Raw genomic sequence first — 56,492 nt, 5'->3', positions numbered from 1 at the left:
CCGGGCCGCCCTCAGCCGGATGGTGACGGCGGGCGACCTGCGGCGCGCCGACGGCGTCTACCGGCTCAGCGAACGGCTCCTTGAACGGCAGCGCCGCCAGGACGAGGCCGTGCACCCCAGCACCCGGACCTGGGACGGGACGTGGGAGACCGTCGTCGTCACCGCCACCGGCCGCGGTCCCGCCGAACGGGCCGAACTGCGCGCCGAGTTGTCCGGCCTGCGCCTGGCGGAACTGCGGGAGGGGGTGTGGCTCCGGCCCGCCAATCTGGTACGCCCGTGGCCCTGCTCCCTGGCGGACCTCACCGAGCGGTTCACCGCCCGGCCGGAGCGGCCCTCACCCGCTCTGGCCGCGAGTCTGTGGCCGCTCGACGACTGGGCCGGCACCGCGGAATCCCTGCTGGCCCAGGTGGCCCGCACCGAACGCCCGGCCGACCGGTTCGCCGCCTTCGCGGCCGTCGTACGACACCTTGTCACCGATCCGGTACTGCCCAGCGAACTCCTCCCGGCGAACTGGCCGGCTCCCGCCCTGCGCGCCGTCTACACCGACTACCGGGCGGAGGTGCTGGCGGCGCTGTGACGCGACGGGGTGACCGGGGACCCGGCAGGCACGCCTCCTGAGTTCACGGTTCCGACTCCTGGGTCGCCGAGCGGCGTGCCGCCAACTCGGCGACCGCCGCGGACAGTTGCTGTCGCAGTGCCTCGGGCAAGGGCTCGCCCGTGACGGCGGCCACCGTGCCCTCGGCGAGGTGGTGCAGCTTGATGTTGGCGTTCTGGGAGACCATGACCAGCACGCTCCACGCGTCCTCGGGATTCAGCCCGAACGACGCCATCAGGACTCCGCGGGCCAGATCGATGACCGGCCGCGTCTGCATGGCGCGCTTCAGCTGGACGACTTCGACGCGCAGGCTCTGCTCCGTGCCGACGGCGTCGCCGACGTCGCTGACGTCGCTGACGTCGCGGGGCAATGCTCTCTCCTCCGTGGTGCTGTGCTCCGCGTCCGGGCGCGGGTTCCGATTCCTGTCCGCGATGCCGTGGTCGGTCTCGCTCGTGGGGGTGAACAGTGGCGCCGTCTCCGACAGGGCGAGCAGCCGTTCGACGACGGCGCTCGCGGACCGTATGACGACGGTCTTGCCGTCCTGGAGCGCGCGTTGACGGACGCGCAGCAGGACGTTGAGCCCGGAGCAGTCGCAGAAGTCGACCGCGGCCAGGTCGAGATCCACCCCGCGCACCGAGGCGGCAAGCGCCTTGCGCAGGGCGTACCGCAGGTCAGGCACGGTGTCCAGGTCGATCTCGCCGGCCGCCGCGACGGTCATCCGCTCGCCGTCCCGGTGCGTCTCGATCTTCAGGGGCGGCGGGGTGCGCTTCCGCGACGGGCCGGGCGGCCCTCCGCGGGGAGCCGGACGCAAGCCCCCGACCTGCGCAGAAAGCGTTGGTTCCGACATGGCAGCCGCTCCCCGGGCATCCACCGTCACTGTCTCCTCCAGACTCCGCCCCAAACTTTCACACGTCAAGAGATACATGAAAATTCTTTCACCCTTTGTTTTGCGTGAATCGTAGGTCGTATGATGGGGGTCATGGGTGAAGTACCTGAGACACATTCCGGCTGGACGTTCCTCACCAACCACGCGCGTGTCCTGGCCGCGATCGCCGAGGACCCGAACACCCGCATCCGGGACATCGCGGCGCGCTGCCGGCTGACCGAGCGTGCCGTGCAGAAGATCATTTCTGATCTGGAACTGGGTGGTTATCTCACCCACACCCGGCAGGGGCGCACCAACGAATACCGCATCGAACCGGGCACGATCCTGCGTCACCCGGCCGACGCCGGCCTGTCGGTCGCGGGGCTGCTGTCCCTGCTGGAGCAGCACGACGCCGAGCGCGACACGACACCCCAGCCGCGGCGGACGGCCTCCGCCCGCGAGCGGGACTCCCCGACCGATCGCTGACGTCGGTTCCACCCGTACGGGGGACCGGCGGGCGCGGCGGAGACGCTGCCCGAGTGCGGCCGTGAGGCCACCCGCGTGCTGCGCCGGGTTTCCGGGTGGCGCTGCGGGGGACCCGGCACCGGTCAGGGACAAACGGCAGCAACATGACGCACACCCGGCCCCCGCAGGGCCGGGCGCAGCAGGAATGCGAGGAGTCGTGACCGCGTACGGCAGCACCCAGGACACCGTCCGCCGCCCCGAGACCGGCTGGGCGCAGGCCCGTCGCCGCCGGGTGGGAGGCGTGCGTCTCTGCCTTCCGGCGACAGCCGACCGGGACACCCGGCGTACGTCCGCGGAGCCGGAGGGGAACATCGTCAGGGGCGAGGACTGACGACACCGGACCCCACCGCGGGAGCCCGCCCCTCAACGGCCGTCCCGGGCGCGGCCCCCGGGCCCGGTGATCGACTGGTGGGGACGGGAGCCCAGGGCTAACGTCGGTGTAGCGGACGTCCCGAACCGGACGCCGCCAGGACACAGGCCGATCCCATGACGGGCTCACACGCGACACCTTCCGACACTGCCAAGTCCCCGGAGCGGGGCCACGGCAGCGGAATCGCACTCCTCGTCATCGCCTCGTGCCAGTTGATGGTGGTCCTCGACATCACCATCGTGAACATCGCCCTCCCGCACATCCAGAGTTCGCTCGGCTTCTCGACCGAGAACCTGTCGTGGGTGGTGAACGCCTACACGCTGACCTTCGGCGGGCTGCTCCTGCTCGGCGGCCGGCTGGGCGACATCCTCGGCCGCCGCAGGGTCTTCGTCTTCGGCGTCCTGCTCTTCGTCCTGGCCTCCCTGCTCGGCGGACTGTCCCAGGAGTCCTGGCAGTTGCTCGCGGCGCGCTCCCTGCAAGGCGTCGGCGGCGCCATCGCCTCACCGACGGCCCTCTCGCTGATCACCACCACCTTCCGCGAAGGACCCGAGCGGAACAGGGCGTTCGGCGTGTTCGCCGCGGTCTCGGCCGGCGGCAGCGCCATCGGCCTGCTCGCGGGCGGTCTGCTGGTCGAATGGCTCGACTGGCGCTGGGTCCTGTACGTCAACATCCCCATCGGCCTGCTGATCGCGCTCGCGACGCCCCGCTACATCCGGGAGTCCGAACGGATGCCGGGCCACTTCGACGTCCTCGGCGCGCTCACCTCCACCGTCGGCATGGTGCTCCTCGTCTACGGGTTCATCCGCGCCTCGGAGGAGGGCTGGAGCGACGGACTGACCGTCGGGGCCTTCGTGGCGGCCGTCGTGTTCCTCGCCGCCTTCATCTTCGTCGAGAGCCGGTCCAAGCAGCCCATCACCCCCCTGTGGATGTTCCGCGACCGCAACCGCGCCGGCGTCTACGCCATCATGCTGAGCCTGGCCGCGGCGATGTTCGGCATGTTCTTCTTCCTGACGCTCTTCGTGCAGAACGTCCTCGGCTTCAGCCCGCTGCGGGCCGGCCTCGCCTTCCTGCCGGTCAGCGCCATCATCGCGGTGGGCGCCGCCCTCGCCTCCCAACTGCTGCCCCGCTGGGGCCCCAAGCCGTTCATGACGGTGGGCGCGATCCTGTCGGCCGTCGGTCTCGCCTGGTTGACCCTGACCGAGGTCGACAGCACCTACGCGGGCAGCATCCTCGGGCCGATGCTGGTCTTCGGCTTCGGCATGGGGCTGAACTTCGTGTCGCTGACGCTGATGGCCGTGTCGGGTGTGGAGCCCCGGGAGGCGGGCGCCGCCTCCGGCATCCTCAACGCCACCCAGCAGGTCGGCGGTTCGCTCGGCCTGTCCGTCCTGGTCACCGTCTTCGGCACGGCCAGCCGGCACGAGGCCACGGACCAGGTCCGCGAGTTCATGGCGGAGGCGACCCCTGCCCAGCGCCTTCAGTTCCGCAGAACCGGCGAACTCCCCTCGCCCTGGAGCGACCAGGTGCTGACGTCGGGCATCTCGAGCGCCTTCATCATCGCCGCGATCTTCGCCGTCGTGGCGGCCCTGGTCGCGCTGCTCGTCATCCAGGTACGCCCCGACGACCTGCGGCGCCTCCAGGGGAACGGCAAGCCGTAGCAGCCGTCGGGCAGGTCGTGGCCGTCGTGCAGGCTGCAGCAACCGTCGGGCGAGCCGTTCGGACGGGGCTACGGGAGAGGGTCCGGCTCAGGGGAGCGGTTGTTCCGTCCAGATGACCTTGCCCGCGGGGGTGTAACGCGTGCCCCAGCGCTCGGTGAGCTGGGCCACGAGGAACAGACCGCGTCCGCCCTCGTCCGTCGAGGCCGCGTACCGCAGATGCGGTGAGGTGTTGCTGCCGTCGAAGACCTCGCAGATCAGGCTGCGGTCGCGGAGCATACGGACTTCGATGGGGCCGTTGCCGTACCGGATCGCGTTGGTGACCAGCTCGCTGAGGATCAGCTCCGTCGTGAACGCCAGGTCGTCCAGGCCCCACTCCGTCAGCTGCCGGGTGACCGAGGCGCGTACCTCGCCGACGGCGGCCGGGTCGGACGGCACCCGCCATTCGGCGATGCGGTCGGCGCCGAGCGCGCGGGTGCCCGCGACGATCAGGGCGATGTCGTCGCTCGGGCGGGGCGGCAGCAGGGCGTCCAGGACGGCCTGGCAGGTGTCCTCCGGGGACCGGTCGGCCCCGGTCAGGGCGGTCCGCAGGAGTTCGAGGCCCACGTCGATGTCCCGTTCCCGGTCCTCGACGAGCCCGTCCGTGTAGAGGACCAGCCTGCTGCCCTCCTCCAGCTTGAGCTCGGCCGTCTCGAAGGGGAGACCGCCGAGACCGAGCGGCGGCCCGGCGGGCACCTCGGGGAAGTCGACACTGCCGTCCGGGCGGACCACCGCGGGCGGCGGGTGGCCGGCCCGGGCCACGGTGCACTGCCGGGTGGTCGGGTCGTAGACGGCGTACAGGCAGGTGGCGCCGGTGATCGCGGCGCTGCCGTCCTCCGTCGCCTCGTCCTGGTCGATCCGGCCGACCAGTTCGTCGAGCAGCCCCAGCAGTTCGTCGGGCGGCAGGTCCAGCGCGGAGAAGTTGTGCACCGCCGTACGCAGCCGCCCCATGGTGGCCGCCGCGTGCAGGCCGTGGCCCACGACGTCGCCGACGACCAGCGCGACCCGGGCGCCGGACAGCGGCAGCACGTCGAACCAGTCGCCGCCGACCCCCGCCTGGGCGGGCAGGTAGCGGTAGGAGATGTCCAGGGCGCTCTGCTCGGGCAGATTGCGGGGCAGCAGACTGCGCTGCAGGGTCTCGGCCATCGTGTGCTCGCGGGTGTAGCGGCGCGCGTTGTCGATGGAGACCGCGGCCCGGGCGACCAGCTCCTCGGCGAGGGCCAGCTCCTCCTCGTCGAACGGCTCAAGCTTCTCGGAGCGCCAGAAGTTCGCCACGCCCATCACCAGGTGCCCGGCCCGCAGGGGGACCGTGATCAGCGAGTGGATCCCGTACTCCACGACCTGCGCGGTGCGCTCCAGGTCCTGGGCGAGCCAGCCGTGCGCCTCCTTGAGCGCGGGCGCGACCACGGCCTCGCCGGTGCCCAGGCTCTGCGCCTGCGGGCTGGAGGCGACGAAACCGATCCGCTCGCCCACCGGATACAGGGGCGCGTCCTTCCGGATGCCGCTGAGCGCCGTACGGCGCAGCGAGGTGCCCGCGTCCGGTTCCTCGCCGCTCAGTACCGCCTCGGCCAGATCCACCGTGGCGAAGTCCGCGAACCGCGGGACGGCCACCTCCGCCAGTTCCTCGGCCGTCCGCGTCACGTCCAGGGTCGTACCGATGCCCACCCCGGCGTCGTACAGGAGCTTGAGGTGTTCCCGGGCCACCTCGGCCCTGCCGGACAGCGCGCGCAGCTCGGTCGAGTCGCGGAGCGTGGCGACACTGCCCGCCGGGCCGCCCTTGAGGTCCGTGGGCCGCTGGTTGATGGCCAGCAGCCGGTCGCCGACCAGGCGCACCTCGTCCGTGACGACATGGCCCGAGGCCAGCAGGTTCGCGGTGCCCGCGTCCAGACCGAGTTCGAGGACATGGCGTCCCTCGGCGTCCTCCGGGAGATCCAGCAGGCGGTGCGCCTCGTCGTTGGCGAGCAGCAGTCTGCCCTCGCCGCCGACGATGAGCACTCCCTCCCGGACGGCGTGCAGCACCGCGTCGTGGTGCTCGTACATCCGGGTCATCTCGAACGGGCCCAGGCCGTGGGTCTGGCGCATCAGCCGTCGGCTCACCAGCGCCGTGCCCCCGAGGGCCAGGGCCAGGGCCGCGCCCGCGGCGGTCAGCAGGAGGGGCATCTGCCGGTCCCCGACGCCTCCCACGTTCTCGGTCGTGATGCCCGCCGACACCAGGCCCACGACCTTGCCGTCGTCCGCCTTGACGGGCACGACGGCCTGTACCAGTGGTCCGAGGGTGCCGGTGATCTCCTCGGTGAAGGACTTGCCGGCCAGCGCCGGGCCGAGGGTCCCGACGAACTTCTTGCCGATCCGGTCGGGCTTGGGGTGGGTGTAGCGGATGCCGTCGGGGTTCATCACCACGACGAAGTCGACCTTGGATCCCACGCGGGCCGCCTCGGCACGCGGCTGGAGCACGGCCGTGGGGTCGGGGGCGCTCAGCGCCTCCCGGGTGCCCGGGGCGTTGGCGAACGTCTCGGCGACGGCCAGGGAGCGGTTGCGCGCCTCGGTCGTGCTGTCGTGGCGTACCTGGAGGACCAGGGCGCCGGCCGCGGCCACGACCAGCAGCAGCACGATCGCCACCTGCAGCAGAAAGACCTGACCGGCGACGCTGCGTCCGCTCAGCGCCGACCGCACTCCCGTGGATCCGGGCGGGGGCCCGCCTTCCTGTGCTTCCCGCCGACCGCGCGGCAGGTGCGATGTCTGTGGTGTCCGCCGCCCCTGTGTTCGGCCGGAGCGGTCGGGCCTGCGTCGCGCGCGCAGGCCGCTGAGGCGGGAGGTCGACCGGGCCCAGGATCGACCCAAGAATCGGACCATATGCTCATGTCTACACTGCCGGGGGCCAGGAGGCGAGGGGCGCCCTTGGTGTGACGGGTGAAGGTCTGGCCACAGGTGGCCCAGACCTCTGGCGGAAACCGGGGCGAGGGCACGTCGGTGACACGCCATGTGCCGTCCCTTGCAGCGACCACATCCGGCCGCCACTTCTGACGACTGCCTCCGGCTGCCGCTTCCGGCCACCACCTTCGGTCACCACTTGCCGCGTCCGGCTGCCGCTTCCGGTCACCACTGGTAGCCGCCGCGTCGGGTTGCGGCTTCCGGTCACCACTGGTGGCCGCCCCTTCCGGCGCGCCGCCCGGGCGCTCAGGGCAGCGGCTCGGCGGACGGTGGCAGCGGCGCCTGGTAGCCGCCGCTGGCGAGCATCCGTACTTCTCCCGCCCCACTGATCTCGGCGCGAAGGATGCCGGTGGGGTCGCAGTAGACCGGGTTGCCGCCCGGCCCGAGGGAGGTGGTGCGTTCCACGACCACCTCGTCCGTGACGGCCTCGCCGCCCGATCCCGTATGGGTGAAGGTCAGCAGGTAACGGTCCGAGGTGTGCATGACGGCCTCCGTGGACGCTCTGTCCGCAGATGTGGGCAGATGCCTCCACCTCCATGATGCGGCCGGACGGCATCGACGGCAGATCTTCCCTGATCCCGGGCGACGGCGTATCCGTCGCGATCCGGGTCCGGGCCGACCGAAAAAACGGCCGGGCGCGGTGACTTGTCGGTCGCGAGCTGTGACCATGGCGGCCGCAAACCGGTGGAAACGTTCTGAGTGGCGCCCTCGCGGAGCGTGGCGCATCGCCCTTCCCCAACCAGACCGCAGGAAAACGTGATTGCCCGGACACCGGTCTCGCAAACGTCTGGTTCATGAGAGGTTTCTATGAATCCGAGATGTGTCTGAACACTCGGAGCTTCATCTCCGTATGAAGCGGGGGATTGCCATGCCGGTCGGCAACGAAGCGTAGGAGTAGATCCTTGGGACGCAACACGCGCAGACGCCCAACAGGCGCACGACGCGCGACCATCGGGGCGGTCGCGCTGATGCTGGGAGGAGGCGGGCTGGTAGCGGCGAACGTCTACGCCACTGCCTCCGAGAGCACCTCGGGCCAGACCGACCAGGTCCTTGCCTCGGGTGCCGCCACGATCGACTGCCCGGATGTCGGCAGTGAGCTGGCCGCGGTGCCGGACGGGTCCAAGACGGAGGTCGACAAGCAACTCGCCCTCCTGGACAAGCAGATCGCCGAGGCGTACCAGCGGCTGCAGAGCTCCGCGGACGCGATCAAGCAGGACGCCGCCTTCGCCGAGAACTCGATCATGACTCCGCTCAAGGACAAGCGAGCGGCGACCATCGAGCGCATCGTGGCGGCCATCGACGCCGTGGGAGACCGCCCCGAGGGGCTGGACGCCTTCGCGCCCTGCATCCTCCGCGCCTCCGGCAACCAGAACGAGCCGGAGAACGGACAGGAAGGCGAACAGAACGGCGACGCCGAGGGCGGCAACGCCGACGACGGCGCAGGCCAGGACGGCCAGGACCAGGGTCAGGGCCAGGACGACGGTCAGGAGCAGGGCCAGGACCAGGGCGCCGAGCAGGGGCAGGGCGAGCAGCCTCCCGGCAACGGCGGCCAGGCCGGAAACGGTCCCGTGGCGGCCGACTTCGTGGACATCTCCACCGTCGAGCCGAACGTGTCGAAGCCTGCCGCTCAGGGCAACGCCTCCAAGGGCTCCTTCGTCACCCGGTGCGGGGTGAACGAGAACGGGCTGTTCAACTCGGACAACGTGATCGTGGCTCCCGGTGTCAGCAACGGCGCCCACCACTTCCACGACTACGTCGGAAACCAGTCCAACGACGCCTTCGCGAGCGACGAGGACCTGGCGAACGCCGAGACGTCCTGCGAGGACCAGGGCGACAAGTCCTCGTACTTCTGGCCCGTACTGCGTCTGCAGAACGGCACCGATGAGAAGGACGCGGCCTCTCCGGGTGGCGGTATCGAGGGCAACGCCGGCGAGATCATCAGGCCCAAGGCGGCCACGATGTCGTTCGAGGGCAGCCCGCGCGGCGAGGTCACGGCCATGCCGAAGCTGCTGCGCATCATCACCGGCGACGCCAAGGCGTTCGTCAACGGCCCCACCAACGCCAACGCGTCGTGGAGCTGCACCGGTTTCGAGGACCGGCAGTTGAAGGACAAGTACCCCCTCTGCCCCCAGGGCAGTGACGTGGTCCGCACCTTCAGGTTCCAGAGCTGCTGGGACGGCCGGAACATCGACAGCGCCAACCACCGCACCCACGTGGCGTTCGCCGCCGCCGACGGCAGCTGCGCGAACGACTTCAAGGCCATTCCGCAGCTGGTCCAGCGCATCGTCTACGACGTCGACGCGCCCAGCGTGGCCGACGGCGGCAAGTCGAAGCCGTTCTTCGCGGTCGACTCCTTCCCCGAGCAGCTCCACAAGCCGGTCACCGACCACGGCGACTTCATCAACGTCTTCGACGAGGCGCTGATGAAGGAGATGGTGGACTGCATCAACGAGGGCCGTAAGTGCGACGGCCCCGATGACGGCGGCAACGGCGGCGGCAACGGCGGTGGCGGCAACGGCGGTGGCGGTAACGGAGGCGGCGGTAACGGCGGCGGCGGTGGCGGCGAGGAGCCGACCGACCCGCCGGCCACCACTCCGGCCCCGGACCCGACCGGCGGCAACGAGGAGCCGGGCGACGACGAGCCCGGAACCGAGCAGCCCGGAACCGAGCAGCCGGGTGACGACGAGCCCGGGGACAACGGCCAGAGCGAGACCCCGGCGGACAACGGCGCCGGGAACACCGCGAAGCCCACGGCCGGCAACACCGACGCCGCTGGCGGCGCCGACAAGGGCGAGAACGACCAGGGCAACGGCAACGCCGAGCCCAAGGCGGACACGTCACCGTCGGCGACCCAGAGCGATGCCGCCGGTTCCACGGGCGGTTCGGCCGCCGGTGACGCCGTGCCCGGCCCCGAACCCGAGGACGCGGGCGGCGTGGCCGCACCCCAGACGGTGACGGGCGGACTCGCGGAAACCGGTACGAGCCTGTGGCCGGCGGCGGCCGGAGGACTGCTGGTGATCGCCGGCTTCGTGCTCCTGCGCCGCATCAGCAGCAGGTCGAGTTAGCGGGTCGAGGGAGCGGCACTGTCGCACACTCCACGGAGGGCGGTCGGACCTGCGCAGGCAGGTTCGACCGCCCTCCGTGCGTTGAGGCACGCGGGTACGCGGCGGTGTGAGCCGCGGTGCGCGCGGCAGGAAGCCCCGGCCGGACAGGGGTGACCGGACAGGACAGAGGTGACAGGACGGGGGAGAACGGCCGGGACCCACGAGTGACTGGATCAAGACCTTCCTGAAGGGTGAAGAAGCGTGAACTTCACAGGGTCGGGCGACGGACAGCGCTCGCGACGCCTCGCATCCGGCCGGAGAACAACCCCTGCGAGCAGGGGCGATGCCGGCCGAGGGGGACGGCCCGGCCGGGCGGCCCGGCGCGCGCGGCGGACGGCCGACGCTCCGCGGCCGGACGGGAGGGAGCCGTGAGCGCAACGGATGCGCCAGGACCAGACCAGTGCATGTCGGGTTTGTTCGGTATTTCAGATCGCTGCCTTCCGCGTACTTCTTCCGGCTCGGTGTGGCCGACACGGCTCTGGTTTGACATATTTGCCTACCGAGTTGGGTGCGCTGGAGCCCGTGCCGGTGGTCAGTACCGAGGGCGTCGCCCCGGGCCCGTCCTCCGCACGACCGCCGAACGCCTTCGACCGGATGTACGGCAGGCAGGGTGGGATTCGGCGGACGCCGTGCGACGGTGCCCGTGCTGAGGTTCGCGGGGAGAGCAGTGCGCACAGGCAAAGCCAGAGAGATGCGGAACCTGATCGGTCAGCTGGTCGACGGGCTGACACTGCCCGTCCCCACGGATCCCGACGTCCTGTTCGCCGCGCTGGTCACGACCGTGAGCGAGCTGAGAGGCCGTGAGGTCCGGCTCGTGCAGGAGGAGTTCCCGCACCAGACCGCCAGTGGACTGTGGCTCGACCTCCCCGCCTACGACCTCATCGTGGTGGACAAGCGGGCGACGCCCCTGCACCAGCTGGCGATCTTCTTCCACGAGGTGTGGCACATGCTCAAGGGGGACTGCGGCAACCACGTCGTGGGCAAGGCGGTGGCGGCCCACATGGTCTCGACCGGCGCCGAACTGGCCGAACTGCAGGAGCCGGTACGCAAGGTGGCCGCCCGTACCGAGTTCGACCGCCGCGAGGAGGCGGACGCGGAGAGGTTCGGACTGCTGGCGGTCACCCGCTTCCGCGTCTGGCTGGAGGGCGAACCCGACAGCGCGGCCACGGACCGGGGCAAGATCGCCGGCCGGATCGGTGCGTCGCTGGGACAACGCCGGCCACAGGTCTGAGCAGTGGACTCCTCGGACTACTACATACCGGCCGTCGCCACCCTGATCGGCCTGGCCGTCAAACTGCCGGGCCTGGTCAAGGACTGGCGCGACCCGCTCGTACGGTCCGTCTGCCTCGTGATCGCCCTCGGCGGCGCCGGCTTCTTCTTCGCCGCACCTCCCACGATCACCGCCGTCAACGAGGCCACCGGCACGGCCAACTTCTCCAGCCCGCTGGTGTACGGCATCATCAGCGCCTTCAGCGCCGCCTGTCTGCTGCTCATCGTCCACTGGCGCGGGGGCCCGCCCGAGCACGTACGCAGTGTCTCGCGGCGCTGGCAGGCCGGATACGCCCTGGTCGTCGTCATGCTGGTCGTCCTCTTCGCCCTCGGTGACGCCCCGGTGGACCGGCACACGGACTTCGACACCTACTACGCGACGACCCCGTTCATCCGCGAGATGATCGTGCTCTACCTGGTCGCCCACATGACCGCCGCCCTCGTCACGACGGTGCTGTGCTGGCGCTGGGCGCTCCAGGTGAGCGGATGGCTGCGGGCCGGCCTGTGGATCCTCGTCCTCGGCTGGCTGCTGAACCTCGCCTTCAGCGGGTTCAAACTGGCCGCGGTGGCGGCGCGCTGGGCCGGTCAGGACTGGGGAGCCCTCAGTACGACCCTGGCGCCGCTCCTGTCCGCGCTGTCCGCGCCCTGCGCCACCGTCGGGTTCCTGATGCCCCTCGTGGGCCCCTGGGTGGTCGCCAACTGGCGGGCGGCGAAGACCTACCGCAAGCTCCGCTCCCTGTGGCGCGAACTCGGGCGCGCCTCACCTCGTACACCGCTCGCCGGGCCCATCCCGTGGTACTCGTCGCCCCAGGTCCGCCTCACCCAGCGCGAGGCGGGCATCCAGGACGGACTGAGCCTCGTGGCGCCGTGGTTCGACACCGGGGTCCGTACGCGGGCGCGGGCCGCGGCCGTCGCCGCGGGCCACACCGACGACGAGGCCGCCCGGATCGGCCACGCGGCGATGGTCGCCGCCGCGGTCCGCGCGGCCGGCCGGGGCCTGCCCACCGGCTCCCGTGGCCGCCCCGACCACGCGGAGATCAGCGCGGTGCGTACCGCACCCGTGGGCGTGTCGGTCGCGCTGCGTTCGTCCCCGATCGTCGCGGCGGCCCGGGAGAGCGGCATCGCCGTACCGGCCGAGGACGGCGAGAAGTCCCCCACATGAACCACTCGAACCACGCGCAGGTACGAGCACAGGCACAAGCCCAAGCACACGCACAGCCCTCCGTGGCCGCGGAAGGCCGGTGAAGTCGTGGACGTCGTCTTCTACATCCCTGGCGTGATCCTTCTCGTCACCGCCGTCCTCAATCTGCCGGCGATGAGGGGAGCCTGGCGCGACCCCCTGATGGCCGCGAGCATCTCGGTCCTGCTCATCGGCGCGCTCGTGTGCATGCTGTCCGCGCCGCCCACCATCGGCGTCGTCAACGACCTCACCGGCATCGCCAACTTCTCCGCGCCGCTGGTCTATTCGGGGATGTCCGCGCTCAGCGCCTGCTACCTCGTCCTGATGATCGCCTGGAGGGGTGGAGAGCCCGGGCGCGTCGCCCGCGCGACCCGTCTCGTGGTGTGCGTCTACGGGCTGGTGATCATCGGGATCGTCACGCTCTTCGCCCTCGCCGACGTGCCCGTGGAACGGACCCGGGACCTGGACACGTACTACGCCAGGACGCCGTACATGCGCGAGATGATCCTGCTGTACCTGGTGGCCCACACCGCGGCGACCGCCGCTCTCGCGGGCATGTGCCTGGCCTGGCTGCGGAAGGTACGTGACCTCACTCGCACGGGCCTGACGCTGATCGTCGTCGGCGTGCTCTTCGACCTCTCGTACCAGATCGCCAAGTACCTTGCCATCGGAGCCCGTTGGGGCGGTCTCGACTGGGACTTCCTCTCCACGAGCCTCTCACCGCCCCTCGTGGCGGTCGCGGGCGTCGCCGTCGCCGCCGGCTTCGCGCTGCCGCGCGTCGGCCCCTCCACCGCGGACAACTTCCGTGCCTGGCGGCGGTATCGGCTCCTGCGACCACTCTGGCTGGAGCTGCGCGACCTGCGGACGCCGGTGGCCGACACCCATTGGTGGGATCTTCCCGTGGTACGCCTCGTCCAACAGGAGATCACGATCCTGGACGGAGTCCTGGTGTGCTCGCCCTACCTCGACAACGAGGTCCGCAGGGCGGTGGCGCTCGACCACGCGGAGATCGTGGCCGAGGCGGCCATGCTCGCGGCGGCCAGGGTGCATGTCTCCGTGGGGCCCGACGCCGAACTCCCCTCGGAGGTGGGCCGGTTGCTCTCGGTGGCGCAGCCCGACCTGATGGTGCAGCTGGCCCGGGCCCTGTCGTCCTCGCCCGTCGTCGCCGAAGTCCGGCAACGGGCCGCCCGCCAGCGGACGGCCCGGCAGAAGGCACGCCACGCCCACGACGACCGCGATCACGACCGGGACCAGGAACGGCACCGCGACCGCGATCGGGGTCAGGAACGGAACCGCGACCTCGATCACGAACGGAACCGCGATCACGACCGCGACCGCGACAGGACCTGACGGGTCCGACGTGGGCGGTCGGCCCTCTCATGGTTCGATCAACGGGCGGCCGGACCGGGGCAGTTCCGGTTCCCGCGCTCCGCACAGCGATCACCCGTACCAGCGCGCCGCATGCCGCAGTCATGTGCCGACGCCGGTCAACAGAGAGGGCCCACACCCATGTCCGACACGAAGTCCACCCCCCGGCGCAGCGCGATCGTCGTCGGAGGGGGCATGACGGGCATGCTCGCCGCGTCGGTGCTCGCCCGGCACGCGGACGTCACGATCATCGAACGGGACCTGCTGCCGGACGGCCCACGGCCACGCAAGGGCCTGCCACAGGCCCGGCACGCGCACGTCCTGTGGTCCGGCGGCGTCAAGGCCCTTGAGGAGCTGCTGCCGGGCGTCGTCGGCCAGCTCGTCGACCGCGGCGCCCGGAGGACACCCGTCATGGCCGACCTGGTGTCCAAGGCCCCCTCGGGGCAGTGGTTCCGGCGTTTCACCCATGGCAGCCACATCAGCCTGCTGTGCAGCCGCGATCTGCTCGACGCGGTGATCCGCGACCGCGTGCTCACGGACCACCGCGTCACCCTGCGCCAGGAGACCGAACTGCTGTCCCTGGCCGGGGACGCCCGCCGTGTGTCCGGCGTACGAATACGTGCGGCGGACACCGAGAGCACGCTCCCGGCCGATCTGGTGATCGACGCCAGTGGCCGGGGCAGCCGGGCCCCCAACTGGCTGCGGGAGCTGGGGCTCCCGCCGGTGCCGGAACGCACGGTCGACGCCGGTTTCGGCTACGCCAGCCGGATCTACCGTGCCCCCGGTACGACCGCCGACGGCTTCCCGATCGTCAACGTCCAGGCCGACCCCCGCAGACACCCCGGCAGAGGCGGCATCATCACCCCCATCGAGGGGGGCCGTTGGCTGGTCACACTCGCCGGCACCAGGGGAGGCCGGCCGAGCGCCGACAACGCGGAGTTCGTGCCCTTCGCGCTCGGTCTGCCGCACCCCGTCATCGGTGAACTCCTCGCCGACGCCGAGCCCGAGACGGACGTCGTCACCACCCGCAGCACGGCCAACCGCCGGCGCTACTACGAGAAGGCCGCACGCTGGCCCGACGGCTTCGCCGTGCTCGGTGAGGCGGTCGCCGGCTACAACCCCGTCTACGGCCACGGGCTGAGCGCCGCCGCGAAGAGCGTCGTCGCACTGCACCGGATCCTGGAACGCCAGGACCTGCGGACGCCCGGCACGGCCCGGCGCATCCAGAAGGGCGCGGCGCGTCCGGTCGAGAACGCCTGGAACCTGGCCGTGGGCCAGGACGTGTTCTACCCGGGCGCCAGTGACGAGCCCCCCACCCGGCTCGAAAGGGCGCTGGCCGCCTTCGTGGACAGGGCGGTCGACGCCGGATCGAGAAACCCGCGCGCCCTGCGCATCCTGCTGGACGTGATGAGCATGGAGAAGCCGCCCTCCCGCCTCCTCATGCCCGACATGCTCGCCCTGGTCTGCCTCGGCCGCAAGAAACCGCACCTCGGGGGCCCGCCGCTGACGGACCGCGAGCGCGGGGCCGCCACCGCCTCCTGAGCCCTTCTCCGCTCGGCGTCACTCCCTTGACTGGTGATGACTTCCCCTGAGAGGATCGTCACCAGTCAGACAGGTGACGCCGCGCGGATGGCGTCGTACAACTCCGCGACACAGGAGGCCGAGATGGCGCAGGGTGAGCAGGTTCGGGTTCCGGATGTCGCCGAGGCGGCACGCCGTGCGCGCTTCGGTTCGCTGCCGGAGCGGGTCCGTCTCGCGGACACCGTCGAGGAGAGGCCGGCCACGGCCCTGGATCCCGCGCGCAACGCGTACAACGACGACGAGTGGCTCGTCCGGACGTGCATCTGACGTGCATCCGGCGTGCATCTGACGGGCTGCTTCTGGCCCGTGAGTGTGTATGCCTGTGAGGGTGGGCGTCAGCGGGCGTGGGTGCCGGCCTGTGCGGCAGGTGCCTGCGCCTGCTTCTTGCGGGCCCGGTACGCCGCCGCCTTGAGCTTGTTCCCGCAGGACTCCATGCCGCACCACTGCCGCCGCATACCGCGGGACCGGTCGATGTAGACACGGGTGCACTCGGGATTGCCGCACTCCCTGAGCAGCGGCACGTCCGGACCGCTGAGCACCTCGACGGCATGCCGCGCCACCGTGGACAGCGCCTCCTCCGGTGTCGCGTCCGTCCGCCGCCCCGTCGCGGTGAGCTGCGGTGTCGCGGAAGGCCTGCGTGCCGCGCCGTTCACCGTGGTGAGCGCCGTGCCGTCGTAGGGCTCGCCGAGGCGCCGGGCGGTGATCAGCTCGTAGACGGCCTCGCGTACGGCGACCGCCCGCGCGAGGTCGGACTCCCCGGCGGGGGAGACGGTGTCGACGATCCCCGCCTCCAGGTACCAGGCGTCCAGCCGCTCCGGTGACGTGAACATCTCGAAGCGCAGTGTGTGGCGGGCGCGGAGGGTGGCGGCGAAGTCCAGGGCCGGGTTTCCGCACACGAAGACATGATCCACATTCACGTCACCATCCTGACAGGTGACGATTGCCCGTGCAAGGTCCGGTGCAAGGTCCGGCGGGCGGGTCCGACGTGACCCTTGACTTACCAAGACCCTCGCGCCACATTCCTGATCTCGCCGCACAACCGGGACGCCGGACGCCCGTCGGCTCCCGGAGCACAGCACGCTCTCCCATTCCTCCGTCCGGTTGGAGCGCCCTGTCATGGCCACGAGCGCGGACCCTGCGAGACGCACCGACACCCCCTTACCGTCCACCCCGGCCTCTTTCCCGCCCTCCTCGCTGCCTTCCTCCCCGCCCTCCGCCCCGTCCGGTCCGTCGAGGCGGCGGGTGCTCGGCGCGGCGACCGGAACCGGGCTCGCGCTCGCCGCCGGGCTCCCCGGTACGGCCCGCGCGGCCGACCTGCCCCCGCTCGGCACGTACGACGTCGTAGTGATCGGGTCGGGCGCGGCGGGGATGACCGCCGCGCTGACGGCCGCGAAACAAGGGCTGACCTGCGTCGTCGTGGAGAAGGCGGCCACCTTCGGCGGTTCGGCGGCACGCTCCGGCGCCGGGATCTGGATCCCGAACAACCCGGTGATCCTGGCCGCGGGCGTCCCCGACACCCCGGCGAAGGCGGCGAGCTATCTGGCCGCCGTGGCCGGCCCCGACGTCTCCGCCGATCGCAGAGAGGCCTTCCTCGGGCAGGGGCCCGCCATGATCTCCTTCGTCATGGCCAACAGCCCGCTGCGCTTCCGCTGGATGGAGGGCTACAGCGACTACTACCCGGAGCTGCCCGGCGGTCTCCCCGGCGGCCGTTCCATCGAACCCGCCCAGCTCGACGGGAACGTCCTCGGGGCCGAACTCGCCCGGCTGAACCCCCCGTACCTGCCGGTTCCGAGCGGCATGGTCGTCTTCAGCGCCGACTACAAGTGGCTCGCCCTGTCCGCGGTCAGCGTGCGGGGAGCGGCCGTCGCCACCGAGTGCCTGGCACGCGGTACCAGGGCGGCGCTCCTCGGCCAGAAGCCCCTCACCATGGGCCAGTCGCTGGCGGCCGGCCTGCGCGCCGGACTGCTCGCGGCCCAGGTGCCGGTGTGGCTGAACACCCCGTTCACCGAGCTGTACACGGAGAACGGCACCACCGCGGGAGCCGTGGTGACCAGGAACGGCACGCCCGGTCTGGTCAGGGCCAGATACGGGGTGATCGTCGGCTCGGGAGGCTTCGAGCACAACGCGGCCATGCGCGCGCGGTACCAGCGCCGGCCCATCGGCACCGAGTGGACGGTCGGCGCGAAGGAGAACACGGGCGACGGGATCCGCGCGGGCCAACAGGCAGGCGCCGCACTCGACTTGATGGACGACGCCTGGTGGGGCCCGGCCATCCCGCTGCCCGGCGAGCCGTACTTCTGTCTCGCCGAACGCACCCTGCCCGGCGGGCTCCTCGTCAACGCCGCCGGAGCGCGCTTCGTCAACGAGGCGGCCCCCTACGGCGATGTCGTGCACATCATGTACGACAAGAACGCGAGCGCCCCGCACATCCCGGCCTGGCTGATCGTCGACCAGAACTACCGCAACCGCTACCTCTTCAAGGACATCGCCCCGACCTTCGTCCTCCCCGAGGCGTGGTACGAGTCCGGTGCCGCCCACAAGGCCTGGACGCTCGACGCCCTCGCCCAGGGGATCGGCGTACCGGCGGCTGCCCTGCGGGCCACCGTCAACCGCTTCAACAGCCTTGCCCGGAGCGGCACCGACACCGACTTCCACCGGGGCGACAGTGTCTACGACCACTACTACACCGACCCCGCGATCCTCCCGAACTCCTGCCTGGCGCCGCTGTGGCTGGCCCCCTACTACGCCTTCAAGATCGTGCCGGGCGACCTGGGCACCAAGGGCGGCCTGCGCACGGACGCCCGGGCGCGTGTACTGCGCTCGGACGGATCCGTCATCCCGGGCCTGTACGCCGCCGGGAACGCCAGCGCGGCGGTCATGGGACACAGCTACGCGGGCGCGGGCTCGACGATCGGACCGGCGATGACGTTCGGCTACATCGCGGCACGGGACATCGCGGCGGCCGCAGGCGCCTGAAGCCCGGCCCGGCGGGCGCCGCCGCCCGAAGTCCCACGAGGAGTCGTCTCCCGCCGGGAAGAACTGACGTGGCGCCGCACCCCTCTTGTGGGAGCGCTCCCACATCAGCCAGGATGCTCGCCATGGGTCCACAGCCGAACATCCGTCCCTACCGGCACGCCGACCGTGCCGCGGTAGCGGACGTCTGTGTGCGAACCGCCCTCGAAGGAGGGGATTCGCGTGAGCGCTACCCCGACGAGGAGCTGATGCCGTCCATCTTCGCCGCGCCCTACTGCCACCTGGAGCCGGAGCTGGCCTTCGTCCTGGACGACGGATCGGGCCGAGCAGTCGGCTACGTCCTGGGCGCCGCCGACACGGAACGGTTCGTCAAGAACTTCCGTACGACGTGGATCCCGCGGGTCGCCCACCGCTATCCCGAGCCCACCGCGGAACCCCGGGCACCCAGTGAGGAGATGATCCGTCTTCTGCACACTCCCGAGCGGATGATCCTGCCCGACCTGGCCGCGTATCCGGCCCACCTGCACATAGACATCCTGCCGGACTGGCAACGACGGGGCTTCGGGCGGGGCCTGATGAAGACGTTCCTGGCAGCCCTGGACGACCGCGGAGTCCCGGCGGTCCACCTGGGCATGGTCAGCGCCAATGTCTCCGCGCGTGCCTTCTACGACCGCCTCGGCTTCCACGAGATCCCCGTGCCCGACCCGGGCCACCTCACCTACCTGGGCAGATCGACGGCCGCCGGTGCTCTCTGACCCCTGCCCACCCGCCCGGCGGAGCCCTTGTCGTACCCGTCCTCTAAGCTCCCGCGCATGAGCAACGGGGACTCCGGCAGACGGGTCATCGACGGGCGGTTCCGGCTGGAGGCACGGCTCGGCGGCGGCGGGATGGGCACGGTCTGGCGGGCCACCGACCTCGCCCTGCACCGGAGCGTGGCGGTCAAGGAGGTCCGGCCGCCGGACATCGACCTCGCCGAGTACGACCCGCGGGGCGCGCGGCTGCTGCGGGAACGGGTGCTGCGCGAGGCCAGGGCACTCGCGAGGATCGACCACCCGAACGTCGTGACGATCCATCACATCGTCGACGGCGGCGAGGGGACGTATCCGTGGATCGTGATGGAACTGGTCGGCGGCGGCTCGCTCGCCGACCGACTGGAGCGCGGCCCGACGGACCCCGTGGAGACGGCACAGCTCGGGCGGGAGGTACTGGCCGCGCTGCGGGCCGCGCACGACGCCGGGATCCAGCACCGGGACGTCAAGCCCGCCAACGTCCTGCTGCGCCCCGACGGCCGCCCCGTGCTCACGGACTTCGGGATCGCGGCGATCCGGGAGTCGACGGCCCTCACCACCACCGGCTCGATCATCGGTACGCCCGACTACATGGCACCCGAGCGCATCGCGGGCGACGACGGCGGACCTGCGTCGGACCTGTGGTCGCTGGCGATGATGCTGTACGCCGCGGTGGAGGGCGAGCATCCCCTGCGCCGCGGCACGACGATGGCCACCCTGGCGGCAGTCCTGTACGAGGACGTGCCGCCGCCCCGGCAGGCAGGTCCGCTGGCGGACGTGCTGATGCGGGTGCTGGTGAAGGATCCGCCGGCGCGCCCGGACGCCGACACGCTCGACCGGCTGCTGGCGGCCGTGGCGGAGACCGGTGCCGTACCCGAAGCCCATGAGGCTCCCTCGGAACCCACCTCCTACCGTCTCGCACCCGCACCCGCACCCGCACAACCACAGGACGCGGTACCCGGGCCGTCCGGTCCCACGACCGCACGGCCCGTACGGTCGGCGAGGCGGGGACGCGGGACCACGGTGACGCTGTCCGCCGTCGGGACGGTACTGGTGGGCGTACTGGCGTGGACCCTGCTGCCCGACGGGGACGGCTCGGGTTCGTCGGCCTCGGGCACCCCGACGAACAGCGCGACGGCGAGCCCCCCGGCCGACACCCCCTCGGACAAGAACGACAAGAACGACAAGAACGGCGGGAGCGACGGGAGCGACAAGTCGGAACAGGCGGACCAGTCGGAACAGGCGGACGACACCGACCTGCTGACACCGGCCGGTATCCGCTCCGCGCTCAAGGCCCTGGAGAAGGAGACGGGCCGCGACCGGTACGGCACCATCACGGTCTACCCCGACTACCTCTCCGCGCAGGTGATGGTCGAAGGCAGCCGGACCAGCTACGACCAGTACACCTACTACGTGGGCCGGGGCGTGCAAGAAGGCACGATCAAGGCTCAGCTGGCCGGTGGAGCTCAGCCCATGACCCTGGACGGCTTCGACTGGGACAGGCTCCCCGCCCTGTTCGCCGAGGCGGAGAAGAAGCTGAACGTCGGCAAGGCGGCCAGCCGCTACCTGCTGGTCAAGTCGCCGAACGATGTGTTCGACAGGCCGGCGGAGATCATGCTCTACCTCACCGACGACCACGCCAGGAGCGGCTATCTGCAGGCCGACGCCCGCGGCAGGGTGACCCGGCTGACGCCTGCCGACTGACGGTGGTCAGCTGTCGGCCGGCACCGGGGGAGCGGAGCGGCGCGAGGTCAGCGCGGCCAGTTCCCCCGCGGTGCGCGGGCCGGTGGACGCGGTGCCCAACAGGCCCTGCGCGCGCAGGAGTTCAGCCACCGCGATACCCCACGGCAGCCGCAGTCCCGCCTGCTCCAGGAGGTCCGTACGGGCGAGGGTCGTGCCCGCGGGACCGGTGACGGTTCCGGACGGGGTGAGGAGCGCCGCGTCGTCGGCCCAGCGCAGCGCGAGGTCCACGTCGTGCGTCGCCATCACCACGGTGGTGCCGCTCCCGCGCAGCCCGTCGAGGGTCGCGAGCAGCCGTTCCTGTCCGTCCGGGTCTAGCCCCGCGGTCGGTTCGTCGAGGATCAGGACCCGCGGCCGCATCGCCACGGCGCCCGCGATGGCGGTCCGCTTGCGCTGTCCGTAGGAGAGGAGATGGGTGGGGCGTTCGGCCAGGGCCGAGATGTCCAGTGCGGCGAGCGCCTCGTCCACCCTGGCCCGTACCTCGGTGTCGGGCAGGCCGAGGTTCAGTGGTCCGAACGACACGTCCTGGAAGACGGACGCGGCGAACAACTGGTCGTCCGGGTCCTGGACCACCAGCTGGACGGTCGTACGCAGCAGGGTCAGGCCCTTGCGGTCGTACCGGACCGGGCGGTCCTCGACGCTCAACTGCCCGGTGGCCGGGCGCAGTCCGCCGCTGAGCAGCCGCATCAGGGTGGTCTTGCCGCTGCCGTTGCGGCCGAGCAGGGCGAGCGCGCGCCCCGCGCGCACCTCGAAGTCGAGGCCGCTGAGCACGGTCGGACCGTCCTCGTACGCGTAGGACGCGCCCCGCAGGGAGACCAGCACGGGCTCGCTCATCGCAGCGGCCTTTCCAGTACGAGGGTGAGTGCGGCCAGTGCCGCGAGCAGCGCGGCACTGGCGAGGGTGAAGCGCACGGAGATCCGGGCCTGCGGCACCAGGACGCGCAGGGTGCCGTCGTAACCGCGTCCGGCCAGTCCGGCCTGCAGCCGGGTGGCCCTGTCGAAGGCCCGGACGAAGGCGGTGGCGCCGAGCCCGGCCAGTGAACGCCAGGCGGCGGCCCGCGTGGTGTGCCCGAGCCGAGCGGCCTGCGCCTCCCTGATCCGGCGTACGGAGTCCAGGAGCAGGAAGCTCATCCGGTACGTCACCAGGGCCACGTCGACGACCGGCGCGGGCACCCCGGCGTTCACCAGCCGTGGCAGCAGGTCGGACAGGGGAGTGGTGAAGGCGAACAGGAGCACACCGAGGGAGGCGGCGGAGGTACGCAGCAGGAGTTCCCCGGCGCGCACCGGACCGCCCTCCGCCAGGGTCACGAACCCGTCGGGGCCGCCGACCTGGAGCAGCAGAGGGAGCGCGCCGGTCACACAGAAGCCCAGCGGCACCCGCCAGGCGCGCCAGAGCCGGCGGCCGGGTACGGCGGCCGGGCCCAGCAGCACGGTGAGGGCGGTCACCAGGACCAGGGCTGCGCCCGGCCAGGGCGGGAGCGAGATGGCCAGTACGGTCAGGCCGAGACCGAGCACGGCCTTGTCCACGGGGTGGCGGCGGCGCCAGCGACTGCTGTGCGCCGCCGCGTCGATCGGCAGCACGAAGGTTCAGGCCCGTTCGGTCGGTCGCGGTCCGGCCGCGGACTCGGCGGCGCCGCCGGGTGCCCCCGCCGCCGGGCCCTCGCCGGCCTCCCGCTGTGCGAGGACACGCAGTTCACCCTGGCGCCTGCCTCGGCGCAGGCCGAAGTAGTAGGCGAGGACGCCCGCGCCGAGGGCGGCCTGAAGGGCGAACAGTGCCGACTCGATCTCCCCGGACGGCGGCTCGTACAGGGGGGAGAACCACGGTTCGTAGTCCGGCTCGATCTCGGTGATCGCGGTCTCCGCCTCCGCGTCGGCGCCCGCGAACGGCTCCTTCTTGTGGTCGCCCATGCCGAGGGCCAGCGGCAGCACGGCGAGCGCGGCCACGACGAGCAGCAGCAGGGCGTTGATCTTCGCGTTACGGCTCATCGGGCCACCGCCTCGGTCGCGTCGGCTGTTTCGGTCCGGGACTGCTTCTTCGCCAGGAACACGCCGAGCCGGGTCAGTTCGCCCTTGCTCGACTGCACCAGCAGCCGCATCACGAGCACGGTGAGCAGGCCCTCGCTCACCGCGAGCGGGAGCTGGGTGACGGCGAAGATCGAGCCGAACTTGCCGAGCGCGCCCAGGAATCCGCTGCTCGGGTCGGGGAACGCGAGCGCCAGCTGCACGCTGGTGACGCAGTAGGTGGACAGGTCGGCGACGAACGCGGCGAAGAACACCGCGACCATCAGCGGCACGTCGAACCGCCGCAGCAGCCGGTACACCGCGTAGCCGGCCCACGGTCCGACGATCGCCATCGAGAAGACGTTGGCGCCCAGCGTCGTCAGTCCGCCGTGCGCGAGCAGCAGCGCCTGGAAGAGCAGGGTGATGGTGCCCAGGACCGCCATGATCGGCGGCCGGAACAGGATGGCTCCGAGGCCGGTGCCGGTGGGATGCGAACAGCTGCCGGTCACCGACGGCAGTTTCAGCGCGGAGAGAACGAAGGTGAAGGCCCCCGACGCGCCGATGAGGAGCGTGCTCTCGGGATGTTCTCTGACCTCACGGGTGAGCGACCGGACCCCGTGGACGACGAACGGCGCCGACGCGACGCCCCAGGCGACCGCGTGCGCCGGAGGAAGGAAACCCTCGGCTATGTGCATGGCTCAGCAGACCCTCTCCAGCACCTCGTGGATGGTTGACGCGCCTTGGCCGGTCTCCTGGCTTACGGGTAACACCACCCGTGCTCCGCCTTCCCGGGTCCGAGGACCCAGTGGCTGCCCGTGAGGGCCGGAGCCGGACTTCCCGATCACAGTGGCGAGGGCCGCACCGGCATCACACCGATTTCCCGAGCACCAAGGCGTGGTGACAGTAGTGCGCGTACCGGGGTGGTGACAAGCGGCCGTCGGGGGGCGTGAGAGTGGTCACGCGGCGCGCGCCGGTGCTCCCGCCGGGAACGGAGCGCCTGTTCAGCCGCCCTGCGCATGGTTCAGCATTTCCCGGATGTGCCGTGTCACGGCGTGCCCGGAACCGAGGCCCCGCTCGCTGTCGGCGAGGGCGCGCGTGAACAACTCGGCACCGAGCGCGGGGTTTCCCGCCATGTGGTGGGCGTGGGCGAGGTTGCAGCGGGAGAGCAGGGTGTCGGGACGGGCGGCACCCAGGACGCGTTCACGGTCGGTCAGGGTGCGCTCGTGGAGCGGGACTGCGCGGGAGAAATTGCCTGTCGACTCGTGGGCGCGCGCGAGATTGTCCCGGCACCGCAGGGTGAGCAGGCCGGTTGGTCCCAGGACGCGTTCGCGGGCCGTCAGCGCGCTCTCGTAGAGCGGGACGGCACGGTCCGGGGCGCCGTCCGCCTCGTACGCGCCCGCGAGGTTGTTCCGGCAGGTCAGCGTAAAGGGGTCGGCGGTTCCCAGGACGCGTTCGCTGTCGGCCAGGTTCCGCTCGGACAGGGTCACGGCCTGCTTCAGACGGCCTGCTTGCACCAGGGCGCCCGCGAGGTTGTTGCGCGCGCTCAAGGTGTCCGGGTGGTCGGGTCCGAAGTCGTGTTCCAGCCCGGTCACCTGACGTTCGAAGAGTGCCACCAGGTCGTCCCCGGTCGGGGCGGGCGGCTGCCCGCTCTTCGGGCGGGGCGACGGTAGGCCCGCGAGGGACCGTTCCTCCGCGGCCTGTTGCAGCTCCTCCCGCAGGGACCCCATGGTCCCGGCGCATCCCGTGCACGACTGTCCCGCCATCGCGACGGCGCCCCTTCCGCAGCCTGCTCCCTGCTCCCTGCTCCCAGGGTACGTACGGACTGCGCTCCCGGGGTTCCCGGAACAGGCCACCGGGGCGCCGGCTCACAAGAGATGCTGCGGGGTCGTCGATTCGGCTCGCCCCGGTTCCCCGGAGCCGCCGGGGCCTGACGCGTCAGGGAGGGGCCTCCCCGCAGGCCCCTCCGGCACATCCGTTACAAGGCGGAGCATGCGTCAAGTCTTGACGTGCTCCTGGCAAGATGACTCTATGGGAGCGCTCCCACATTTCCGGAACCCAAGTTTCTTGGCGCTCACTCCCTGGAGTCGCAGTGAGAAGAACAAGAAGCACGACACGAAAGAACCCGGTCAGCGCGTTACTTGCCGGGCTGGCCGCCTTCCTCGGACTCGTCGTTCTCGGTGCCCTCGTACCGGCCGCCGCGTACGCCCAGCAGCCCGGAGAGTCGTCCGGCGCCCTCGCGACCGGCCTCCATATCGACGACGGCCGCCTGCTGGAAGGCAACGGCAACGATTTCGTCATGCGCGGCGTCAATCACGCCCACACCTGGTACCCGGGCGAGACGCAGTCGCTCGCCGACATCAAGGCACTCGGCGCCAACACCGTCCGCGTCGTCCTCTCCGACGGTCACCGCTGGAGCAGGAACAGCCCCGAGGACGTGGCCGCCGTCATCGCCCAGTGCAAGGCCAACCGGCTGATCTGCGTCCTGGAGGTGCACGACACCACCGGTTACGGCGAGGACACCGCGGCCGGCACGCTCGACCACGCGGCCGACTACTGGATCAGTCTCAAGAGCGTGCTCACCGGCCAGGAGAACTACGTCATCGTCAACATCGGCAACGAGCCCTGGGGCAACACCAACCCCGAGGGCTGGACCGATCCCACGGTCGCCGCCGTCAAGAAACTGCGCGGCGCCGGATTCGAGCACACCATCATGGTGGACGCGCCCAACTGGGGCCAGGACTGGCAAGGAGTCATGCGGGCCAACGCCCAGGCCGTCTACGACGCCGACACCACCGGCAACCTGATCTTCTCGATCCACATGTACAGCGTCTTCGACACCGCGGCGGAGATCACCGACTACCTGAACGCGTTCGTCACCGCCGGACTGCCCATCCTCATCGGAGAGTTCGGCGGCCCCGCCGACCAGTGGGGCGATCCGGACGAGGACACCATGATGGCCGCGGCGCAGCAGCTGAGACTCGGCTACCTCGCCTGGTCCTGGAGCGGCAACACCGATCCCGTCCTGGACCTGGCGATCGGTTTCGACCCCAGCCGGCTCAGCTCCTGGGGCCAACGCATCTTCAACGGCGCCAACGGCATCGCCCAGACCTCGAAGGAAGCCACGATCTACGGCGGCTCGAACCCGGGAGACACCCAGGCCCCGACCGCTCCGGGCACCCCCAGCGCCTCCGCCGTGGCGGCCACCTCGGTGAACCTCACCTGGACCGCCGCCACCGACAACGTGGGTGTCACCGCCTACGACATCGTCCGGGTCAGTGGAGGCGGCGAGACCACGGTCGCCGCGGCCACGACCAACACCGCCACCGTGACCGGGCTCACCGCCAACACGGCGTACACCTTCGCCGTCTACGCACGTGACGCGGCCGGGAACCGCTCGGCCCGCTCGGCCACGGTGAACGTCACCACCGCCGACGGCGGCAGCACACCCGGCACGAGCTGCTCCGTCGGCTACCGCGTGTCCAGCGAGTGGCCGGGCGGCTTCCAGGGCGAGATCACCATCCGCAACACGGGCACCGCCGCGATCAGCGGCTGGAAGCTGGTCTTCGCCTTCGCCAACGGCCAGACGGTCTCCAACATGTGGGGCGGCACCCCGACCCAGAGCGGTGCGACGGTGAGTGTCGCCAACGCCTCGTACACCTCCACCATCCCCGCGAGCGGTTCGGTCGCCGTCGGCTTCACCGCGAACAAGGGCTCCGTGAACACCGTCCCGACCGCGTTCACCCTCAACGGCAGTACCTGCGCCACCACCTGACCGACAGTCACCGACCGGCGGTCAACGGTCGGCGGTCAACGACCGGCAGCCACTGGCCGGCGGGGTCACCGCGCCCCGTCGGCCGGGCGGGCGCCGAGTGGTGGTCAGACGGTGGCGGTCTCCGGGGCGGTGTCCTGTTCCGCGGAGGTCTCGGCCGGAGCGGCCTTGGACGTCGTGTAGAAGACGGAGGACCCCTGCTTGGTGCGCTGGACCTGGCCCTTGGCGACCAGTCCTTCCACCGTGGTGCGGACGACCTTGGGCTTGATCTCGCGCTCGGGGTGCGCCTCCGCCAGCGCCGTGGCGACCTCGGCGGACGAGCGCGGCTCGGACTGCCGGCCCAGGTGTTCGCGGATGAGCTCGACGAGCGTGGGCTTCGCCGGACCGGACTCGGCCGCGCCGGACTGGGCCCCGGTCTTCGAGGCGCCGGTCTTCGAAGAGGCGGTCTTCGAGGCGGTGGACTTCGCAGCCGCGGGCTTTGCGGTGGCGGCGGTCTTCGAGACAGCGGGCTTCGAAACCGCGGTCTTCGAGGCCGACTTGGCGGTGGCCTTCGTGGCGGCCGGCTTGGCGGCCGACTTCGCGGTGGTGGCCTTCTTCCGCCCGCCCGCCGTGGCCGTGGCCTGACGCGGCACCGAAGGCGCGGGCACGGAGCCACCCTTGGCGTTCGCGGCTGCCTGGTCACCACCCAGCGCCCGCTGCAGCTCGGCCAGCAGGGTCTGGTCGTGCTGCAGAGCGCTCAACTGCTCCTGCAGCGCCTCCACTTCGGCGCCGATACGTTCCTGCTCCTTGGTGTTGCGTTCGAGGTCCGCAGACACCTGGGCGGCGTACTGGGTCTTGAGCTGCGTGGCGGCCGATTCGACTTCGGACATGGCAGTTACCTTTCCTCGTCATCGTGTGGTGCTGGGGCCGGATGCTACTCGCATCATCAGGCCATGATCCCGAAGTTGTCAGGACCGTCCCCGCAGTTCCTTGGCCCCTGACACACTGCCGCGGGCCACAAAGGCGCAGGCGGCGAGGTGTGCGAGGGACACCTGACCGCTGACGTGAAGTCATGTCTCGAATTCAACCTTCAAGGTGACGTTACGAACTGACCGACCGGTGCACCCGACTCGCACCTCTTTCGTTACGACCACCACCCTTGACAGGCTGCGTACTGTTTCGCGACGTTTGATCCTCGTGGACACTTCGGGCCTCAGCCGTCGGCCGGCGAGGTGACGTGGGGTGATGAGGTGTCGGGACGCGGAGGGCGCGTAGGGCGCGTTCAGGGGGAAACGGGGGGCGATTGTCCATGCGGTCCACTGGGGCGGACATAAGGATTCACAGACCCGAGTCACTGAGCGAGTCGCTGCGCCGGGACTGGCACCGGGCGGCGGACGCGTCACCCGACTACGCCAACCCCTTTCTGTCCCCCGAGTTCGCGGCAGGCATCGGCACCCACCGCGCCGGGGCGCGGGTGGCGGTCCTGCACGAGGACGGAGAGGCCGTGGGCTTCTTCCCGTACGAGCGCAACTCCCTCGGTGTGGGGCGGGCCATCGGGCTCGGCCTGTCCGACTGCCAGGCCCTCGTGCACCGGCCCGGAGTCACCTGGGACACCCATGAACTGCTGCGCGCCTGTGGGCTGTCCGTCTTCGAGTTCGACCACCTCGTCGAGGAACAGAAACCGTTCACCCGCTATGTCACGGGGACGTTCGCGTCCCCGGTCGTCGACCTGAAGGCAGGGGACGGCAGTTATGCGGAGTGGCTGCGCGGCGCGTACCCGGGACTGGCCAAGACGACCCTGAAGAAGGAACGCCGCCTGGGGCGCGATCTGGGCGAGCTGCGGTTCGTCTTCGACGAACGCGACCCCGCGATGCTGCGCACGCTCATGGAGTGGAAGTCCGCCCAGTACCGCAGGACGGCACGGATGGACCGCTTCGCGCGCCCCTGGATCGTGAACACGGTGGAGCACCTGTTCCAGGTCCGTGAGGAGCACTTCACCGGCATCCTCTCCGTGGTGTACGCCGGCGACCGGCCGGTGGCCGCGCACTTCGGCCCCAGGTCGCGCACGGTGTTCGCCGCCTGGTTCACCGCGTACGACCCCGCACTGCGCTACTACTCGCCCGGGCTGATCATGCACCTCAGGATGGCGGAGGCCGCGGGCCGGGAGGGCGTACGGGTCCTGGATCTGGGCCGTGGCGACAAGGAGTACAAGGACTGGCTCAAGACCCGGGAGCTGCGGGTGGGGGAGGGTTTCGCGACGCGTCCCCACCCGGTGGCAACGGCACACCGGCTGTGGCGCAGACCGGTGCGCGGCCTGCGGAACACGGTGCTGGCACATCCCCGGCTCAAGGAGCCCGCGGACCGGCTGCTGAAGACGGTCGGCACGCTGCGCACGTCTGTCTCGCGAGGTCCGGATGTCTCAGGTGCCTCAGGTGCCTCAGGTGCCTCAGGTGCCTCGGGCGGTCCAGGCGTCTCGGGGGGCCCGCGAAGGAGCGTCGGCTGAGGGCCGGGGACTGGACGGGCCCGTTCGCCCGTCTGCCTCGGATACGTCAGAGGCGGCTGTCCTCTGCTTCGCCGAGGGAGCTGTCGGGCTTGCCCAGGGACCAGCCGGAGACATCGGTGAGCCGCCCCCGCCACAGGGGCATCACGACGGGGCCGCCCGCCCCGGTGACGCTGGTGGCGTCCCGCAGATGGATCCACTGCGGCAGCCGCTGCGGGATCGGACGCCCCTGCTTGTCGGAGACCGCCTCGTCCACCTGCTCGGGGAACCGCTCCAGCAACTGCGCGCCGGGTCCGTCGACACCCCGCAGGCTGCGCGCCCAGTCGGTCTTCCACGCCTTGTGCGAGATGAGGTCGCCGTAGAGGAGACCACCCCCGATGAACAGGGTGATCGGCAGCGCCGCCTGCGGGTCCTGGCCGACCAGGCGCACCAACATCTGCAGCTGGAGATCCGGCACTGGCTCGGTCACGATCGGCGCGGCCGACTCCCGGAGCGGGTCCTGCTCGTCACTCACGGCCTTGCTCGTCCTTTCGGTCCTGTCACATCGGTCCTGTCACACATGCCGGGCCGGTTACGCATGTGGGTTCCGTCACACGTGCGGGGTCCGTCGTAGGGGCGACAGCAGTCGGTCCGGCGCGGCAGTAGCCGTCACGCGGCGAGCAGTCCGGCGCGCAGGCGGCTGAGCGTGCGGGTCAGCAGACGCGAGATGTGCATCTGGGAGAGGTTCAGCTCGCGGCCGATCTCCGCCTGGGTCATCTCCCGGCCGAAGCGCATCTCGATGATGGTCCGCTCCCGGTCGTCGAGCTGCTGGAGGAGGGGCGCGAGCGTGTGCAGGTCCTCGAAGAGGTCCATCGCCGGGTCTTCCTCGCCCAGGGTGTCCGCGTACTTCGGACCGCCGTCGCTGGAGTCGTCGTCGCCACCGGGGGTGTCGATCGAGCCGGCCACGTAACCGTTGGCGGCGACCAGGCCCTCTATGACCTCTTCCTCGCTCAGGTCCAGATGGACGGCGAGTTCCTTGACCGTCGGCGGGCGGTTCAGCGTGGCGGCGAGGGCTTCCTTGCTCTTGGCGAGGGAGACACGCAGCTCCTGCAGCCGCCGCGGGACGTGCACGGCCCAGGTGGTGTCCCGGAAGAAGCGCTTGATCTCGCCGACGATGTAGGGGATCGCGAAGGAGGTGAACTCGACCTCGCGCGACAGGTCGAAGCGGTCGATCGCCTTGATCAGGCCGATGGTGCCGACCTGGATGACGTCCTCCATGTCACCGCTGCCCCGGTTGCGGAACCGGCGGGCCGCGAAGCTGACCAGGGAGAGGTTCATCTCGATCAGGGTGTTGCGGGCGTACTGGTATTCGTGGGTGCCCTCTTCGAGCTCCTGCAGCCGGTCGAGGAAGAGCCGGGACAGTACCCGCGCGTCCTTGGGAGCGACCTTGCCCCCGTCCTCGATCCACGGCAGGTCGCCCGCGGCCTCCTGCACGCCCGTGCTGCAGTCAGATGCCTCGCGGGTGTTCACGGAGGTAGTCACGGTGCCGCCTTAACTAGAAAGCAAGTTGTTCGTCTCCTGCCCGGCTTCCTCAAGACCATGTCTGCTCAACCCCGGTCAATTACGAAGACGTCCGTCCATGAGCACCCAGGCTCCCGGAGTACAGTCTGCTGGCCGCGCCCGTGCCGGACCGGGCAGCGCGTGTCCTCCTGTCTCCTCTCTGTGCCGGCCGGGTGATGCCATGACCAGTACGCAGGACCAGCCGGATACTCGGAACCAGCCGAACACGCGGGACCAGCCGGACACGCGGGACCAGGCGGAGAGGTCGCCGCGCCCTTCGGAGGCGTGGTCGTCGCCGGAGTACGCGCACCGCGCGGAACGGATACGGCGGCGGCTGGAGAGACTCATCGGCATCGCGGCGACCGAGGGGAACTCCCTCACCGCTCTGCGCAACGGCGACGAGATCTTCGCCGCGATGCTGGCGGGCATCCGGTCCGCCGAACACACCGTGGACATGATGACCTTCGTGTACTGGAAGGGCGACATCGCCCGCGAGTTCGCGCAGGCGCTCGCCGAACGGGCCCGGGACGGTGTGCGCGTACGCCTGCTGCTGGACGGCTTCGGCAGCAGGCTGATCGAGAAGGACCTGCTGGCGGCCATGGAGGAGGCCGGGGTGCAGGTGGCGTGGTTCCGCAAACCGCTCGCCCTCTCGCCGCTCAAGCAGAACCACCGCTGCCACCGCAAGGTTCTCGTCGTCGACGAACGGACCGCGTTCACCGGCGGGGTGGGGATCGCCGAGGAGTGGTGCGGCGACGCGCGCAACGAGCGCGAGTGGCGCGACACCCACGCCGAGATCCGCGGACCGGCCGTGGACGGTATCGCCGCCGCGTTCGCGCAGAACTGGGCGGAGTGCCACAAGGAGCTCTTCGACGACCGTGACCGCTTCGTCGCGCACACCCCCGAGGGCGGGGCCGTGGTGCAGGTGGTGCGCGGCTCGGCCAGCTTCGGCTGGCAGGACATGCAGACCCTGCTGCGGGTGATGCTGGAATCGGCCGAGGAGCGCTTCCGGCTGGCCACCGCCTACTTCTCGCCGGACGCGTTCTTCGTCGAGCTGCTGTGTGCCGCGGCCCGCCGGGGCGTGCGGGTGGAGATCCTGCTGCCCGGCCCGCACACGGACAAGAGGGTCTGCCAGCTGGCCGGCCAGCACTACTACGAGGACCTCACCGCCTGTGGTGTGAAGATTTACCAGTACCAGCCGACGATGATGCACGCCAAGGTCATCACCGTGGACAACGTCGCCTCGCTGGTCGGCTCGACCAACTTCAACCGCCGCTCGCTCGACCACGACGAGGAGATCATGCTCGCCGTGCTGGACGAGGAGTTCACGGCGACGCTCGACGCCCACTTCGACGAGGACCTGACCGTCAGCACCCTGATCGAGAAGGGCCGCTGGAAGAGGCGTTCCGCCGTGCAGCGGGCCCGGGAGGCGGCCGTCATCCCCATCCGCCGCTTCCTGTGACGGAGGGGGCGCGCGGACGGGACGAGTAAGCCGGGTCGGCCGGGTCGGACAGGCCGGCCGGGCGTCAGGCGGGTTTCTCGCCGGTCCGGCAGATCTGGCGGGCGATCTCGCGCAGCTTGACGTTGCGGTCCTGCGACGTCTTCTTGAGCACCTTGAAAGCCGTGTCCTCGGTCAGTCCGTAGCGCTCCATCAGGATGCCCATGGCCTCACCGATCTCGTGCCGGGTCTCCATGGCGTGGCTCAGCTGCTGATGCGTACGGGCCGCGGAGAAGGCCACGGCCGCGTGGGAGGCGAGGATCCAGCCGGCCCGCCGCGCGGTCTCGTCGAAGGTGTCCGGCTTGTACGAGTACACGTTCAGGGCGCCGAGATTGTCGTCCTCGGTGAAGAGGAGGAAGCCCATCATGCTTCCCATGCCCAGCTTCCTCAGCTCGGGGGCCAGGCGGGGCCACTGCTTGCTCGGCTCCCGCAGGTCCTCGATGGCGTAGATCTGCTGACGGTCGGTCACCGCGTCGAAGCAGGGGCCTTCCTGCAAGTCCTGCTGGATGCGGTCCGACCGGCGCACCAGGTCGCTGGTGGCCGCCAGTGCGTGCACCTCGCCCTGCCGCACCGTGAGGATGCCGGCCTCGTCACACCCGTTGATCAGGACCTTCGCATGCTCCACGACACGGTCGAGGGTGCCCTGGGCGGAGTCCTGCGCCAGCAGGTCCCTGGCCATCTCCGCCACGGCGATCGCGAACTGCTCCCAGAGTTCGCCCGGCACCTCAGACATCTGTCACCTGCTCTTTTGGTGAAGCATCCCTGGACACCTCGTGAAGGCCCATCTTGCCATCCGGGCGTCCGCGTCGCGCCGGGCCAGGCGTTTCCGTGCGTGAAGTACGTGATCGTCGGCGTCTCGCGGAGGTCCGGGCAGCACTGTCCCACAAGACTTCCTGTTTCACCGGGGCGGTCCTGGGTGACCCGAAGGGGGACCGAACCCCGTGAACAACACCACTGCGACCGAAGGAGGCCCCCATGGAGGGCTGGCGCGAGTACGCGGAATGCCGCACCGTCGATCCCGACCTCTTCTTCCCCATCGGTAGCACAGGCCCCGCGCTTGTGCAGATCGAGGACGCGAAGTCCGTCTGCCGGCGCTGCCCCGTGCGTGAGGAGTGTCTGAACTGGGCGCTCGACACGGGCCAGAGCATCGGCGTCTGGGGTGGCAAGAGCGAGGCCGAACGACGCACTCTGCGACGACGCATCCGCAGCCGCACCTCCCGGGACAACACCGCGTAGCGGGGACGCCGCGCAGGGTGATGTCCGTGGTGCGTGGCGCACGCGGACCTCACCGACCCGGGTCAACGGGAACCCGCTGAGGTAACGGCTCGTCATCACTTACAGGTGTCGGCTCCCGTGACGGGGGCAGACGGGACTGCCTAAGGCAGTTTTCCGCGCCGTACCCCAGCGAGGTGTAGCAGTGAGCCCGCAGCACGACCGAGCGTCCGGTCTCGTCGACGACACGAGCGACGAGGTGGTGGAGCCGTCCGAGGACGAGCGTGACGCATGGCAGCGGGTACGGCGATCCGCGCAGGGAATGCGGCACCACGAGGCGAAGACCGCGTGGGAGGACGCCCGCAAGGCGGCCGAGAAGGGCTCGCGCACCGGCCGGGACGCATTGATCGCGCAGGCGGAGATCGACGAGTGGGAGCGCATCACCGAAGCGCTCTTCGATCACGCCGGGGCGTACGACAGCGCCGACGATCCCTTCGTCCAGGGTGAGCTGGAAGGACGCGCACATCATGCGCCGCCTCCGCCCGCCCGCAGGTGAGGGGCGGCTCCGGGCAGCGGCCCGGAGTGCCCGCGCACCGCGTTGTCAGTGCCCTCAGGAAGAATGCCGAGCAGCGAGAACGTCATCGCTCCAGGCGATACGCGATCGAACCCGTCCCTCGAAAGGCCGCACGCACATGACGTCCACCCTCCACCGCCGTGCCGTGCCGCGAACCTCGGACGGAGCGCCGCTGACCCTGCTGCGATCCGTTCCGCGCACCCCCGCGCCCGCGCCCCTCGGCGCCGGCGGTTCCGAGGTGCTGCGGCTGATCACGGTGCAGCGCGTCCCCGTCTGCCTGACCGTGCACGCCAACGGCCGCCGCCGGTACGGCTACTGGCAGCCGGCCACGGCCGGCTCCGGGTACGGAGGCTGTTATGTGGCCCTGCCCACGGAGGAGTGCGACGCGCTGCACGCGGCGGGCCGGCTGGTGCTGGGCGACCCGGTGATCGACCCCTCGAAGACGACGTATCCGGTGCGTCCCGCGGCCCGCCCCGCCGTGCGTTCCGTGGTGCGTGCCCCGGCGACGGCGGCCGACGTGCCCCGGCAGGCGCTCACCGCCTGACGCCTGCGGCGCCCGGGCAAGGTCCTTCCCCACTGGTGCTTTTCTTCCTCGATCGCGGGGGCACACGTGTCGCTGGACCGTATGTCCGGCGAGATGCCCAGCGAGATTTCCAGCGAGGAAGGCCCAACGCACCATGCCTGAGACACGAGATGTCGTCGAACTCATACTTGAGGACCACCGGAAGATGGAGGACCTCTTCCGGCAGATGCGCAGTGTCGAGGCGGACCGGGCGTCCGCGCTGAAGGAGTTCGCCGACCTCCTGATCGCCCACGCGCTCGCGGAGGAGGCCAAGGTCTACCCCGCCCTCAAGCGCTACCAGGACATCGACGACGAGGAAGTGGAGCACGGCGAGGAGGAGCACGAGGAGGGAAACAAGGCGCTGCTCGCCCTCCTGGAGGTCGACGAGATCGGCTCGGACGAATGGGACGAGAAGCTGGAAGAGCTCGTGGAGGCCATCGCGCACCACACCGACGAGGAGGAGCGGACCATCCTCAACGGGGCGCGGGAGAACGTCGCCATGGAGCGCCGCGAAGAACTCGGCGCGGCCTTTCTCAAGGAGCGGGCGCAGCGACTGAAGTCCGGCTGCGGGTCGGTCGACAACGTACGCGAGATCGTGAAGAACTGACTCCTGCGGACGGCTGCCCGTTCATATCCGAACGGTGAGGTCGTGACCGCTGCGGACGCTTCCCGTGACATCAGAGGATCGGCGGACCGGCTGTACCCCCGGGTGCGGCCGGTCCGACGTGTGTGTCGGACAGGCCCGTACCTGCTCGGCCGTACGCGGGAACGGGCTTCGCGCGGGGTCGGCTGCGCGCGGGGCGGGCTGCGCGCGGAGTGGGGTCGTACGCGGATCCGAGGGCGGCCGTACGCGGCACTCGGGTGGGCCGCGCCCTATCGGCGGGTGAACGGCACCACGGCCGTGATGCGCTTACCGCCGGCCTGGAGTTCCGAGATCGTGATGTCACGGGCGAGACGGCAGACGATCGGCCAGCCATGGCCGCCGGGCCGCATGAAGCCCCGCTCGTCGACGTGCTCCGCCGGCCTGGGGAACTCCTGGCTGCGGTCGCTCACCGACAGCCGTACTTCCTGGTCCTCCAGTGTCACCTCGAACCCGGTGACACCGCCGCCGTGCAGCATCGCGTTGGTCGTCAGCTCCGAGGCCACGAGCAAGGCGTCGACGATGATGTCGTCACCGCCGAGGGCCTCGCGCCGCCGGGACCGACGGGCCTGTGCGAGCGCGTACCTCACCTCTTCGCGCACCTCGGCCGGACTACGGGGTCCGGAGGTGGTGGGCCGGGACGGGACGGCCGCCGCGCCGGTGACGGACGTCCGGTGCTCCATGAGCATTTCTCGCTCCTTCGCCTGAAAAAGAAGCAGGCCCGCCGCAAGAGCATGCGACGGGCCCTCCGCATTAGGTGATCCTCAATGCCGGAATGCGTCCTTGGTCTTCTCCTTGGCCTGGCGGGCGTCACCCTTGGACTGCTCCGCCTTGCCCTCGGCAGTCAGACGCTCGTTGCCGACGGCCTTGCCCAGGGTCTCCTTGACCTTGCCCTTGGCCTGCTCGGTCTTCGCCTTCGACTTCTCGTTCTTGGCCACTGCGGTTCACGTCCTCACTGGTGCTTCGTCCGTGCGATCTACTGTTACGGCTGACCGGAGAGAGCCGGTCCAAACGCGGCCGTTCGAGAATTCGAAGAGAGTCCTCCGAACGGCCGGATCACTCGTGTCGGAAGAAGTGGATTTCGAAATCAAGTTGCGATGGTCGCGTGAAAGCGAGGGGCGCGCGTAAAGGATCTTCGGTGCGTGCCGTCCCTCTCGGAGTGCGCGGCCGGCCTTGTCCTGAGTGCTGACAGCGCGAAAGTAGGCCTGTAGATTCCTGCCGTCACGAAAATGCACAACATAGGCCGAGCCGTAGCACCGAGCTGCAGGAGGAGCCCATGCGAAGGCGCGTTCTCGGGCTTGTCGCCGTGCTGACCACGATCGTCGCCGCGGCCGGTTGCGGCTCTTCCGACTCGGGGGCCGACGGTTCGTCGTCCTCGGACGGGAACAAGACCGCACGGGTCAAGGTCGGCATCATTCCGATCGTCGATGTGGCCCCGCTCTACCTGGGACAGAAGAAGGGATTCTTCGCGAGCCGTGGCATCGAGCTCGACATGGTGAGCGCCCAGGGCGGCGCGGCGATCATTCCCGGAGTGGTGAGCGGCCAGTTCCAGTTCGGCTTCAGCAACACCACGTCACTGATGGTCGCCCAGGTCAAGGGAGTCCCGGTCAGATCCGTGGTGAACGGCGCGGCGTCCAACGGCAAGGTCGGGGGTGACGTCACCGGGGTGGGCGTCAGCAAGGACAGCCCGATCAAGTCGGCCGAGGACCTCGCCGGGCACACGGTCGCGGTGAACACCCTGAAGAACATCGGGGACACCACGGTGCGCGAGTCGGTCCGCGTGGCCGGCGGCGATCCGTCCGAGGTCAAGTTCGTGGAGATCCCGTTCGACCAGATGCCGGCGGCACTGGACGACGGACGTGTGGACGCCGCGTGGATGGGCGAGCCCGCGATGACCATCGCCAAGGCGAAGGGCGCCCGTGTCGTGGCGTCACCGTTCGCCGAGACGGACCCGAAGCTCACCGTGGCCACGTACTTCACCTCGGCCGAACTCGCGAAGGAGGACCCGGACCTGGTGAAGAAGTTCACCGAGGCGATGACCGAGTCCCTCACGTACGCCACCGAACACCCCGACGAGGCACGCCAGGTCCTGACGACGTACACCAAGATCGGCGGCGATGTCCTGGCGAAGCTCACGCTGCCCAGCTGGCCGTCCGAGGTGGACATGGCCTCCCTGGAGAAGCTGGCGTCGCTCGGTGAGCGGGACGGGCTCTTCGGCGACAAGAAGCCGGATCTGGACGCCCTGTTCTCCTGAGCGGCCGGGCGCCCCGTCACTGCCCTCGGGGGCTCCGCCCCCGAACCCCCGGTGCGCAGTTCCCCGCGCCCCTGAAAGACGCCTTCGGGGCGCGTCAGCAAGGCGTGCGGACTCTGCGCCTTGCGTTGCGGCGGGCGATCTCACCCGTCGCGGGGGAGGTCCACGCGGCCCGGCCCGGCGATGTTGGCAGTCGTGGGGCGTGACACGGTGCCGGGACATCCGATGCCCGGGGGCGCTCCGGCCGGAAGGGAGCACCGACCATGCGACGCTATCCCCCCATCGCCGACCACGGACTGGTGGGCGACCTCCAGACCGCCGCACTGGTCTCCTCCGACGGCACGATCGACTGGCTGTGCGCGCCCAGGTTCGACTCGCCCAGTGTGTTCGCCTCGCTCCTCGACCACGAACGCGGTGGTCACTTCACCGTGACCGCCGACACCGCCCAGCCACCGGTGCAGATCTACCTTCAGGACACCGCGATCCTGGTGACCCGTTTCCTGACGGAGTCGGGCGTCGGCGAAGTGATCGACTTCATGCCGGTGGAGCACCCCGAGCGCGCGGCGGGCCGACACCGGGTCGTACGAATCCTGCGGGTGACCCGCGGCCGGGTCCGCTTCTCACTGGAGTGCCGGCCACGCTTCGACTACGGCCGTGCCGGGCACCGCGTCGACCTCGGCACGGACGCCGTGCGCTTCGACGCCCCCGGCGCCCAGGCCGTGGTGCAGACGGTCGGCCCGGTGCGGTGGAGCGGCGACGGCGACGACGTCCGCGGCGAACTGACCATGGAGCAAGGGGATTTCGCCGCCCTCGTCCTGACGGTGGGCGACACCGACGACACCCCCGTATCGCCCCTGACACCCGCGGACGTCCGGGCGCTGTTCGAGAGCACCCGGGACTTCTGGCACGCCTGGGTCCGCCGCAGCCACTACCGCGGACGCTGGCAGGACATGGTGAACAGGGCGGCCATCACCCTCAAGCTGCTCACCTACGCGCCGACCGGGGCCCCCGTCGCGGCACCCACCATGGGGCTCCCCGAACAGATCGGCGGCGGGCGCAACTGGGACTACCGCTACACCTGGGTGCGCGACGGATCGATGTCGGTCGGCGCCCTGCTGGGCCTCGGCCATGTCGAGGAGGCGCACGCCTTCCGCAGCTGGCTCGGCGACCGGGTGAAGGCGGGCCGCACGGTCAGCGGAGAGCCCCTGCAGATCATGTACCGCGTCGACGGCGACCCCGAGCTGCCCGAGGTGCCCCTCGACCACTTCGAGGGCTACCGCGGTTCGGCACCGGTGTACGCGGGCAACGGCGCCGCGGGACAGCTCCAGCTCGACATCTACGGAGAGGCCGTCCTGGCCCTCTCGCACACCGTGCAGGGCGCCGGCAACGCACCGCCGTACGACGGCTGGCTGGCCCTGTCCGGGGTGCTGGACTGGCTGGTCAAGGCCTGGGACCGGCCCGACGAGGGGATCTGGGAGACCCGGGGCGGCCAGAAGGACTTCACCTACAGCCGGCTCATGTGCTGGGTCGCCTTCGACCGGGGCATCCGGATGGCCCGTGACTTCGCCCGGCCCGCCGACGTCCCCGAGTGGACCGCGGCCCGGGACAACATCCTGCGCCAGGTGATGGAGCGCGGCTGGAGCACCCGACGGCAGTCGTTCGTCCAGAACTACGAGGACACCACTCTCGACGCGTCTCTGCTGCTCATGCCCTCCGTGGGGTTCATCTCGCCCAAGGACCCGCGCTGGCTGTCGACCCTCGACGCGATGGAACAGGAACTCGTCTCCGACAGCCTCGTCCAGCGCTACGACCCGCAGGCGTCCCCGGACGGCCTGCGCGGCAACGAGGGCACGTTCTCCCTGTGCAGCTTCCTGTACGTCGACGCGCTGGCGCAGGCGGGTCAGCTCGGCCCGGCCAGGTACGCCTTCGACAAGATGCTCACCTACGCCAACCCCGTGGGCCTGTTCGCGGAGGAGATCGGCTCGACGGGGGAGCAGCTCGGAAACTTCCCGCAGGCGTTCACACACCTGGCGCTCATCACGGCCGCACTCTCCCTCGACAAGGAGATGGACGCCCTCGACTGAGGAACGCGGGGGCGACCCGCGCGACGCGCGGGTACCGGGGAACCCTGGGATGCTGAGGGAGGAGCGCTGGGAGGAGCGCTTGCGCGTATGGGCTGACGAACAGTGGTGGTGAGCGCCATGGCCGGGTTCGAGGAGAGCGATTCGGCACCGACAGCACCACATGCCGACCCCCGGGGCGACCCCTTTCTGCGCACCAGATTCGCCATACCCGCGCGTCCGGCGATGTTCCTCCGCCGCGACCGCCTGGTCCGGCATCTCGACCGGTCCTGCCCGACCCCGCTGACCATGGTCAACGGGGCGGCCGGGGCGGGCAAGACCCTGCTGGTCGCCGACTGGGCCACGGGGCGCACCGAGCCCCTGGCCTGGCTGACCACGGAGGCGACCGACCAGCAACCGGCCATGTTCTGGGCCTACTTCCTCCAGGCCCTGCGGGCCTCCGGCATGCCGCTGTCGGCCGAGCTGAGCTGCCCCGCCGAGGCAGCCGGCGCTACCGACGCGGGCCGCGTGGACCACCCGCTCCTGGCCCGGCTGGCCGCCGAACTCAGCGCCCGGGACCTGCCCGTGACCGTGGTGCTCGACCAGTACGACCGTGTCACCGACCAGGTGATCGCCGAGCAGTTGGAGTTCGTACTGCACCACGCCGGAGCGGGTCTGCGCCTGATCCTCGTCACCCGCACCGAGCCGCTGCTGCCCCTGCACCGCTACCGGGCCGCCGGAGACATGACCGAGATCAGGGACGCGGAGCTGGCCTTCACGCCGCAGGAGGCGGCCGTACTCCTGGAGACACACGGACTGCGTGTTCCCCTGCACGTCGCGAGCGCGCTCGTGGACCGCACCCGCGGATGGGCCGCGGGTCTGCGCCTGTGCGCCCTGGCCGCGAAGGAGAGCCCGAACCCGGAGAGGTACCTCAAGGAGTTCGAGGCCGACCGCTCCACGGTCGCGGACTTCCTCCTGGCGGAGGTGCTCAAGCGGCAGACGCCCGAGACCCAGGACCTCCTGCTGAAGGTGAGCGTCCTCGACGGCTTCAGTCCCGCTCTGGCGAACGCGCTGACGGAACGCGCCGATGCCGAACCGCTCCTGGCCGGGCTGTGTCGCGAGAACGCGTTCGTCGAGGACCTCGGGCACAGCCGGTACCGCCTCCACCCGCTGTTCGGCGAGATACTCCGCGCCCATCTGCGGATGCGCTCACCGGGCCTTGAGCCCGCGCTCCACCGGCGCGCGGCGGCCTGGCTGCGGTCCTCCGGATCCCTCGCCGAGACGCTCGGCCACGGTGTCGCCGCCGGCGACTGGGACTTCACGGCCGGTGCGCTCGTCGACGACCTCGCCATCGGCGAGCTGTTCACCGGCCCTCGCTCCGACGACCTCGCCGCGCTGTTCGCCCCGATGGGACCCGAGGCGACGAGCCCCGCCGCGGATCTCGTCCGCGCGGCCCGCGAACTGTCCCGGAGCGACCTGGAACACGGCCTGACCCACCTGGGGCGGGCCCGGCGGAGCCTTGAAGGGCTTGAGGGGTCCGATGGACTTGCGGAGTCCGAGGGGGACGGCCGTCCGCCGGACGAGGCACCGGGGCCGGTGGCCGCCCGGCTGAGCTGCGAGTTGCTGGAAGCCCTGGCGGCCCGACTGACCGGATCACCGGGGCGGGCGGAGATGGCCGCGCGGGCCGCCGAGGGACTGCGGGAGGAGATCCCCGCCCACCTCCTGGAGAGACACCCCGAGGTCACCGCCCTCCTGCTGACCCACCTCGGCTCCACACGGCTGTGGGCCGGGCGCTTCGAGGACGCGCGCGCGGCGCTGTCCACGGTGACCGAGAGCCCCGGCACGGCTGTGACGGCGGCGGCACGCGAGGAGTGCCTGGGCAGGCTGGCCCTGATCGACTATCTGGACGGCTGGCTCTGCAGGGCGGAACACAAGGCTCTGGAGGCCACGACGACTGCGGCGACGATGGCGACGGCGGCGGCCGGGACGGAGGGGCCCCGGCCCGCGCAGCCGCCCGATGCGGCGCATCCGACCGGCCGTGCGCTCCCGCCCGGCGCGGCGCATCCGTCAGGGCTCGCGCAGGCGCCCCCTTCGGGCATGGCGCGGCTGGTCCTGGCAGCCGTGGCCGTCGAGCGCGGCGAACTCAGCCATGCCCAGGCACTCCTCGACACGACAGACGGCCCGGACGGTCGGGGCGGTCGAGCCGGTCGAGGCGGTCGGCGTGGCCGGGGCGGGTCGGAGGGCGATCCGCTCGACCCGGTGACGGAGGCGAGCCGGGTGATCGTCGCCGCGCGCCTGCTGCTGGCCCGCGGCAAACCGAGCGCCGCACTCGCCGCCGTGGAGAGCGCCGTCCGTGCCGACGTCGTCTCGCCGTGGGCGCAGGGGCACGCCGCGCTGATCGCCTCCGCGGCCCACCTGGCCGAAGGCCGCCCCGAGACGGCCGTCAAGCTGTTGCAGGCGGTCCCCGACGTCCAGGCGGCGTGTGTCGTGGGGGCCGCGCGTGCCCAGCTCGCCGCGGGCAGGCCGGACGAGGCGATCGACCTGCTCGACAGGGTGCGCCCCGAGGGCCGCACCGGCCCTGCGGTGACCGTACGGGCCACCTTGGTACGAGCGGAGGCCGCGGCGCGGACGGGTGACGCGGCGGCGTCGCGCGGACTCGTCGCCCAGGCACTGCGGGAGGCGCGGCGCGAGCGGCTGAGGCGTCCCTTCCTCGAAGTCGGCGCGTGGATCAGGCCTTCTCTGGACACGGCACCCCTGCGGGTACTGGCCGCGGGCTGGCTCGTCCCCGGTGCGCAGCGGCCCGTCGAGGCGCCCCGGTCCGAGGACCGGCCCCCGCCGATGGTCGTGGAGGAACTGAGCGGACGCGAACGCGATGTACTCCAGCGGCTGGCCCGGACGATGTCGACGGAGGAGATCGCCGCCGATCTGTACGTCTCGGTGAACACGGTCAAGACCCACCTCAAGAGCGTCTACCGGAAACTGGCGGTGAACCGGCGCAACGAGGCGGTCCGCCGCGCGCGCGAGTTGCACCTGCTGTGACCGCGGGCGGCTGCGACTGCCGTGATCGCGGGACCGACCCGCCTGCGGCGGACCGACCCGCGCGTGCGGCGGGGCGACCGCGGCTCGTCGGGTCGCCCGCGAAGGGTGAGGCGCCGTCCGGGCTTGTCACGTGCCATGGACTGGACGGCCGGTACGGACACCCCGGCGGACGCCGTCGTCGTCCGAAGGGAGAGCGAGATGTCCGACACCGCACATGCCACACCCAGGGCGGTGCGCACCGCGGAGCGCCGGGCCCGGGCCGACTACGCCGGTGGCGTCTACGGATCCATGCTCGCCGCCTCCGTGATCATCGGAGCCGGCACGCTCGGCTCGTTCCCGCGCCTTGAGCTGGTGCTGCTGTTGCTGCTCACCGGAGTGGCGTTCTGGATCGCGCACGTGCACGCCCAGGTGTTCGGCGCGCGTCTGGTGCAGCAGCGGAAGCTGGACCGCGGGGCCGTCCTGAGCGCGTGCCGCGACGAGTGGCCGATCGTCAAGGCGGCCGTCCCGCCGGCCGTCGTCGTGGCCGCGAGTCCCTTGCTGGGCCTCGGCATGGAGAGCACCGCGTGGCTCGCGGTCGGCGTCGCCGTGGCCGGTCAGGTGGGCTGGTCGACAGCCGCGGCACGACGGGGCGGCGCCTCCCGGCGCCTGATGGCCGTCACCGCCGCGGTGAACCTGTTGCTCGGCCTGCTGATCATCTCGTTCAAGCTGTTCGTGACGCACTGACGCACCGACGCACTGACGTATCGACCCATCGACGTATCGACGTGCTGACGCGCTGGTGGCGTATCACCTTCGCGGGGTGAGGCCGGGCGGTACGGCGAGCCGGACGATCGACATGAGGGGCGCGGACGGGGCCTGTCCCAGGTCACCAGGGAGAAGCAGCTCATGCGCTACGAGATCAGAGTCGACGGAATCATGTCGGAGGCGATGGTCGGTTCCTTCCCGGAACTGGAGCACGTGCTGATGTCCGGCCAGACCGTCCTGTTCGGACCCGTGATCGACGAGGCACATCTGTTCGGGCTGCTGGCCCGCTGCCGGTCGCTGGGCCTCCGGGTGCTGGAGATGCGCCAGCTCCCCGAGTGAGGCCGGCTCCCGGAGTAGGAATCCAGGAATCCCCGGCGTGCGGCGTACGTTCCCTCACAGGCTCTCGGCGCGGACCCTGCCCGAGCGGACGGCGGTGCCCAGGGTCTCGAAGTCCCGCTCGTTCTGGTCGGCGTAGGCCTGCGCGAACCCGGTGAGCGCGCGGTCGAAGCGGTCGCTGCCGCCCAGATAGGCGGCGATGGCCACGGCGTCGCCGGAACGGGCGTGCGCCCGCGCCAGACAGGCACCGCACAACTGCCCGAACAGGCTCAGCAGCCCGGGGTCCATGGTCTCCGGCCGGGCGATGCCCTTCCAGTCCCGCAGCTGCCGTACGTAGAAGTCCCGGCTCCGGCCGTCGAAGCCCACGACGTTCGTCCAGCCCAGGAAGATGTCACTGGTCGTCTGGATCAGCCGCTGTCCCGCCACCACACGGCGGCCCTGGTTGTCGTAGTGGTCGCCGCCCGTGTGCGCGGCGAGAACCGACTCCTGCGCCTCCTTGGCCTGCAGCAGCAGGGGATCCCCGTCGTCCCTGCCGAGCATCAGCAGGATCCAGCAGCGTGTTCCGACGCTTCCGACGCCCACGACCTTCCGGGCCATGTCCACGAGCCGGTAGCGGCGCAGCAGATGGCGGCGCTCGGAGGACAGGGTCCGCGCGTACCCGTCCACGACGGTCCGCAGCTCCTTCTCCTCATCGTCCTCGGAGGTGTCCGTGAGCAGATCCCGCAGCGGAGTGATCAGCGGTGGGTCCGGTGTGATCCGCCTGCCCTCGGCGGTGACCCGGGTGAGCTTCTCGAAGGCCTGGAGATGTGTGCGGGTCCTGGCCTTCGCCGAGGCGTCGGCGGTACGGCGCCTGGCCCGTTTGTCCATCGACGAGGCCAGCAGTTCCCGCATCCGGTCGACGTCGTCCTGCGCGTACCAGATGTCGAGCGTGCTCATGCCGGCGAACGCCCGCATCCGCTGCCGGTACGCCTGTACGCAGGCCCGGACCACGCGGTCCTGCTTCTTGACCGAGAACCCGTTGGCGCGCGCGGCGATCGCGAGGCTGGCCGCCAGCCGCTTGACGTCCCATTCGAAGGGCCCGGCCAAGGTCTCGTCGAAGTCGTTGATGTCGAACACCAGGTGCCGCTCCGGCGAGGCCAGCAGCCGGAAGTTGAGAAGGTGGGCGTCACCGCAGAGCTGCACGGTCAGGCCGGTGTTCGGGACGGGCCCGAGGTCCGCTGCCATGATCGACGCGGCGCCCCGGTAGAAGCGGAACGGCGACTCCAGCATGCGTCCGTAGCGGATCGGCACCAACTCGGGCAGCCGTGACCGCGACTGGCGCTCTATCACCTCGACGGGGTCGGGCCGGTCCTGCTCGGCCTCGAACCAGCCGTGACACGAACGGGAGGCCCGCTTGCGCGCGTCCCTGCCGTACGCCGCCCTCTCGGCGGGGGGCAGGGAAGGCGTGAAGGCGATCGGTATGGCCATGGCGCGAACCTCCTGAACCGTCCGGACGGTGCCCATGCGCACCCGGGCCGTGCGCACCTGGGCCAGGGGCACCCGAACCATGCGCACCCGAGCCACGCGCACCTGTACCGAGCGCCTCCACCTCATCGTCCCCCCGGCGGGCCGGGATCACCCGTCGGGGGTGATCCCGCCCCGCCAGGGGGGAGCGACGCTGACGGTCGAAGTCACCACACCGCCCAGGCGGCGGTCCGTCCGCGGCGCCGTTCGGCCGAGCGAGGAGGAGCCATGACCGTGTCGCGTGGTCCGGCAGCGCGTTCAGGACCGGCTCACCGCTCCGACGGGGCGGCCCCGGGGGCGTCGGCCGACCCGGCGGAGGTGCTGGCGAGGCTGGGGCGCTCCTGGACCTGGATCCTCGGTTCGGCGCTGGCCACGCTCGTGCCGGGCATCTTCGTACTGGTCTGGCCGGACGAGACGCTGCACGTCCTCGCGGTCCTGATCGGGCTCTACCTGCTGATGACCGGCGGCTTCCGGTTCGTCGCCTCCTTCGCCCGCGACGACCTCGGCGAACGGCTGCCGGGGCTGCTCCTGTCGGTGCTGTACGTCCTCGCCGGGGTGCTCTGCCTGCGGAACCCGCTGCAGACGATCGCCGCGCTCTCGCTGATCGTCGGGGTCGTCTGGCTGGTGTCCGGCATCCTCACCCTCTACACGGCGATCGTCGCCAAGGGCCTGCCCCACCGCGGTTTCCTCTTCGGCGCGGCGGTGATCGCCGTCCTCGCCGGGATCGTGGTGCTGGCCCTGCCGACCGAGTCGGCCCGGGCCCTGACCCGGCTGCTCGGCCTGTGGCTCGTCCTGCTCGGACTGGTGGAGGTGGCCATCGCCCTCGCCTGGCGAGCCGCGTACGGCAAGGAGCGCGCGACGAGCGCGGCCACCCCGGCTGCCCCGGCAACCCCGGGAGCCCCGGCAACCCCGGGAGCCGTGGCCACCCCGGCCACCCCAGCAGCCCCGGCTGCCTCGGCCGGCGAGGCCGAGCCGGCGAATCCCGTCGGCTCCACCGGCTCCACCGGCTCCACCGGCTCCACGGGCTCCACCGGCGCTCCTGGCCCCACCGGCCCCACGAGCTACGCAGGCCCTGCCAGCCCTGCCGGCTCTGCCAGCCCCGCCAGCCCTCCAAGCTCTGCAGGCCTCGTCGGCCCCGCAGGCCCCGCGAAACCCGCCGGGACCGACTGACCCCCCACTAGCCCCGCGCCACCCCCGCACGCCCCTCACCGACCTCCGTTGGCGGCACCTCCCGCCTCCTCCGGCGCCGGTCCGCCGCAGGGGTCCGGCGCCGGCCCGCCGCAGCCTCCGTAACCGCGCAGCGTCCGCAACCCGCCGCAGCCTCCGTAACCCGTCGGCAGCACACCGCTGCCAGGGCGCACACCTCCGAGGAGGAGCCATGGTCCCGGACGTCCCGGACAGCAGCGCCGTACCGTCCCGCCCCGGCGGGGCCGAGAACGCCGCTCATGTCCTGACCGCCGAGGAACGCTCGGAGTACGAGCGGCTGCGCCGGGCCGCGACCCTGCGCCACCGGCGGGTACGCCGGCTGGGCGCCGCGATCCTGCTCCTGGTGACGCTCCTGCTCGCACCCCTGGCGGTCGTCGCCGCCTGGGTGCACGACACGGTCTCCGACACCGACCGTTACGTCGCGACCGTCGCGCCGCTGGCCTCGGACCCCGCCGTCCAGAAGGTGGTGACCGACCGGCTGACCGACCGCGTGGTGCGACAGGTGGACGTCGAGGCGGTGACGGCTGCGCTCACCGAGGTGCTCGCGGACTCCGGGGCGCCGCCGCGCGTGGTGGCCGGCTCCGAGGCCCTGACCGGCCCGCTGACCTCCGCCGTACGGACCGTCGTGCGGCGCAATGTCGAACGAGTGGTCACCAGCGACCTCTTCGAACAGGTGTGGGAGGGGTCGAACCGGCGGGCGCACGCCGCCGTCCTGGGCATGCTCACCGGGGAACGGCACGGCGCCCTCCGCGCCACGGACGACGCCGTCGAGCTGGACATCGGATCCGTGGTCGACGAGGTGCGCCAACGCCTCGTCGACCAGGGCTTCGAGAAGGCCGCCGCCATCCCGGACAGCGACCGGACCGTGACCCTGTTCCGGACCGAGGAACTGGCCAAGGCGCAGGACACGATGCGGCTGCTGGACATCCTCGGCACGTGGCTGCCCGTGCTCACCGTCGCCCTCGCCGCCCTGGCGGTGTGGACCGCGCCCAGACACCGGTCGATGCTGCTGGTCACGGCGGTCGGCATCGGTCTGATGATGGTGGTGCTGCTCATCGCGCTGGCGGCCGTGCGCCGGGTGTACCTGGACACGGTCCCGGCCGTCACCCTGCCCCCGGACGCCGCCGCGGCGATCTTCGACACCTTCGTACGTTTCCTGCGCGACAGCACGCGCACGCTGCTCGTCGTCGCCGTGATCACGGCACTGGCCGCGTATCTGTACGGTCCGGGGCGGGCGGCCGTCGGCCTGCGGAGCGCGGCCCGGCGTGGCGCGGGTGCGGCGGGGCGGGGGCTGAGCCGGGCGGGTATGCGCGTCGGTCCTGTGGGCCGCCGGCTGGCCGCCCGCCGGTCGTGGGCCACCGGCGTCGTCATCGGGGCGGGCGCCCTGGCCCTCGTCCTGTGGAACCACCCGACGGTCGGCGCCGTGGCGCTCGTCCTCGGCCTGGTCCTGGTGGCACTGGCCGCGGTGGCGGTGCTGGTCGCCGTCGCGGCGTCCGCCCCGCCACGGGACGGCGCGGCCTCCGGTCATGCCGCCCCGTGAACCGGCCGCGGCCGGAACGCCCGCGCCCGCGCGGTACGTGGCCGGTCCTCTCACCCGCTCCGGGTGAGGCTGTCGGCTCTTTGACCGGGGCACGCTGAAATCGGTGGAAAACGGCTGGGCGCACGCCCAGGACGGAGGAAAGACATGTACCTCGCCTACGACTATCCGCTCATGAGCGTCTTCTGGTCCATGCTGGTCTTCTTCCTGTGGATCATGTGGTTCGTCCTGCTGTTCCGGATCGTCGTCGACATCTTCCGGGACGACGACATGAGTGGCTGGGGCAAGGCCGGCTGGCTGGCCTTCGTGGTCCTCCTGCCGTTCCTCGGCGTCTTCGTCTACGTGATCGCCCGGGGCAAGAACATGGGCCACCGCGAGGTAGCACAGGCGCGTGCGCAGCAGCAGGCCTTCGATTCGTACGTCCGGGAGACGGCCCGCGGCTCGGACCGGCCGAGCAGCGTCGACGAACTCGCCAGGCTGTCCGAGATCAAGGCCCGCGGCGACATCACGGAGGAGGAGTTCCACCGGGCGAAGGAGCTGGTGCTGAGCGGCTCCGGTACCTCGGGACGTACGGGCGCCACGCATGCGGCGGCCGGTCGCTGACCGCATCGCACGACTCTGAAACGAGGCATCGGTATGACTGCGACACACACCGGTCACACGCAAACGCACTCGACCAAGCGTCACTGGGCCGAAGGCCTGACGGTCTTCGCGGCCATCATGCTCATGATCGCGGGTGTGCTCGACATACTCCGCGGGATCATGGCCATCGCCGAGGACGATCTCTTCGTCAACACACCCAACTACGTCTTCGAGTTCGACCTCACCTCCTGGGGCTGGATCCATCTCGCCCTGGGTGTCGCGGCCGTGATCGTCAGCATCGGTCTCTTCCAGGCGTCGACCTGGGCGAGGGTCGCCGGTATGGCCATCGGTGGTCTCATCATCATCGGGAACTTCCTCTCGATGCCGTACTACCCGGTCTGGTCGATCGTGATGATCGCCTTCTCGGGGTTCATCATCTGGGCCCTGAGCGTGGTCCGGGAGGAGGACTTCGACGAGTCGTTCTCGACGCCACCGCGGAGCCGGTGAGGAGAGGGCCCCGGCACGGGCGGTGAACCGCACGGCCCGTGCCAGGCCCCGCACGTGCTCCGTGCGCGCGCTCCGCGCGCTGTGACCCGGTCGCCCCTTGGGGGAGGCCGGGTCACCCGCGTTCGCGGGCGCGCCGCTCAGTGCGTCGCGCCGCCGAACACGACGCCACCGCGCACTCACTGCTACCCACGACGCGTCCGATACGGCGTACCGTACACTGACACGCATGCCACGGAACTCCCCGTCCCTGGACCGTGCGACCCCCGACCGGATCGCCGAGACAGCCCTGCGACTGGTCGACGAGGCCGGCCCCGAAGCGCTGACATTCCGCGCGCTGGCCGCCCGGCTCGGCATCTCCCTCGCCTCCCTCCAGCGCCGCTGCACCGATCTGGCCGGTCTGCTGGACCTGTGCACCGACCATCTGGCCGCCCGGCTGCCCGAGATCGAGCCGGGCACCGACTGGGCCGAGGCCACCGAGACGCGGTTCACCGCCCTGTACCGCCTGCTGTCGGCCCATCCGGGGCTGGTCGCGCTGCGGGGCTCCCGCCCCTGGCTCGGCCCGCACCTGCTGGCCCGTCTCGTCGAGCCGCAGCTCGCGGACAGCCTCGCGGCCGGGATGACCCACGAGGAGGCGATCACCGTCTACCGGCGCGTCTACCTGCTCACCCTCGGCAGCGCGAGTTTCGTGGACCACCGTGATCCCAGGGCCACCCAGGCGCTCACCCGTACCGCCCTGGCCTCCCTCGACCCGGCGGACTACCCGGCGCTGACCGGTGACGTGGCGGCGATCCTGCCCGTCCTGACCGACCACGAGGTCTACTACGGGGCCCTGCGTCAGCTCGTCACCGCCGCCGACCCGACGCGCGCGGCCCCTCACCGCACCCCTCTCAACGGAAAGTCAGGACCCACGGCATGAGCAACAGCACGACCGCCGCCCCCACTCCCGCCGCCGCCCGTACCTTCAGCAGCGACAACGCGGCCGGCGCCTCCCCGGAGATAGTCGACGCGGTGGTCCGGGCCGCCTCGGGACCGGCCTCGCCCTACGGGTCGGACGGCATCACGGCCGGTGTCCGCGGCAAGCTGTCCGAGATCTTCGAACGGGACGTCGACCTTCTGATCGTCTCCACCGGCTCCGCCGCGAACGCCCTGAGCCTGGCCGCGCTCACCCCGCCCTGGGGCAGCGTCCTGTGCCACCGCGACAGCCACATCAACAACGACGAGTGCGGCGCGCCGGAGTTCTACACCGCGGGCGCGAAGCTCGTACCCCTCGGCGGCGACGACGCGAAGATCGACGCGGACGAACTCCGCGCGGCCGTCCGCAACAAGGCCGGGGACGTGCACAGTGTGGAGCCCTCCGTGGTGAGCCTCACCCAGGCCACCGAGACCGGCTCCGTCTACTCCCTCGACGAACTGCGCACCCTCGGCTCCATCGTGAAGGAGCCCGGCCTGCGGTTCCACATGGACGGCGCGCGCTTCGCCGGGGCCGTCGCGGCCCTCGGGGCCAGCCCGGCCGAGCTGACCTGGAAGGCCGGGGTCGACCTGCTGTCGTTCGGAGCCACCAAGAACGGCACGATGACCGCCGAGGCGATCGTCGTCTTCGACCGCTCCCTCACCGCCGAGCTCGGCTTCCGCGCCAAGCGGGCCGGTCAGCTCGCCTCCAAGATGCGCTTCCACGCCGCCCAGCTCGACGCGTATCTGACGGACGACCTGTGGCTGCGCAACGCGACCCACGCCAACGCGATGGCCGCCCGCCTCCAGGACGGCGTCAAGGCCATACCGGAGGTCGATCTCCTCGGCGCCGCCGAGGCCAACATCCTCTTCTGCCGGCTGCCCCAGCAGGTCACCGAAGGGCTGCTGGCCGACGGGTACACCTTCTACCACGACCGCTGGGAGCCCGGCGTGGTCCGCTTCGTCACCTCCTTCGCGACGACCCCGCAGAGCATCGACGACCTCCTCCAGGACATCCGCCGCCACGCCGGCTGACCCGCCCGCAAGGTCACCCCGGCCTCAGTCGCCGCGGTGACGCCAGTACCAGAGGCCGGCGGCGACGAAGGCGCAGAAGAAGGCGACGGGCAGGATCAGCCCGGGAATGCGGGCCGCGCTCACGAAACCGCCTTCGGGAGGGCGCGCGGCGATGCGTCGATGGGTTCCATGCGTGTGCGACTCCGCTGTGGTGGGGGTACTGGGGGCGCTGGAGCGCTGTGCGGCGTACCGGGAACGCGGGAGCCGGGGTGGGTTCCGCGCCCCGGACGGCGTCGGCCCCATGATGGCGGAACCGACCGGGATCGGGCCCGTTCCGGACGTGGCCGGATGTGTGTGCGATCATCTGCCGTTCGGCTCCGGTCGCCGGACGGACGACTTGAGGAGACATCGCGATGGGTACCGCCGTACACGTCCCGCAGACCCGGGACATGATCGGGGAGGAACTCTCCGGCGACGAGGCACTCACCGCGCTGCGCCGCTACGGAGGCCGGCGCCTCCTGGTGGACGCGTTCGCCCGCTTCCGCTACGCCGACGGCTTCACCAACGCGCGCTCCCTCGCCTTCCAGGTGGTCCTCGGCATGGTGCCGTTCACCATCGCCCTGGTGGGGGTCGCCACGACCGTCCACACCGAGAGCATCGGCCGGATCATCGAGCTGACCCTCGGCCGGATCGTGCCCGGCGCCAGCGCCGACCTGGTCGAGGAGGCCCTGGACAAGACGGCCCGCAGCGCCGGATCCGGCATCTGGGGCGCCCTCGCGATGTGGCTGGGCCTGGCCTTCGCCGTACTCAACCTGGCCTCGGCGATGGGTCAGGTCGAGCGGGGTGCCAACCGGATATACGGCATCGAGCGCGACCGGCCGTTCCTCACCAAGTACGGCCGGTCCCTGCTCCTCGCCCTCACCGCGGGCATGCCCCTCGTGCTGGGCTTCCTCGTCCTCGTCGCCGGTGACGCGGTGGGGGAGTCGGTGGTGGAGGCCCTCGGCTGGTCCCGGGGCAGCCTCGACTGGTGGGGGCCGCTCGAAGTGCCCCTGGGCGTGGTGCTGGTGTGGGTCGCCTCCGCGGTGATCTTCCGCTGGGCTCCGCGCCGGGACCAGCCCGGCTACACCTGGCTGGCCTTCGGCTCGGCGGTCCATCTGGTGCTGTGGGTCGCGGCCACCTGGCTGCTGGCGCTCTACGTCGCCAAGAGCGGGTCGTTCGGTGCCGTCTACGGGCCCCTCACCGCGTTCGTGGCCCTGCTGCTGTGGGCCAACCTCACCGGGATCGCGCTCTTCCTCGGGGTGGCCTTCGCCGCCCAGCTCGAAGCGGCCCGCGCCGGCATCACCGACGCCGTGGAACCGGACCCGGGCTCCGGCCCCTGACCGTCGCACAACAGCCCCTGACCCGCCGCACGGCGCAGAGGGGCCAGGTCATCGCCGCTGGGCGGCCGGCGTGTGGGTCCGGTAGTCGTAGTACGCCCACAGCGCGACCGCCACGACAGCGGTGGCCGCGACCGCCAGCACGCGCGCCACACCCGAGGTGGTGTAAGCGGCCAGACCGGTCAGGGCGGCCCCGCACAGCATGATCGCGCGGCTCACGAGACGCTGGCGGGGCCTCTGCGGCTCCTCCCGGTCCGTGAGGTCGTGCAGGGCGTCCTGGGCCGGATGCCCGGAACCGCGCCGTGCGCGGGCCCGGTACGTCAGCGCGTAGCTGATCAGTGCGTACAGGGCGATCGCGCCCAGGGCCCAGAGCCAGCCTTCGGGGTCCCCGCCTCCACGTGCCAGATACATGACACATCTCCTCCCGTTCGGCTTCCGGATGCCCCTGAAACCCCGGGGCACGCAGGACGCCTGTCACGGGCCGATGGAAAAGAACGTCGCAGAACCCTAGGGACCGACTGGACGGTATGTCATTCTACGGGGCAGGACGAGACAGGTGCCGACCATCGCAGGGAGCCGCGGCCGACAGCCGGCCGCGTACGGACCGCTGTGAGCGCACCACCACGGAGCACCGAGCCGACGCCCCGGGAGAACGCGATGCAGCAAGCCCTACGGTCCCGAGCCGAACTCGGTCACGGACCGCTGTCCGCCGCGGTGTCGCGTGCCCCCAAGGTCCGTTCACTGATCGACGCCGACGCCCTTCGCGTGCTGCACCGCTCGGCCCGGGTGCTCCTGAACAACCTGCCGGAGCTGACCGACCGTCTGGTGGCGGCGCTGCGTGAACGGGAACCCGCGTACCGCAGCACCCTGGAGAGCGATCCCGCGGGCACCTGGCAGGAGGTGCACCGATCGCTCCGGCACAGTGTCGGCTCGCTGCTCGACCCGCGCAGCGCCCGGGACGCCGCCCTGCGCTGCTCATGGAAGATCGGCGCCTCGCGTGCCGAGCAGGGGCTGCCGCTGGACGCGCTGCTGCACGCCTTCCGGCTCGGCGGATCCCTGATCTGGCAGTCGCTGGTCGAGGAGACCTCACGGACCGCCCCCGAGGACGTCCGCCTGCTCGTCCATGTGGCCGCCGACGTATGGAACTTCGTCGACGAGCACTGCACCCTCGTGGCGGACGTCTACCGGAAGGTGGAGCGGCAGCACGCCTGGCGCCAGGAGCACCGGGTGCGCCTGCTGACCGCCGCCCTGCTCGACGGTACGAGCCGGATCGCGGACGTCGCCGAGACGGCCGAGGCCCTGGACCTGCCGGAGCAGGGCCGGTACGCCGTCGTCGCCGTCGCGGGCGGACGCCAGGCGGGCCGCACATCCGTGCCCGGTGTCGTCGTCCCGGCCGGTGCGCGCGTGTACTGGCACACGGGAGTGGAGGTCGACCACTGCATCGTCCTGGTCGGCGACGGCGGCGGCGAAGGCGACCGGGACGAGCCGACGGTGGGACTGACCGCGCCCGCCGGCACGAGAGTCGGTGTCGGGCCCGTCGTGGCGGGCCTCGCCGCGGTCGGTGACGCCCGCAGGCTGGCGGACATGGCCCTGAGCATGTGCGCGGACGACGGCGGCACCGTACGGCTGACCGAGCAGCTGCCGGCCGCCCTCGTGATGTCGTGCCCGGAACTGGGCGGCGCGCTGGCCGAGAAGGTCCTCGGGCCGCTGCTGCGGCTGGAGCCGTCCGACCGCGACATCCTGCTGGACACCCTGGCCGCGTGGCTCGACTGCGACGGCTCGGCGCAGCGGGCGAGCGTCCGGCTGTACTGCCATCGCAACACCGTCCTCAACCGGCTGAAGAGGTGCGAGCAGTTGACCGGGCGGTCGCTCGCCCGCCCGGCGGACATGGTCGAGTTCAGCCTCGCGCTGACCGCCCGGCGCCTGCTGCGCGACACGTGACATCCCCTCACCCACGGGACGGGCGGTGCGTGTTGCCCCGTATGTGATCGTTCGAAAGTTACCTCAGGGTATGGCGTGACTTCTCACGAGGGTGCCAGTAGAACCCGTTTCACTCTATGGAGAGTGAGGAGCCGCGCATGAACGACGATTCCCCACGTGGGACGGGCCTGAGAGGTGTGTCCCGGCGAAGATTCATCACTGGAACTGGTTCTGTTCTCGGATCGGCCGCGCTCGCCGGGCAACTGGGTCCGGCGCACGCCGCCACCCCGGCCGCTGCGGCGGTGATCGAACCCGGCGCGCGGGTGCCCGCCCTCGTGATCGGTACCGGATACGGCGGCTCGGTGGCCGCCCTGCGCCTGGCCCAGGCGGGCGTCGACGTGCACATGGTCGAGATGGGCATGGCCTGGGACACCCCCGGGTCCGACGGCAAGATCTTCGCCAACACGACGAGCCCCGACTACCGGTCCTACTGGCTGCGCACCCGGACGAAGCAGCCCCTGAGCAACTTCCTCGGCTTCCCCATCGACAGGGACGTCCCCCGCTACACCGGGATCCTGGACGCCGAGGAGATGGGCGGCATCATCGTCTACCAGGGCCGCGGAGTCGGCGGCGGCTCGCTGGTCAACGGAGGCATGGCGGTCACCCCGAAGCGGGAGAACTTCGCCGCCGTCCTGCCGTCGGTCGACGCCGGCCCGATGTACTCCGTCTACTACCCGCGCGCCAACGCGGGTCTCGGGGTCGGCACGGTCGACCCGACGTGGTTCGAGACCGCCGACTGCTACCAGTACGCGCGGGTCGGCCGTAAGCACGCGGAGCGTTCGGGCTTCCCGTTCGTCTTCGTGCCCGACGTCTACGACTGGGACTACATGGAGCAGGAGGCCGCCGGGACCGTACCGAAGTCCGCACTCGCGGGCGAGATCCTCTATGGCAACAACTACGGCAAGAAGTCCCTGCAGAAGACCTACCTCGCCAGGGCGAAGGCGACCGGACGGGTCTCCGTCTCACCACTCCACAAGGTCACCTCGGTGGCCCCGGCCGCCGGTGGCGGCTACACGGTCGTCATCGACCAGCTCAACACCACAGGCGGCACCACGGCCACCAAGACCGTCACCGCGGACCGGGTGTTCTTCGCGGCCGGCAGCGTCGGCACCAGCAAGCTCCTGGTCAGGCTCAAGGCCACCGGCGCACTGCCCGGCCTCAACAGCGAGGTGGGCAAGGGCTGGGGCGACAACGGCAACGTGATGTGCGGCCGCGCCAACCACCTCTGGGACCCCACCGGCGCCCTGCAGTCGTCCATCCCCTGCTCCGGCATCGACAACTGGGCCGCGGGCGGCGCCTTCGCCGAGGTGGCCCCCCTGCCCACCGGCATCGAGACCTACGCCTCCTTCTATCTGTCGATCACCAAGAACCCCCACCGCGCGCAGTTCTCGTACAACGCGGGGACGGGCGGCGTCGACCTCAACTGGCAGACGGCCTGGAAGCAGCCGTCCATCGACATGGCCAAGACGATCTTCGACAAGATCAACGCCAAGGAGGGCACGATCTACCGGACCGACCTGTTCGGCACCTACAAGATCTGGGGCGACCACCTCACGTACCACCCCCTCGGGGGCGCGGTGCTCAACAAGGCGACGGACAACTACGGCCGCCTGCACGGACATCCGGGGCTGTACGTCATCGACGGCGCGCTCATCCCGGGCAACACCAGCGTCAACCCGTTCGTCACCATCACGGCGCTCGCCGAGCGCAACATCGAAGCGATCGTCGCCGCGGACCTGTAACGGCACCGGGGTCACACAACCGGGACCGCCCGGACCACCACCGGACGGTCCCGGGGCACCCGGGTGCCCGTCAGTGCCCCGGCAGTACGCACATGGCGTCCAGCCCCAGTACGCGGTTGAGCCGTCCGAACGCCAGCCACGACCCGAGGCTCATGGTCAGCTCCACGATCTCCACCTGGCTGTAGTGCGCGGTCATCCGGTCCCAGAACTCCTCGTCGAGGCCGTGATGGTCCAGGGCGTACCGCTCCGCGTACTCGGCGGCCAGCCGGGTGCGCGCGTCGAAGACGTCGGTCGTACGCCACTTCGCCACCGCGTCGGCGAACTCCTCCTCGACCTTGAGCCCGTCCCGCTCGGTCCGCCAGTCGAGGCAGAAGAGGCAGCCGTTGATCTGCGCGATCCGCAGCCGCGCGGCCTCGA

At 71.0% G+C, this 56,492-nt stretch carries 51 protein-coding genes, 1 pseudogene and 1 riboswitch (2 of these 53 only partly in view); of the genes and pseudogenes, 34 read left to right on the top strand and 18 right to left on the bottom strand.

Features of this window, described 5'->3' with window-relative positions; all coding sequences use genetic code 11:
• Positions 1–577: the 3' portion of a PaaX family transcriptional regulator C-terminal domain-containing protein gene (locus tag IE278_RS04405; protein ID WP_246569830.1), read on the top strand. 161 nt of this gene lie to the left of the window's left edge; 577 of the gene's 738 nt are visible here — the last part of the coding sequence; its start codon lies off the left edge, out of view; it ends in the stop codon at positions 575–577.
• A gap of 43 nt (positions 578–620) precedes the next feature.
• Here the strand turns inward: IE278_RS04405 and IE278_RS04400 are convergent, their stop codons facing one another.
• Positions 621–1,442 carry an anti-sigma factor antagonist gene (locus IE278_RS04400; protein ID WP_189768815.1) on the bottom strand — a complete coding sequence of 274 codons (822 nt, stop codon included), beginning with the start codon at positions 1,440–1,442 and terminating at the stop codon, positions 621–623.
• 132 nt (positions 1,443–1,574) lie between these two features.
• Between IE278_RS04400 and IE278_RS04395 the strand changes: the two genes are divergently transcribed.
• The 3 genes from IE278_RS04395 (at position 1,575) to IE278_RS04385 (ending at position 4,010) form a co-directional block, all read left to right on the top strand.
• Complete coding sequence (locus IE278_RS04395; protein WP_189768812.1) at positions 1,575–1,946, top strand: MarR family transcriptional regulator; 372 nt, start codon at positions 1,575–1,577, stop codon at positions 1,944–1,946.
• A 196-nt stretch (positions 1,947–2,142) separates the two neighbouring features.
• Positions 2,143–2,316 carry a hypothetical protein gene (locus tag IE278_RS04390; RefSeq protein WP_246569827.1) on the top strand — a complete coding sequence of 58 codons (174 nt, stop codon included), beginning with the start codon at positions 2,143–2,145 and terminating at the stop codon, positions 2,314–2,316.
• 155 nt (positions 2,317–2,471) lie between these two features.
• Positions 2,472–4,010, top strand: a complete 1,539-nt coding sequence (locus IE278_RS04385) for an MFS transporter (RefSeq protein WP_189768808.1) — start codon at positions 2,472–2,474, stop codon at positions 4,008–4,010.
• Between the two features lie 87 nt (positions 4,011–4,097).
• On the opposite strand, the gene IE278_RS04380 is transcribed toward IE278_RS04385, so the two are convergent.
• Together IE278_RS04380 and IE278_RS04375 are read right to left on the bottom strand one after the other, a co-directional pair.
• The gene (locus IE278_RS04380) at positions 4,098–6,899 is read right to left on the bottom strand and encodes a SpoIIE family protein phosphatase (RefSeq protein WP_189768806.1); all 2,802 of its coding nucleotides are present in this window, start codon (positions 6,897–6,899) and stop codon (positions 4,098–4,100) included.
• Positions 6,900–7,223: 324 nt separating this feature from the next.
• Positions 7,224–7,460 carry a DUF6296 family protein gene (locus IE278_RS04375; RefSeq protein WP_189768803.1) on the bottom strand — a complete coding sequence of 79 codons (237 nt, stop codon included), beginning with the start codon at positions 7,458–7,460 and terminating at the stop codon, positions 7,224–7,226.
• Positions 7,461–7,879: 419 nt separating this feature from the next.
• On the opposite strand from IE278_RS04375, the gene IE278_RS04370 reads away from it, so the two are divergent.
• The 6 genes from IE278_RS04370 to IE278_RS04345 all read left to right on the top strand — a co-directional run bounded on the left by IE278_RS04370 (position 7,880) and on the right by IE278_RS04345 (position 15,746).
• A complete protein-coding gene (locus tag IE278_RS04370) occupies positions 7,880–10,042 on the top strand; it encodes a DUF1996 domain-containing protein (RefSeq protein ID WP_373311888.1) in 2,163 nt (720 codons plus the stop codon).
• A gap of 730 nt (positions 10,043–10,772) precedes the next feature.
• Positions 10,773–11,312, top strand: a complete 540-nt coding sequence (locus tag IE278_RS04365; protein WP_189768801.1) for a toxin-antitoxin system, toxin component — start codon at positions 10,773–10,775, stop codon at positions 11,310–11,312.
• Positions 11,313–11,315: 3 nt separating this feature from the next.
• Positions 11,316–12,512 (top strand): MAB_1171c family putative transporter, encoded by a 1,197-nt coding sequence (locus IE278_RS04360; protein WP_189768799.1) that lies wholly within the window; start codon positions 11,316–11,318, stop codon positions 12,510–12,512.
• An 87-nt stretch (positions 12,513–12,599) separates the two neighbouring features.
• On the top strand, positions 12,600–13,880 hold the full coding sequence (locus IE278_RS04355; RefSeq protein ID WP_189768797.1) for a DUF6545 domain-containing protein: 1,281 nt from the start codon (positions 12,600–12,602) through the stop codon (positions 13,878–13,880).
• Between the two features lie 159 nt (positions 13,881–14,039).
• Positions 14,040–15,440: an FAD-dependent oxidoreductase gene (locus tag IE278_RS04350; protein WP_189768795.1), complete on the top strand. Its 1,401-nt coding sequence runs from the start codon at positions 14,040–14,042 to the stop codon at positions 15,438–15,440.
• Positions 15,441–15,563: 123 nt separating this feature from the next.
• Positions 15,564–15,746: a hypothetical protein gene (locus IE278_RS04345; protein WP_189769096.1), complete on the top strand. Its 183-nt coding sequence runs from the start codon at positions 15,564–15,566 to the stop codon at positions 15,744–15,746.
• A 68-nt stretch (positions 15,747–15,814) separates the two neighbouring features.
• On the opposite strand, the gene IE278_RS04340 is transcribed toward IE278_RS04345, so the two are convergent.
• Positions 15,815–16,396, bottom strand: a complete 582-nt coding sequence (locus IE278_RS04340; RefSeq protein WP_189768793.1) for a CGNR zinc finger domain-containing protein — start codon at positions 16,394–16,396, stop codon at positions 15,815–15,817.
• Positions 16,397–16,595: 199 nt separating this feature from the next.
• On the opposite strand from IE278_RS04340, the gene kstD reads away from it, so the two are divergent.
• From kstD to IE278_RS04325, 3 genes are all read left to right on the top strand, one after another.
• Positions 16,596–18,455 (top strand): 3-oxosteroid 1-dehydrogenase, encoded by a 1,860-nt coding sequence (kstD, locus tag IE278_RS04335; RefSeq protein ID WP_189768791.1) that lies wholly within the window; start codon positions 16,596–16,598, stop codon positions 18,453–18,455.
• A 122-nt stretch (positions 18,456–18,577) separates the two neighbouring features.
• On the top strand, positions 18,578–19,207 hold the full coding sequence (locus IE278_RS04330) for a GNAT family N-acetyltransferase (protein ID WP_189768788.1): 630 nt from the start codon (positions 18,578–18,580) through the stop codon (positions 19,205–19,207).
• A gap of 57 nt (positions 19,208–19,264) precedes the next feature.
• Positions 19,265–20,944 (top strand): serine/threonine-protein kinase, encoded by a 1,680-nt coding sequence (locus tag IE278_RS04325; protein WP_189768786.1) that lies wholly within the window; start codon positions 19,265–19,267, stop codon positions 20,942–20,944.
• A 6-nt stretch (positions 20,945–20,950) separates the two neighbouring features.
• Here the strand turns inward: IE278_RS04325 and IE278_RS04320 are convergent, their stop codons facing one another.
• The 5 genes from IE278_RS04320 to IE278_RS04300 all read right to left on the bottom strand — a co-directional run bounded on the left by IE278_RS04320 (position 20,951) and on the right by IE278_RS04300 (position 24,707).
• Positions 20,951–21,814, bottom strand: coding sequence for an energy-coupling factor ABC transporter ATP-binding protein (locus IE278_RS04320; RefSeq protein ID WP_189768784.1), 864 nt, complete (start codon positions 21,812–21,814; stop codon positions 20,951–20,953).
• Positions 21,811–22,560, bottom strand: a complete 750-nt coding sequence (cbiQ, locus tag IE278_RS04315) for a cobalt ECF transporter T component CbiQ (RefSeq protein WP_189768782.1) — start codon at positions 22,558–22,560, stop codon at positions 21,811–21,813. Before cbiQ ends, IE278_RS04320 begins: the two co-directional genes overlap by 4 nt.
• A gap of 6 nt (positions 22,561–22,566) precedes the next feature.
• Positions 22,567–22,965, bottom strand: coding sequence for an energy-coupling factor ABC transporter substrate-binding protein (locus IE278_RS04310; protein ID WP_189768780.1), 399 nt, complete (start codon positions 22,963–22,965; stop codon positions 22,567–22,569).
• The gene (locus IE278_RS04305; RefSeq protein WP_189768778.1) at positions 22,962–23,675 is read right to left on the bottom strand and encodes an energy-coupling factor ABC transporter permease; all 714 of its coding nucleotides are present in this window, start codon (positions 23,673–23,675) and stop codon (positions 22,962–22,964) included. The genes IE278_RS04310 and IE278_RS04305 overlap by 4 nt, the downstream gene beginning before the upstream one ends.
• 30 nt (positions 23,676–23,705) lie before the next feature.
• Positions 23,706–23,887: riboswitch (cobalamin riboswitch) on the bottom strand.
• Positions 23,888–23,981: 94 nt separating this feature from the next.
• Positions 23,982–24,707, bottom strand: coding sequence for a tetratricopeptide repeat protein (locus IE278_RS04300; protein ID WP_189768776.1), 726 nt, complete (start codon positions 24,705–24,707; stop codon positions 23,982–23,984).
• Between the two features lie 362 nt (positions 24,708–25,069).
• On the opposite strand from IE278_RS04300, the gene IE278_RS04295 reads away from it, so the two are divergent.
• Positions 25,070–26,752: a cellulase family glycosylhydrolase gene (locus IE278_RS04295; protein WP_246569825.1), complete on the top strand. Its 1,683-nt coding sequence runs from the start codon at positions 25,070–25,072 to the stop codon at positions 26,750–26,752.
• Between the two features lie 104 nt (positions 26,753–26,856).
• Here the strand turns inward: IE278_RS04295 and IE278_RS04290 are convergent, their stop codons facing one another.
• Positions 26,857–27,618, bottom strand: coding sequence for a hypothetical protein (locus tag IE278_RS04290; protein WP_189768772.1), 762 nt, complete (start codon positions 27,616–27,618; stop codon positions 26,857–26,859).
• Positions 27,619–28,037: 419 nt separating this feature from the next.
• On the opposite strand from IE278_RS04290, the gene IE278_RS04285 reads away from it, so the two are divergent.
• On the top strand, positions 28,038–29,231 hold the full coding sequence (locus IE278_RS04285) for a GNAT family N-acetyltransferase (protein WP_189768771.1): 1,194 nt from the start codon (positions 28,038–28,040) through the stop codon (positions 29,229–29,231).
• Between the two features lie 46 nt (positions 29,232–29,277).
• Here the strand turns inward: IE278_RS04285 and IE278_RS04280 are convergent, their stop codons facing one another.
• Positions 29,278–29,742 carry a GvpU-like protein gene (locus tag IE278_RS04280; protein WP_189768770.1) on the bottom strand — a complete coding sequence of 155 codons (465 nt, stop codon included), beginning with the start codon at positions 29,740–29,742 and terminating at the stop codon, positions 29,278–29,280.
• A gap of 134 nt (positions 29,743–29,876) precedes the next feature.
• On the bottom strand, positions 29,877–30,749 hold the full coding sequence (locus IE278_RS04275) for a SigB/SigF/SigG family RNA polymerase sigma factor (RefSeq protein WP_373311886.1): 873 nt from the start codon (positions 30,747–30,749) through the stop codon (positions 29,877–29,879).
• A gap of 199 nt (positions 30,750–30,948) precedes the next feature.
• Between IE278_RS04275 and IE278_RS04270 the strand changes: the two genes are divergently transcribed.
• Positions 30,949–32,226 (top strand): phospholipase D-like domain-containing protein, encoded by a 1,278-nt coding sequence (locus IE278_RS04270; protein WP_189768769.1) that lies wholly within the window; start codon positions 30,949–30,951, stop codon positions 32,224–32,226.
• Positions 32,227–32,290: 64 nt separating this feature from the next.
• Here IE278_RS04270 and IE278_RS04265 read toward each other — a convergent pair whose 3' ends face one another.
• The gene (locus tag IE278_RS04265; protein WP_189768768.1) at positions 32,291–32,995 is read right to left on the bottom strand and encodes a GAF and ANTAR domain-containing protein; all 705 of its coding nucleotides are present in this window, start codon (positions 32,993–32,995) and stop codon (positions 32,291–32,293) included.
• Positions 32,996–33,237: 242 nt separating this feature from the next.
• Here IE278_RS04265 and IE278_RS04260 point away from each other — a divergent pair, with 242 nt between their 5' ends.
• From IE278_RS04260 to IE278_RS04245, 4 genes are all read left to right on the top strand, one after another.
• Positions 33,238–33,498, top strand: a complete 261-nt coding sequence (locus IE278_RS04260) for a WhiB family transcriptional regulator (protein ID WP_107014992.1) — start codon at positions 33,238–33,240, stop codon at positions 33,496–33,498.
• A gap of 181 nt (positions 33,499–33,679) precedes the next feature.
• The gene (locus IE278_RS04255) at positions 33,680–34,030 is read left to right on the top strand and encodes a hypothetical protein (protein WP_189768767.1); all 351 of its coding nucleotides are present in this window, start codon (positions 33,680–33,682) and stop codon (positions 34,028–34,030) included.
• Between the two features lie 136 nt (positions 34,031–34,166).
• Positions 34,167–34,592, top strand: coding sequence for a cell envelope biogenesis protein OmpA (locus IE278_RS04250; protein WP_246569822.1), 426 nt, complete (start codon positions 34,167–34,169; stop codon positions 34,590–34,592).
• Between the two features lie 133 nt (positions 34,593–34,725).
• Entirely contained in the window at positions 34,726–35,217 is a 492-nt protein-coding gene (locus IE278_RS04245) for a hemerythrin domain-containing protein (RefSeq protein ID WP_189768765.1), read from the top strand.
• A gap of 266 nt (positions 35,218–35,483) precedes the next feature.
• Here the strand turns inward: IE278_RS04245 and IE278_RS04240 are convergent, their stop codons facing one another.
• A complete protein-coding gene (locus tag IE278_RS04240; protein ID WP_373311885.1) occupies positions 35,484–35,939 on the bottom strand; it encodes an ATP-binding protein in 456 nt (151 codons plus the stop codon).
• A gap of 75 nt (positions 35,940–36,014) precedes the next feature.
• Entirely contained in the window at positions 36,015–36,188 is a 174-nt protein-coding gene (locus tag IE278_RS04235; RefSeq protein ID WP_189768761.1) for a CsbD family protein, read from the bottom strand.
• Between the two features lie 338 nt (positions 36,189–36,526).
• On the opposite strand from IE278_RS04235, the gene IE278_RS04230 reads away from it, so the two are divergent.
• From IE278_RS04230 to IE278_RS04210, 5 genes are all read left to right on the top strand, one after another.
• Complete coding sequence (locus IE278_RS04230; RefSeq protein ID WP_189768759.1) at positions 36,527–37,504, top strand: ABC transporter substrate-binding protein; 978 nt, start codon at positions 36,527–36,529, stop codon at positions 37,502–37,504.
• A 260-nt stretch (positions 37,505–37,764) separates the two neighbouring features.
• Positions 37,765–39,585 (top strand): glycoside hydrolase family 15 protein, encoded by a 1,821-nt coding sequence (locus tag IE278_RS04225; RefSeq protein ID WP_189768757.1) that lies wholly within the window; start codon positions 37,765–37,767, stop codon positions 39,583–39,585.
• A 117-nt stretch (positions 39,586–39,702) separates the two neighbouring features.
• On the top strand, positions 39,703–42,600 hold the full coding sequence (locus IE278_RS04220) for a winged helix-turn-helix domain-containing protein (protein ID WP_189768755.1): 2,898 nt from the start codon (positions 39,703–39,705) through the stop codon (positions 42,598–42,600).
• A 198-nt stretch (positions 42,601–42,798) separates the two neighbouring features.
• Entirely contained in the window at positions 42,799–43,323 is a 525-nt protein-coding gene (locus tag IE278_RS04215) for a hypothetical protein (RefSeq protein WP_189769090.1), read from the top strand.
• A 162-nt stretch (positions 43,324–43,485) separates the two neighbouring features.
• A complete protein-coding gene (locus tag IE278_RS04210) occupies positions 43,486–43,683 on the top strand; it encodes a DUF8691 family protein (RefSeq protein WP_189768753.1) in 198 nt (65 codons plus the stop codon).
• A gap of 54 nt (positions 43,684–43,737) precedes the next feature.
• Here IE278_RS04210 and IE278_RS04205 read toward each other — a convergent pair whose 3' ends face one another.
• Positions 43,738–45,147 (bottom strand): DUF2252 domain-containing protein, encoded by a 1,410-nt coding sequence (locus IE278_RS04205; RefSeq protein ID WP_189768751.1) that lies wholly within the window; start codon positions 45,145–45,147, stop codon positions 43,738–43,740.
• Positions 45,148–45,411: 264 nt separating this feature from the next.
• Between IE278_RS04205 and IE278_RS42885 the strand changes: the two are divergent.
• The 7 genes and pseudogenes from IE278_RS42885 to IE278_RS04170 all read left to right on the top strand — a co-directional run.
• Positions 45,412–46,062: pseudogene (locus IE278_RS42885) on the top strand (HdeD family acid-resistance protein); the annotation flags it as partial.
• A gap of 499 nt (positions 46,063–46,561) precedes the next feature.
• Entirely contained in the window at positions 46,562–47,929 is a 1,368-nt protein-coding gene (locus IE278_RS04195) for a hypothetical protein (protein WP_246569820.1), read from the top strand.
• Positions 47,930–48,073: 144 nt separating this feature from the next.
• Positions 48,074–48,529 (top strand): SHOCT domain-containing protein, encoded by a 456-nt coding sequence (locus IE278_RS04190; protein ID WP_189768749.1) that lies wholly within the window; start codon positions 48,074–48,076, stop codon positions 48,527–48,529.
• A 33-nt stretch (positions 48,530–48,562) separates the two neighbouring features.
• Complete coding sequence (locus tag IE278_RS04185; protein ID WP_189768748.1) at positions 48,563–49,015, top strand: DUF7144 family membrane protein; 453 nt, start codon at positions 48,563–48,565, stop codon at positions 49,013–49,015.
• A 226-nt stretch (positions 49,016–49,241) separates the two neighbouring features.
• Complete coding sequence (locus IE278_RS04180; protein WP_189768746.1) at positions 49,242–49,931, top strand: TetR/AcrR family transcriptional regulator; 690 nt, start codon at positions 49,242–49,244, stop codon at positions 49,929–49,931.
• Positions 49,928–50,998 (top strand): threonine aldolase family protein, encoded by a 1,071-nt coding sequence (locus tag IE278_RS04175; protein WP_189768744.1) that lies wholly within the window; start codon positions 49,928–49,930, stop codon positions 50,996–50,998. The genes IE278_RS04180 and IE278_RS04175 overlap by 4 nt, the downstream gene beginning before the upstream one ends.
• 392 nt (positions 50,999–51,390) lie before the next feature.
• The gene (locus IE278_RS04170) at positions 51,391–52,356 is read left to right on the top strand and encodes a YihY/virulence factor BrkB family protein (RefSeq protein ID WP_189768742.1); all 966 of its coding nucleotides are present in this window, start codon (positions 51,391–51,393) and stop codon (positions 52,354–52,356) included.
• Positions 52,357–52,404: 48 nt separating this feature from the next.
• On the opposite strand, the gene IE278_RS04165 is transcribed toward IE278_RS04170, so the two are convergent.
• Positions 52,405–52,764, bottom strand: a complete 360-nt coding sequence (locus IE278_RS04165; protein ID WP_189768741.1) for a hypothetical protein — start codon at positions 52,762–52,764, stop codon at positions 52,405–52,407.
• A gap of 246 nt (positions 52,765–53,010) precedes the next feature.
• Here IE278_RS04165 and IE278_RS04160 point away from each other — a divergent pair, with 246 nt between their 5' ends.
• Positions 53,011–54,294: a PucR family transcriptional regulator gene (locus IE278_RS04160; RefSeq protein WP_189768739.1), complete on the top strand. Its 1,284-nt coding sequence runs from the start codon at positions 53,011–53,013 to the stop codon at positions 54,292–54,294.
• Positions 54,295–54,431: 137 nt separating this feature from the next.
• The gene (locus IE278_RS04155) at positions 54,432–56,075 is read left to right on the top strand and encodes a GMC oxidoreductase (protein WP_189768737.1); all 1,644 of its coding nucleotides are present in this window, start codon (positions 54,432–54,434) and stop codon (positions 56,073–56,075) included.
• Between the two features lie 70 nt (positions 56,076–56,145).
• Here the strand turns inward: IE278_RS04155 and IE278_RS04150 are convergent, their stop codons facing one another.
• A protein-coding gene (locus IE278_RS04150) for a carboxymuconolactone decarboxylase family protein (protein ID WP_189768735.1) crosses the window boundary here: on the bottom strand, positions 56,146–56,492 show its 3' portion. The gene runs 133 nt beyond the window's last position; the window shows 347 of its 480 coding nt (coding positions 134–480); its start codon lies beyond the right edge, outside the window; the stop codon is at positions 56,146–56,148.

It is taken from the genome of Streptomyces tauricus (assembly GCF_014650955.1).
In the GTDB taxonomy this organism is placed as follows: domain Bacteria; phylum Actinomycetota; class Actinomycetes; order Streptomycetales; family Streptomycetaceae; genus Streptomyces; species Streptomyces tauricus.
This window is presented reverse-complemented; position numbering and strand designations above follow the sequence as displayed.

Excerpts from the sequence above, each read along its gene's own strand:
- IE278_RS04400 (WP_189768815.1), bottom strand. The coding sequence starts at position 1,442 with ATGTCGGAACCAACGCTTTCTGCGCAGGTCGGGGGCTTGCGTCCGGCT.
- IE278_RS04395 (WP_189768812.1), top strand. The coding sequence starts at position 1,575 with ATGGGTGAAGTACCTGAGACACATTCCGGCTGGACGTTCCTCACCAAC.
- IE278_RS04385 (WP_189768808.1), top strand. The coding sequence starts at position 2,472 with ATGACGGGCTCACACGCGACACCTTCCGACACTGCCAAGTCCCCGGAG.
- IE278_RS04380 (WP_189768806.1), bottom strand. The coding sequence starts at position 6,899 with ATGGTCCGATTCTTGGGTCGATCCTGGGCCCGGTCGACCTCCCGCCTC.
- IE278_RS04375 (WP_189768803.1), bottom strand. The coding sequence starts at position 7,460 with ATGCACACCTCGGACCGTTACCTGCTGACCTTCACCCATACGGGATCG.
- IE278_RS04365 (WP_189768801.1), top strand. The coding sequence starts at position 10,773 with ATGCGGAACCTGATCGGTCAGCTGGTCGACGGGCTGACACTGCCCGTC.
- IE278_RS04350 (WP_189768795.1), top strand. The coding sequence starts at position 14,040 with ATGTCCGACACGAAGTCCACCCCCCGGCGCAGCGCGATCGTCGTCGGA.
- IE278_RS04345 (WP_189769096.1), top strand. The coding sequence starts at position 15,564 with ATGGCGCAGGGTGAGCAGGTTCGGGTTCCGGATGTCGCCGAGGCGGCA.
- kstD (WP_189768791.1), top strand. The coding sequence starts at position 16,596 with ATGGCCACGAGCGCGGACCCTGCGAGACGCACCGACACCCCCTTACCG.
- IE278_RS04330 (WP_189768788.1), top strand. The coding sequence starts at position 18,578 with ATGGGTCCACAGCCGAACATCCGTCCCTACCGGCACGCCGACCGTGCC.
- IE278_RS04325 (WP_189768786.1), top strand. The coding sequence starts at position 19,265 with ATGAGCAACGGGGACTCCGGCAGACGGGTCATCGACGGGCGGTTCCGG.
- IE278_RS04320 (WP_189768784.1), bottom strand. The coding sequence starts at position 21,814 with ATGAGCGAGCCCGTGCTGGTCTCCCTGCGGGGCGCGTCCTACGCGTAC.
- IE278_RS04310 (WP_189768780.1), bottom strand. The coding sequence starts at position 22,965 with ATGAGCCGTAACGCGAAGATCAACGCCCTGCTGCTGCTCGTCGTGGCC.
- IE278_RS04305 (WP_189768778.1), bottom strand. The coding sequence starts at position 23,675 with ATGCACATAGCCGAGGGTTTCCTTCCTCCGGCGCACGCGGTCGCCTGG.
- IE278_RS04300 (WP_189768776.1), bottom strand. The coding sequence starts at position 24,707 with ATGGGGTCCCTGCGGGAGGAGCTGCAACAGGCCGCGGAGGAACGGTCC.
- IE278_RS04290 (WP_189768772.1), bottom strand. The coding sequence starts at position 27,618 with ATGTCCGAAGTCGAATCGGCCGCCACGCAGCTCAAGACCCAGTACGCC.
- IE278_RS04285 (WP_189768771.1), top strand. The coding sequence starts at position 28,038 with ATGCGGTCCACTGGGGCGGACATAAGGATTCACAGACCCGAGTCACTG.
- IE278_RS04270 (WP_189768769.1), top strand. The coding sequence starts at position 30,949 with ATGACCAGTACGCAGGACCAGCCGGATACTCGGAACCAGCCGAACACG.
- IE278_RS04265 (WP_189768768.1), bottom strand. The coding sequence starts at position 32,995 with ATGTCTGAGGTGCCGGGCGAACTCTGGGAGCAGTTCGCGATCGCCGTG.
- IE278_RS04260 (WP_107014992.1), top strand. The coding sequence starts at position 33,238 with ATGGAGGGCTGGCGCGAGTACGCGGAATGCCGCACCGTCGATCCCGAC.
- IE278_RS04250 (WP_246569822.1), top strand. The coding sequence starts at position 34,167 with ATGACGTCCACCCTCCACCGCCGTGCCGTGCCGCGAACCTCGGACGGA.
- IE278_RS04245 (WP_189768765.1), top strand. The coding sequence starts at position 34,726 with ATGCCTGAGACACGAGATGTCGTCGAACTCATACTTGAGGACCACCGG.
- IE278_RS04240 (WP_373311885.1), bottom strand. The coding sequence starts at position 35,939 with ATGCTCATGGAGCACCGGACGTCCGTCACCGGCGCGGCGGCCGTCCCG.
- IE278_RS04230 (WP_189768759.1), top strand. The coding sequence starts at position 36,527 with ATGCGAAGGCGCGTTCTCGGGCTTGTCGCCGTGCTGACCACGATCGTC.
- IE278_RS04225 (WP_189768757.1), top strand. The coding sequence starts at position 37,765 with ATGCGACGCTATCCCCCCATCGCCGACCACGGACTGGTGGGCGACCTC.
- IE278_RS04220 (WP_189768755.1), top strand. The coding sequence starts at position 39,703 with ATGGCCGGGTTCGAGGAGAGCGATTCGGCACCGACAGCACCACATGCC.
- IE278_RS04215 (WP_189769090.1), top strand. The coding sequence starts at position 42,799 with ATGTCCGACACCGCACATGCCACACCCAGGGCGGTGCGCACCGCGGAG.
- IE278_RS04210 (WP_189768753.1), top strand. The coding sequence starts at position 43,486 with ATGCGCTACGAGATCAGAGTCGACGGAATCATGTCGGAGGCGATGGTC.
- IE278_RS04205 (WP_189768751.1), bottom strand. The coding sequence starts at position 45,147 with ATGGCCATACCGATCGCCTTCACGCCTTCCCTGCCCCCCGCCGAGAGG.
- IE278_RS04195 (WP_246569820.1), top strand. The coding sequence starts at position 46,562 with ATGGTCCCGGACGTCCCGGACAGCAGCGCCGTACCGTCCCGCCCCGGC.
- IE278_RS04190 (WP_189768749.1), top strand. The coding sequence starts at position 48,074 with ATGTACCTCGCCTACGACTATCCGCTCATGAGCGTCTTCTGGTCCATG.
- IE278_RS04185 (WP_189768748.1), top strand. The coding sequence starts at position 48,563 with ATGACTGCGACACACACCGGTCACACGCAAACGCACTCGACCAAGCGT.
- IE278_RS04180 (WP_189768746.1), top strand. The coding sequence starts at position 49,242 with ATGCCACGGAACTCCCCGTCCCTGGACCGTGCGACCCCCGACCGGATC.
- IE278_RS04175 (WP_189768744.1), top strand. The coding sequence starts at position 49,928 with ATGAGCAACAGCACGACCGCCGCCCCCACTCCCGCCGCCGCCCGTACC.
- IE278_RS04170 (WP_189768742.1), top strand. The coding sequence starts at position 51,391 with ATGGGTACCGCCGTACACGTCCCGCAGACCCGGGACATGATCGGGGAG.
- IE278_RS04165 (WP_189768741.1), bottom strand. The coding sequence starts at position 52,764 with ATGTATCTGGCACGTGGAGGCGGGGACCCCGAAGGCTGGCTCTGGGCC.
- IE278_RS04160 (WP_189768739.1), top strand. The coding sequence starts at position 53,011 with ATGCAGCAAGCCCTACGGTCCCGAGCCGAACTCGGTCACGGACCGCTG.
- IE278_RS04155 (WP_189768737.1), top strand. The coding sequence starts at position 54,432 with ATGAACGACGATTCCCCACGTGGGACGGGCCTGAGAGGTGTGTCCCGG.